Annotated in this window: 53 protein-coding genes (2 of these 53 cut by a window edge); 33 read left to right on the top strand and 20 right to left on the bottom strand. The window is 63.3% G+C overall.

Translation table 11 applies throughout. The features are described 5' to 3' along the window. The 4 genes from AC3WOG_RS02785 to aroG all read left to right on the top strand — a co-directional run. A protein-coding gene (locus AC3WOG_RS02785; protein ID WP_492576557.1) for a YhdP family protein crosses the window boundary here: on the top strand, positions 1-398 show its 3' end. Its footprint begins 3,784 nt before the window's first position; only the last 398 of its 4,182 coding nucleotides appear in the window; its start codon lies beyond the left edge, outside the window; its stop codon occupies positions 396-398. A 127-nt stretch (positions 399-525) separates the two neighbouring features. Next, positions 526-1,359 (top strand): carbon-nitrogen hydrolase family protein, encoded by an 834-nt coding sequence (locus AC3WOG_RS02780; protein WP_492576556.1) that lies wholly within the window; start codon positions 526-528, stop codon positions 1,357-1,359. Positions 1,360-1,454: 95 nt separating this feature from the next. Continuing rightward, positions 1,455-2,921, top strand: a complete 1,467-nt coding sequence (gene tldD / locus AC3WOG_RS02775) for a metalloprotease TldD (protein ID WP_492576555.1) — start codon at positions 1,455-1,457, stop codon at positions 2,919-2,921. A gap of 393 nt (positions 2,922-3,314) precedes the next feature. Beyond that, positions 3,315-4,388, top strand: a complete 1,074-nt coding sequence (aroG, locus tag AC3WOG_RS02770; RefSeq protein ID WP_341313185.1) for a 3-deoxy-7-phosphoheptulonate synthase AroG — start codon at positions 3,315-3,317, stop codon at positions 4,386-4,388. Positions 4,389-4,558: 170 nt separating this feature from the next. Here the strand turns inward: aroG and hmpA are convergent, their stop codons facing one another. Both hmpA and AC3WOG_RS02760 read right to left on the bottom strand, forming a co-directional pair. Next, positions 4,559-5,764, bottom strand: coding sequence for an NO-inducible flavohemoprotein (gene hmpA / locus AC3WOG_RS02765; RefSeq protein ID WP_492576554.1), 1,206 nt, complete (start codon positions 5,762-5,764; stop codon positions 4,559-4,561). A gap of 98 nt (positions 5,765-5,862) precedes the next feature. Beyond that, positions 5,863-6,417, bottom strand: coding sequence for a cob(I)yrinic acid a,c-diamide adenosyltransferase (locus AC3WOG_RS02760; protein ID WP_492576553.1), 555 nt, complete (start codon positions 6,415-6,417; stop codon positions 5,863-5,865). A gap of 210 nt (positions 6,418-6,627) precedes the next feature. On the opposite strand from AC3WOG_RS02760, the gene AC3WOG_RS02755 reads away from it, so the two are divergent. From AC3WOG_RS02755 to proC, 6 genes are all read left to right on the top strand, one after another. Further along, positions 6,628-8,043: an FAD-linked oxidase C-terminal domain-containing protein gene (locus AC3WOG_RS02755; RefSeq protein WP_492576552.1), complete on the top strand. Its 1,416-nt coding sequence runs from the start codon at positions 6,628-6,630 to the stop codon at positions 8,041-8,043. An 86-nt stretch (positions 8,044-8,129) separates the two neighbouring features. After that, positions 8,130-9,623 carry an FAD-linked oxidase C-terminal domain-containing protein gene (locus AC3WOG_RS02750; protein ID WP_492576551.1) on the top strand — a complete coding sequence of 498 codons (1,494 nt, stop codon included), beginning with the start codon at positions 8,130-8,132 and terminating at the stop codon, positions 9,621-9,623. A gap of 148 nt (positions 9,624-9,771) precedes the next feature. Continuing rightward, the gene (glcE, locus tag AC3WOG_RS02745) at positions 9,772-10,860 is read left to right on the top strand and encodes a glycolate oxidase subunit GlcE (protein ID WP_492576550.1); all 1,089 of its coding nucleotides are present in this window, start codon (positions 9,772-9,774) and stop codon (positions 10,858-10,860) included. 8 nt (positions 10,861-10,868) lie between these two features. Then, positions 10,869-12,095 carry a glycolate oxidase subunit GlcF gene (glcF, locus tag AC3WOG_RS02740; RefSeq protein WP_492576549.1) on the top strand — a complete coding sequence of 409 codons (1,227 nt, stop codon included), beginning with the start codon at positions 10,869-10,871 and terminating at the stop codon, positions 12,093-12,095. A gap of 131 nt (positions 12,096-12,226) precedes the next feature. Beyond that, the gene (locus AC3WOG_RS02735) at positions 12,227-12,925 is read left to right on the top strand and encodes a YggS family pyridoxal phosphate-dependent enzyme (protein ID WP_492576548.1); all 699 of its coding nucleotides are present in this window, start codon (positions 12,227-12,229) and stop codon (positions 12,923-12,925) included. A 61-nt stretch (positions 12,926-12,986) separates the two neighbouring features. Next, complete coding sequence (gene proC / locus AC3WOG_RS02730; protein ID WP_492576547.1) at positions 12,987-13,802, top strand: pyrroline-5-carboxylate reductase; 816 nt, start codon at positions 12,987-12,989, stop codon at positions 13,800-13,802. A gap of 88 nt (positions 13,803-13,890) precedes the next feature. On the opposite strand, the gene ubiA is transcribed toward proC, so the two are convergent. From ubiA to AC3WOG_RS02700, 6 genes are all read right to left on the bottom strand, one after another. Beyond that, entirely contained in the window at positions 13,891-14,754 is an 864-nt protein-coding gene (gene ubiA / locus AC3WOG_RS02725) for a 4-hydroxybenzoate octaprenyltransferase (protein WP_492576546.1), read from the bottom strand. 197 nt (positions 14,755-14,951) lie between these two features. Continuing rightward, positions 14,952-15,440, bottom strand: a complete 489-nt coding sequence (locus AC3WOG_RS02720) for a Dps family protein (protein WP_097391341.1) — start codon at positions 15,438-15,440, stop codon at positions 14,952-14,954. A gap of 166 nt (positions 15,441-15,606) precedes the next feature. Next, complete coding sequence (locus tag AC3WOG_RS02715) at positions 15,607-15,771, bottom strand: hypothetical protein (RefSeq protein WP_492576545.1); 165 nt, start codon at positions 15,769-15,771, stop codon at positions 15,607-15,609. Between the two features lie 75 nt (positions 15,772-15,846). Then, positions 15,847-17,301, bottom strand: coding sequence for a catalase (locus tag AC3WOG_RS02710; RefSeq protein WP_492576544.1), 1,455 nt, complete (start codon positions 17,299-17,301; stop codon positions 15,847-15,849). Between the two features lie 71 nt (positions 17,302-17,372). After that, positions 17,373-17,513: a hypothetical protein gene (locus AC3WOG_RS02705; RefSeq protein ID WP_492576543.1), complete on the bottom strand. Its 141-nt coding sequence runs from the start codon at positions 17,511-17,513 to the stop codon at positions 17,373-17,375. Positions 17,514-17,684: 171 nt separating this feature from the next. Beyond that, entirely contained in the window at positions 17,685-18,644 is a 960-nt protein-coding gene (locus AC3WOG_RS02700; RefSeq protein WP_492576542.1) for a LysR substrate-binding domain-containing protein, read from the bottom strand. A gap of 1,001 nt (positions 18,645-19,645) precedes the next feature. Between AC3WOG_RS02700 and AC3WOG_RS02695 the strand changes: the two genes are divergently transcribed. Further along, entirely contained in the window at positions 19,646-20,776 is a 1,131-nt protein-coding gene (locus AC3WOG_RS02695; RefSeq protein ID WP_492576541.1) for an IS110 family RNA-guided transposase, read from the top strand. A 444-nt stretch (positions 20,777-21,220) separates the two neighbouring features. Here the strand turns inward: AC3WOG_RS02695 and recG are convergent, their stop codons facing one another. Further along, complete coding sequence (gene recG, locus AC3WOG_RS02690) at positions 21,221-23,458, bottom strand: ATP-dependent DNA helicase RecG (RefSeq protein ID WP_492576540.1); 2,238 nt, start codon at positions 23,456-23,458, stop codon at positions 21,221-21,223. A gap of 149 nt (positions 23,459-23,607) precedes the next feature. On the opposite strand from recG, the gene queA reads away from it, so the two are divergent. The 5 genes from queA (at position 23,608) to secF (ending at position 29,821) form a co-directional block, all read left to right on the top strand. Continuing rightward, the gene (queA, locus tag AC3WOG_RS02685; protein ID WP_492576539.1) at positions 23,608-24,657 is read left to right on the top strand and encodes a tRNA preQ1(34) S-adenosylmethionine ribosyltransferase-isomerase QueA; all 1,050 of its coding nucleotides are present in this window, start codon (positions 23,608-23,610) and stop codon (positions 24,655-24,657) included. 287 nt (positions 24,658-24,944) lie between these two features. Continuing rightward, entirely contained in the window at positions 24,945-26,162 is a 1,218-nt protein-coding gene (gene tgt, locus AC3WOG_RS02680; protein ID WP_492576538.1) for a tRNA guanosine(34) transglycosylase Tgt, read from the top strand. Positions 26,163-26,368: 206 nt separating this feature from the next. Then, complete coding sequence (gene yajC / locus AC3WOG_RS02675; protein WP_094780780.1) at positions 26,369-26,698, top strand: preprotein translocase subunit YajC; 330 nt, start codon at positions 26,369-26,371, stop codon at positions 26,696-26,698. Positions 26,699-26,815: 117 nt separating this feature from the next. Then, positions 26,816-28,852: a protein translocase subunit SecD gene (secD, locus tag AC3WOG_RS02670; RefSeq protein ID WP_492576537.1), complete on the top strand. Its 2,037-nt coding sequence runs from the start codon at positions 26,816-26,818 to the stop codon at positions 28,850-28,852. An 18-nt stretch (positions 28,853-28,870) separates the two neighbouring features. Further along, positions 28,871-29,821 (top strand): protein translocase subunit SecF, encoded by a 951-nt coding sequence (secF, locus tag AC3WOG_RS02665; RefSeq protein ID WP_492576536.1) that lies wholly within the window; start codon positions 28,871-28,873, stop codon positions 29,819-29,821. Positions 29,822-29,933: 112 nt separating this feature from the next. Here the strand turns inward: secF and AC3WOG_RS02660 are convergent, their stop codons facing one another. Then, entirely contained in the window at positions 29,934-31,211 is a 1,278-nt protein-coding gene (locus AC3WOG_RS02660; protein ID WP_492576535.1) for an MFS transporter, read from the bottom strand. On the opposite strand from AC3WOG_RS02660, the gene AC3WOG_RS02655 reads away from it, so the two are divergent. Then, positions 31,210-31,515, top strand: coding sequence for a hypothetical protein (locus tag AC3WOG_RS02655; RefSeq protein ID WP_492576534.1), 306 nt, complete (start codon positions 31,210-31,212; stop codon positions 31,513-31,515). The two genes, AC3WOG_RS02660 and AC3WOG_RS02655, sit on opposite strands and share 2 nt — an antisense overlap. A 5-nt stretch (positions 31,516-31,520) precedes the next feature. On the opposite strand, the gene AC3WOG_RS02650 is transcribed toward AC3WOG_RS02655, so the two are convergent. From AC3WOG_RS02650 to AC3WOG_RS02640, 3 genes are all read right to left on the bottom strand, one after another. Beyond that, positions 31,521-32,090, bottom strand: coding sequence for a YceI family protein (locus AC3WOG_RS02650; RefSeq protein ID WP_492579693.1), 570 nt, complete (start codon positions 32,088-32,090; stop codon positions 31,521-31,523). 68 nt (positions 32,091-32,158) lie between these two features. Beyond that, complete coding sequence (locus AC3WOG_RS02645; RefSeq protein WP_492576533.1) at positions 32,159-32,722, bottom strand: YceI family protein; 564 nt, start codon at positions 32,720-32,722, stop codon at positions 32,159-32,161. Positions 32,723-32,730: 8 nt separating this feature from the next. After that, complete coding sequence (locus AC3WOG_RS02640) at positions 32,731-33,291, bottom strand: cytochrome b (protein WP_410833777.1); 561 nt, start codon at positions 33,289-33,291, stop codon at positions 32,731-32,733. 424 nt (positions 33,292-33,715) lie between these two features. On the opposite strand from AC3WOG_RS02640, the gene AC3WOG_RS02635 reads away from it, so the two are divergent. From AC3WOG_RS02635 to AC3WOG_RS02600, 8 genes are all read left to right on the top strand, one after another. Further along, entirely contained in the window at positions 33,716-34,447 is a 732-nt protein-coding gene (locus AC3WOG_RS02635) for a paraquat-inducible protein A (protein ID WP_492576532.1), read from the top strand. A 7-nt stretch (positions 34,448-34,454) separates the two neighbouring features. After that, the gene (locus AC3WOG_RS02630; RefSeq protein WP_492576531.1) at positions 34,455-35,105 is read left to right on the top strand and encodes a paraquat-inducible protein A; all 651 of its coding nucleotides are present in this window, start codon (positions 34,455-34,457) and stop codon (positions 35,103-35,105) included. Continuing rightward, entirely contained in the window at positions 35,098-36,756 is a 1,659-nt protein-coding gene (locus AC3WOG_RS02625) for a PqiB family protein (protein ID WP_492576530.1), read from the top strand. The genes AC3WOG_RS02630 and AC3WOG_RS02625 overlap by 8 nt, the downstream gene beginning before the upstream one ends. Further along, positions 36,753-37,493 carry a PqiC family protein gene (locus tag AC3WOG_RS02620; protein ID WP_492576529.1) on the top strand — a complete coding sequence of 247 codons (741 nt, stop codon included), beginning with the start codon at positions 36,753-36,755 and terminating at the stop codon, positions 37,491-37,493. The genes AC3WOG_RS02625 and AC3WOG_RS02620 overlap by 4 nt, the downstream gene beginning before the upstream one ends. A gap of 1,059 nt (positions 37,494-38,552) precedes the next feature. After that, positions 38,553-40,697 (top strand): site-specific recombinase, encoded by a 2,145-nt coding sequence (locus AC3WOG_RS02615; protein ID WP_492576528.1) that lies wholly within the window; start codon positions 38,553-38,555, stop codon positions 40,695-40,697. 30 nt (positions 40,698-40,727) lie between these two features. Then, positions 40,728-42,020 carry a THUMP domain-containing class I SAM-dependent RNA methyltransferase gene (locus AC3WOG_RS02610; protein WP_492576527.1) on the top strand — a complete coding sequence of 431 codons (1,293 nt, stop codon included), beginning with the start codon at positions 40,728-40,730 and terminating at the stop codon, positions 42,018-42,020. A gap of 197 nt (positions 42,021-42,217) precedes the next feature. Next, complete coding sequence (locus AC3WOG_RS02605) at positions 42,218-42,601, top strand: VOC family protein (protein ID WP_492576526.1); 384 nt, start codon at positions 42,218-42,220, stop codon at positions 42,599-42,601. A gap of 60 nt (positions 42,602-42,661) precedes the next feature. Next, the gene (locus AC3WOG_RS02600) at positions 42,662-43,402 is read left to right on the top strand and encodes a helix-turn-helix transcriptional regulator (RefSeq protein ID WP_492576525.1); all 741 of its coding nucleotides are present in this window, start codon (positions 42,662-42,664) and stop codon (positions 43,400-43,402) included. Between the two features lie 45 nt (positions 43,403-43,447). Here the strand turns inward: AC3WOG_RS02600 and AC3WOG_RS02595 are convergent, their stop codons facing one another. From AC3WOG_RS02595 to AC3WOG_RS02585, 3 genes are read right to left on the bottom strand one after another with little or no spacing between them, the layout of a single operon-like run. After that, the gene (locus AC3WOG_RS02595; RefSeq protein ID WP_492576524.1) at positions 43,448-44,902 is read right to left on the bottom strand and encodes an NAD(P)(+) transhydrogenase (Re/Si-specific) subunit beta; all 1,455 of its coding nucleotides are present in this window, start codon (positions 44,900-44,902) and stop codon (positions 43,448-43,450) included. Next, the gene (locus AC3WOG_RS02590; protein ID WP_492576523.1) at positions 44,899-45,222 is read right to left on the bottom strand and encodes an NAD(P) transhydrogenase subunit alpha part 2; all 324 of its coding nucleotides are present in this window, start codon (positions 45,220-45,222) and stop codon (positions 44,899-44,901) included. Before AC3WOG_RS02590 ends, AC3WOG_RS02595 begins: the two co-directional genes overlap by 4 nt. Before the next feature lie 12 nt (positions 45,223-45,234). After that, positions 45,235-46,377 (bottom strand): Re/Si-specific NAD(P)(+) transhydrogenase subunit alpha, encoded by a 1,143-nt coding sequence (locus AC3WOG_RS02585; protein WP_492576522.1) that lies wholly within the window; start codon positions 46,375-46,377, stop codon positions 45,235-45,237. A 283-nt stretch (positions 46,378-46,660) separates the two neighbouring features. Here AC3WOG_RS02585 and AC3WOG_RS02580 point away from each other — a divergent pair, with 283 nt between their 5' ends. Together AC3WOG_RS02580 and mnmA are read left to right on the top strand one after the other, a co-directional pair. Next, a complete protein-coding gene (locus tag AC3WOG_RS02580; protein WP_492576521.1) occupies positions 46,661-47,188 on the top strand; it encodes an NUDIX hydrolase in 528 nt (175 codons plus the stop codon). Positions 47,189-47,195: 7 nt separating this feature from the next. After that, positions 47,196-48,353 carry a tRNA 2-thiouridine(34) synthase MnmA gene (gene mnmA / locus AC3WOG_RS02575; RefSeq protein WP_492576520.1) on the top strand — a complete coding sequence of 386 codons (1,158 nt, stop codon included), beginning with the start codon at positions 47,196-47,198 and terminating at the stop codon, positions 48,351-48,353. A 9-nt stretch (positions 48,354-48,362) separates the two neighbouring features. Here mnmA and AC3WOG_RS02570 read toward each other — a convergent pair whose 3' ends face one another. Next, positions 48,363-48,530, bottom strand: coding sequence for a hypothetical protein (locus AC3WOG_RS02570; RefSeq protein ID WP_492576519.1), 168 nt, complete (start codon positions 48,528-48,530; stop codon positions 48,363-48,365). Positions 48,531-48,545: 15 nt separating this feature from the next. On the opposite strand from AC3WOG_RS02570, the gene AC3WOG_RS02565 reads away from it, so the two are divergent. The 6 genes from AC3WOG_RS02565 (at position 48,546) to AC3WOG_RS02540 (ending at position 55,817) form a co-directional block, all read left to right on the top strand. Then, on the top strand, positions 48,546-50,156 hold the full coding sequence (locus AC3WOG_RS02565; protein WP_492576518.1) for an FMN-binding glutamate synthase family protein: 1,611 nt from the start codon (positions 48,546-48,548) through the stop codon (positions 50,154-50,156). A 221-nt stretch (positions 50,157-50,377) separates the two neighbouring features. Then, positions 50,378-51,385 carry a glycine--tRNA ligase subunit alpha gene (gene glyQ / locus AC3WOG_RS02560; RefSeq protein WP_492579692.1) on the top strand — a complete coding sequence of 336 codons (1,008 nt, stop codon included), beginning with the start codon at positions 50,378-50,380 and terminating at the stop codon, positions 51,383-51,385. Between the two features lie 15 nt (positions 51,386-51,400). Beyond that, on the top strand, positions 51,401-53,506 hold the full coding sequence (gene glyS / locus AC3WOG_RS02555; RefSeq protein ID WP_492576517.1) for a glycine--tRNA ligase subunit beta: 2,106 nt from the start codon (positions 51,401-51,403) through the stop codon (positions 53,504-53,506). 10 nt (positions 53,507-53,516) lie between these two features. Then, the gene (gene gmhB / locus AC3WOG_RS02550) at positions 53,517-54,071 is read left to right on the top strand and encodes a D-glycero-beta-D-manno-heptose 1,7-bisphosphate 7-phosphatase (RefSeq protein WP_492576516.1); all 555 of its coding nucleotides are present in this window, start codon (positions 53,517-53,519) and stop codon (positions 54,069-54,071) included. Positions 54,072-54,111: 40 nt separating this feature from the next. Further along, positions 54,112-54,870, top strand: coding sequence for a lysophospholipid acyltransferase family protein (locus tag AC3WOG_RS02545; protein ID WP_492576515.1), 759 nt, complete (start codon positions 54,112-54,114; stop codon positions 54,868-54,870). 44 nt (positions 54,871-54,914) lie between these two features. Then, on the top strand, positions 54,915-55,817 hold the full coding sequence (locus AC3WOG_RS02540) for a M48 family metallopeptidase (RefSeq protein WP_492576514.1): 903 nt from the start codon (positions 54,915-54,917) through the stop codon (positions 55,815-55,817). 31 nt (positions 55,818-55,848) lie between these two features. On the opposite strand, the gene AC3WOG_RS02535 is transcribed toward AC3WOG_RS02540, so the two are convergent. The 3 genes from AC3WOG_RS02535 to AC3WOG_RS02525 all read right to left on the bottom strand — a co-directional run. After that, entirely contained in the window at positions 55,849-56,244 is a 396-nt protein-coding gene (locus tag AC3WOG_RS02535) for a hypothetical protein (RefSeq protein ID WP_492576513.1), read from the bottom strand. Between the two features lie 28 nt (positions 56,245-56,272). Next, positions 56,273-56,659, bottom strand: coding sequence for a lactoylglutathione lyase (gene gloA, locus AC3WOG_RS02530; protein WP_492576512.1), 387 nt, complete (start codon positions 56,657-56,659; stop codon positions 56,273-56,275). Between the two features lie 102 nt (positions 56,660-56,761). Then, positions 56,762-56,787: the end of a long-chain-fatty-acid--CoA ligase gene (locus tag AC3WOG_RS02525; RefSeq protein ID WP_492576511.1), read on the bottom strand. Its footprint extends 1,624 nt past the window's final position; 26 of the gene's 1,650 nt are visible here — the last part of the coding sequence; its start codon lies beyond the right edge, outside the window — the gene reads right to left on this strand; the stop codon is at positions 56,762-56,764.

Genomic DNA, 56,787 nt, shown 5'->3' with positions numbered 1-56,787 from the left:
TCCGCGACGTGATCGGCGAAGGGCTGCCGTTCGAACACGTCACCGGCACTGGCGAGATCCATAACGGCATCGGCCGCACCGAGAACTTCGAGATGATCACGGCGCCGGCGCGCGCTCAAATGAAGGGCTCGGTCGATCTGGCCCAGGAAACCCAGGACCTGCACGTCAAGATCGTGCCGACCGTCAGCGCGGGCGCCGCCGTGATCGCCGCGACCGTGATCAATCCGCTGCTCGGCCTGGGCGCGCTGGTGGCCGACCTGGCGTTCAGCAAGTCGGTCTCCACAGCGTTCGCGCGCGAGTATGCGATCACCGGTTCGTGGTCGAAACCGCACATCGAGCGGGTGAAGAGCGATCGCGGTAAGATGGACGCTCCGGCTTCGACCGTGGAAGCGCACTGAGCCCTGTTCGAGCAGATTTGACGAATACAGCGGGGTGCCGCGCCAACGGCCCCAGCCAGCCTTGATCGACGTATGCGGCGCAGACGGTTAGCGCCGCTGCCTTTGCCGGGAGTTGTTCGAAACGCTCATGAGCGAACCACACGTCCAATCGATTTCGTCCTACCGTATCGCCGCGCTGCAAATGGTGAGCACGCCCGATCGCGAACGCAACCTGGCCGAAGCGGCGCGCCTGATCGCCGAAGCCGCCGCCGGCGGCACGCAACTCGTCCTGCTGCCTGAATACTTCTGCTTCATGGGCTTCAAGGACACGGACAAACTCGCCGTGCGCGAGGCCTACCAGGACGGTCCGATCCAGCGCTTTCTCGCCGATGCCGCGCGCCGTCACAAGGTCTGGGTGATCGGCGGCACCTTGCCGTTGATGGCGCCGGAAGCCTCGCGCGTGCTGAACACCACCCTGGTGTTCGACCCGCAAGGCAGCGAGGCGGCGCGCTACGACAAGATCCATCTGTTCAACTTCGAAAAGGGCGACGAATCGTTCGACGAGGCACGCACGATCTGCCCCGGCGGCGAGGTCCGCACCTTCGAGGCGCCGTTCGGCCGCGTCGGCCTGTCGGTCTGCTACGATCTGCGCTTTCCGGAGCTGTACCGGCGCATGGGCGACTGCGCGCTGATCGTGGTGCCGTCGGCGTTCACTTACACCACCGGCCGCGCGCATTGGGAAATGTTGCTGCGCGCCCGGGCGGTCGAAAACCAGTGTTACGTACTGGCCGCCGCGCAAGGCGGCAAACATGAAAACGGCCGCCGGACCTGGGGCCACAGCATGCTGATCGACCCGTGGGGCGAGATCGTCGCGGTGCGCGACGAAGGCGCCGGCGTGGTGGCCGGCAATCTCGAGCGTGCGCGCATCGACGAAGTGCGGCAGAGTCTGCCCGCCTGGCGTCATCGCGTGCTCAGTTGCTGAATTGTGTTGACCTGACATTGAAACTGCGGCGCTTCCGACTCATTTAGTGACGTGGCGCTAACCGAATCCTTCGTATCGAGCAGAACATACTTCGCATGAACATCATCGAACCCGGTATCCGTAATCTCGCCACCGCCAAGGACATCCTCCTGACGCCATACGGTCTCGACGAATCCCTGCTCACCCGCACGCTCGCCGAAATCTTCACGCACAAGATCGACTACGCGGACCTGTATTTTCAGGCCACGCGCAGCGAAGCGTGGAGTCTCGAAGAAGGCATCGTGAAGTCGGGCAGCTTCAGCATCGACCAGGGCGTCGGCGTGCGCGCCGTGTCGGGCGACCGTACGGCTTTCGCGTATTCGGACGACCTGTCGCCCGAAGCGATCCGTCAGGCGGCCATCGCCACGCGCGCGATCGCCAAGGCAGGCGGCGGCAAGCAGAAGGTGAAGGTGGCGTCGTCGCTGACCGGCATCTCCGGGCGCGATCTGTACCTGCCGTCCGATCCGCTGCATTCGCTCGACGCAACCGCCAAGGTCAAGCTGCTCGAGCGCGTCGAACAGATGGCGCGCGGCCGCGATCCGCGCATCCAGCAGGTGATGGCAGGCCTCGCCGGCGAATACGACGTGGTGCTGGTGGCGCGCAGCGACGGCGGCTTCGCGGCCGATATCCGTCCGCTGGTGCGCGTGTCGGTCACGGTGATCGCCGAACAGAACGGCCGCCGCGAAATCGGTAGCGGCGGCGGCGGTGGCCGCTTCGACTACGGCTATTTCACCGACGAAGTGTTGTCGCGCTACGTCGACGACGCGGTACATGCGGCGCTGGTCAACCTCGACGCCCGTCCGGCGCCGGCCGGCGCGATGACCGTCGTGCTCGGACCGGGCTGGCCCGGCGTGCTGCTGCACGAAGCGATCGGCCATGGCCTCGAAGGCGACTTCAACCGCAAGGGCTCGTCGGCGTTCGCGGGTCGTATCGGCGAGCAGGTTGCCGCGAAGGGCGTGACCGTGGTCGACGACGGCACGCTGCCGAACCGCCGCGGCTCGCTCAATATCGACGACGAAGGCAATCCGACCCAGTGCACGACGCTGATCGAAGACGGCATCCTGAAGGGCTACATCCAGGACACGCTGAACGCGCGTCTGATGAAGATGCCGGTCACCGGCAATGCGCGCCGCGAATCGTACGCCGCGCTGCCGATGCCGCGCATGACCAACACGTACATGCTCAACGGCGATAAAGACCCGCAAGAAATCATCGCGTCCGTGAAGAACGGTTTGTACGCGGTGAACTTCGGCGGCGGCCAGGTCGACATCACGAACGGCAAGTTCGTGTTCTCGGCCTCCGAGGCGTACATGATCGAAAACGGCAAGGTCACCTACCCGGTCAAGGGCGCGACGCTGATCGGCAGCGGCCCGGAATCGCTCAAGTACGTCAGCATGATCGGCAACGACATGAAGCTCGATTCGGGCGTCGGCGTATGCGGCAAGGAAGGCCAAAGCGTGCCGGTGGGCGTCGGCCAGCCCACCCTGCGGATCGACCGCATGACGGTTGGCGGTACGGCCTGATTTTGATGCAGACGCATACTTCGAGCATGTTATGCACGAAGTATGCGGATTTTCCGCATTTTTGCGCCCATCGGCTTGCCAGCCGAGCTTGCACGGGTTATAAAGTCACTCACCCTTTTTGACCAGCGACCTATTTCGCCATGTCCGCCAAGTTTTACTTTTACTTTTTTTGGCATCTCAGACCGCTGGCGGATCGAGAGGGGTGTTAGTGCACGCAAGACACCAAAAATTCCCGAAAAACCGCCAGCTAGCCTGGCGGTTTTTTTTCGCCTCACGGCTTTGAAACTTTTGTCTTTGAAACTTTTTTGATTGTCGTCCGCTCTGGCATCGCTGCCTCATCGCCGCCTTTCTTGCCTGCGCGAACACGCTACGAACCGATTCAGGAGAACAACCATGCCCCCGCACAACACCGACGATGTCCGCATCCGCGAATTGAAAGAACTCACGCCGCCCGCTCACCTGATCCGCGAATTCGCCTGCGACGAAACGGTGTCCGACGTGATCTACAACTCGCGCAACGCGATGCATCGCATCCTGCACGGCATGGAAGACCGGCTGATCGTCGTCATCGGACCGTGTTCGATTCATGACACGAAGGCGGCGATGGAATACGCCGGGCGTCTCGTCGAACAGCGCAAGCGCTTCGCCGGCGAACTCGAAGTCGTGATGCGTGTGTACTTCGAAAAACCGCGCACGACGGTGGGCTGGAAGGGTCTCATCAACGACCCGCATATGGACAATAGCTTCAAGATCAATGACGGCCTGCGCACCGCGCGCGAGCTGCTGCTGCGCATCAACGAACTCGGGCTGCCGGCCGGCACCGAATACCTCGACATGATCAGCCCGCAGTACATCGCCGATCTGATCTCGTGGGGCGCGATCGGTGCGCGCACCACCGAGTCGCAGGTGCATCGTGAACTGGCTTCGGGACTGTCGTGCCCGGTCGGCTTCAAGAACGGCACGGACGGCAACGTCAAGATCGCCGTCGACGCAATCAAGGCCGCGTCGCAACCGCACCATTTCCTGTCGGTCACCAAGGGCGGTCACTCGGCGATCGTCTCGACCGCCGGCAATGAGGACTGCCACATCATCCTGCGCGGCGGCAAGACGCCGAACTACGACGCGGACAGCGTCAATGCCGCGTGCGCTGACATCGGCAAGGCCGGTCTTGCTGCGCGTCTGATGATCGACGCGAGCCACGCGAACAGCTCGAAGAAGCACGAGAATCAGATTCCGGTGTGCGCGGATATCGGCCGTCAGATTGCTTCGGGCGACGAACGGATTGTCGGCGTGATGGTGGAGTCGCATCTGGTTGCGGGCCGCCAGGATCTGCAGGAAGGCTGCGCGCTGACGTACGGCCAGAGCATCACGGATGCCTGCATCGGCTGGGACGAAAGCGTTGGCGTGCTGGAAGGTCTCGCCGAAGCGGTCAAGCAACGGCGCGTGGCGCGCGGCAGCGGCAACTAAAAGCCCCGTGCAACGGCTGTAGTGGGGTTCATCGAAAAACCCGGCTCATCGAGCCGGGTTTTTTGTTAGCCGAACGGACTCATGGTGCTTCACGCGCCGGCTCAAAGAGCAGTTGATGATCGACCTGTCTTACACGTGTTTTCCGCACGCGTTTGCCGTGCGCTCTCGCTTTATTGCACTGCGCCTGAACCGAACACTTCAGTGTGAATCCGCGCCGCGTCCACACCGAGCGCCGCCAACGCGTCGCACTGTGCACGCATGAACGGCACCGGCCCGCAGATGTAGTAATCCGCATCGGGCACGATCACCTTGTCGGCGATTTTCGCCACATCGAGGCGACCTTCGAAGTCGTAGTCGATACCGGCACGGTCGCTCGCTTCAATGGCTTCGTAGAACACCGCGCGCGTGACGTTAGGATGCGCTGCGACCTCGTCGTTCAACCACTGCCGGAACGCGTGCACACGGCCGTTGCGGCATGCATGCACAAAGGTCACGCGCCGTTCGCTCTGATCGGCGAGCAACGTGGACAACATCGAGGTCATCGGCGTCACACCCACGCCGCCGCTGATCAGCACCACCGGCGTGGTTTTCGTACGGTCGAGCGTGAAGTCGCCCATCGGCGCGCTGACATGCACCACCGCGCCCACTTCGACACCGTCGTGCAGCAGGTTGGACACGTGGCCCGGCGCCGTGTCTTCGCGGCCTGCTTCACGCTTCACCGAGATACGCAGCCATTTGCCGTTCGGCGCATCCGACAAACTGTATTGCCGCGGCTGATCGACGCCAAGCTCATCGACAAAGCGTTTCACGCTCAGATATTGACCGGGCTCGAAGCCGCAAGCCGGCGAACCGTCGGCGGGAGTCAGATAGAACGACGTGATTTCATCGCTCTCCACCTCCTTGCGCGCGACCTTGAACGGCCGGAAGCCGCTCCACGCGGCGCCTTGATAGAGCTTCGCCTCCGCGCCGACGAAAATGTCGGCGAGTTGCCCGTACGCGACTTCCCACGCGCCGAGCGTCTCCTGATCGACCGCGTCGCCCAGTACGTCGACAATCGCGCCCAGCAGGTGACGCCCCACGATCGGATACTGCTCCGGCCGGATATTCAGGCTGGCGTGCTTATGGGCGATTCGCGCGACAGTCGGGCCCAGCGCGCCGAGGTTGTCGATATTGGCGGCATACGCGTACACCGCCTTCGCCAGCGTTTCCGGCTGGCTGCCGCTCTTCTGGTGGGTCTGGTTGAACACGTTCTTCAACTCGGGATGGTGCGCGAACATGCGCTTGTAGAAGTGCCTGGTGATGGTCGTGCCATGTTCGGCAAGAACGGGAACTGTGGCTTTAACGCGGGCAATCTGGTCGGCAGTGAGGGCGGTCATGGGTGCTTCTCCTTAAAGATGCATTTACAATACATTTTTAAGGAGAAGTTTTGACCCGGACAGATTGTCACAGTGCCAAAGCGGGATGAAGAGTGGTTCTAGCCGGCGCCGCGCTCGTGCTGCCACAGCACGTCGCTGCCGCCGTCCGCGCGATTGAGCACGCGCGCCAGCACGAACAACAGGTCGGACAGCCGGTTCACGTACTGGCGCGGCGCGGGATTGATCGTCTCCACCACGCCCAGTGCGACGATCGCGCGCTCAGCGCGGCGGCACACGGTACGGCACACGTGCGCGAGCGCAGCCGCGCGCGAGCCGCCCGGCAGGATGAATTCCTTCAACGGCGGCAAGGTTGCGTTGTAGTCGGCGAGCCAGTTGTCGAGTTGGCCGAGATGCTTGTCGGTAATTATCGTGTGGCCGGGAATGCAGAGTTCGCCGCCGAGGTCGAACAGGTCGTGCTGAATCGCGACCAGCGCAGCGCGCACCTTGTCGGGCAGCGTTTCGCACAGCAACACGCCGAGATTCGAATTGAGTTCGTCGACATCGCCGATTGCGGCGATGCGCGCATTGTCTTTACGCACGCGGCGGCCATCGCCGAGACCGGTGGTGCCGTCGTCGCCCGTACGGGTGGCGATCTTGCTCAAGCGGTTGCCCATGATGTCTCCCATCCCATTCAGTGACGATCCGTTCGTGCAGGCCAACCGCCTGGCCACCGCGTTAGCCACCGCGTTTATCCATATTGCGCGCATTGCAAAGTCGCCGCCATTATAGGACCGCCAGCCGGCCTCGACGCCGGCCCACGGGCGATCGGCGTAAAATGAATCACCCGTTGTGGAACAGCTCTGCCCCAATATCAGGAGACATGCGTGAATCATCCCGTGCCGCCGGCGCCACTGCGCCGGCCGTTTCCCGCCGAGTTGCTGAGCGCGCTCAAAGCCGTCTTTGCCGAACGTGTGTCGACTGCCGAAGCAGTGCGCGCCCATCATGGCCGCGATGAATCGCCGTTCGATCCGCAACTGCCCGACGCCGTCGTGTTCGCGCGCAATACCGAAGACGTCCAAACCATCGTCAAGCTGTGCGGCCAGTACCACGTGCCGATCATCCCCTACGGCAACGGCTCGTCGCTCGAAGGGCATCTGCTGGCGGTGCAAGGCGGCGTGTCGATCGATCTGTCGGAAATGAACCGCGTACTGTCGATCAATGCGGAAGACCTCACGGTCACCGTCGAGCCAGGCATCTCGCGCAAGCAACTGAACGAAGCGCTGCGCGACACCGGCCTGTTTTTCCCGATCGACCCGGGCGCGGACGCGAGCATCGGCGGCATGTCGGCCACGCGCGCGTCGGGCACCAACGCCGTGCGCTACGGCACGATGCGCGAGAACGTGCTCGGGCTGACGGTAGTTCTGGCCGACGGCCGCGTGATCAAAACCGGCACACGGGCGCGCAAGTCGTCGGCGGGTTATGACCTCACGCGCCTGTTCGTCGGTTCGGAAGGCACGCTCGGCGTGATCACGGAAATCACCGTGCGCCTCTATCCGCAGCCGGAAGCGGTCTCGGCGGCGGTATGCGCGTTTCCGTCGATGGGCGATGCGGTGCGCGCGGTCATCGAAACGATTCAGATCGGCGTGCCGATCGCGCGTGTCGAGTTCGTCGACTCGCTCGCGATCCGCTCGATCAATCGTCATTCGAATCTGACGTTACGCGAGGCGCCGACGCTCTTCTTCGAATTCCACGGCACCGAAGCCGGTGTGAAAGAACAGGCCGAACTGGTGCAGGAGATCGTCGCGCAGAATGCCGGCGAAGGTTTCGAATGGGCGACCCGGCCGGAAGACCGCAGCCGCCTGTGGAACGCGCGCCACAACGCCTATTTCGCGATGCTGCAACTGAAGCCCGGCTGCCGCGCTGTCACCACCGACGTCTGCGTGCCGATCTCGCGCCTCGCGGAATGCGTGGTGGAAACGGAACAGGACCTGAAGGCATCGCCACTGCCCTGCCCGATCGTCGGCCACGTCGGCGACGGCAACTTTCACGTCGCGATCCTGATCGACCCGCACAAGCCCGAAGAACTCGCCGAAGCCGAACGTCTGAACGAGCGCATCGTCCAACGCGCGCTGCGCATGGACGGCACCTGCACCGGCGAGCACGGTGTCGGCTTGCACAAGATGAACTTCCTGCTCGAAGAACACGGTGAAGTCGCCGTCGACACGATGCGCTCGATCAAGCACGCGCTCGATCCGCGCAATCTGATGAACCCGGGCAAGATTTTTTCGTGGGCAGCTTGAGGCGTCATTGACGCGCGGTTACAGCGCCGCGGCCGCTGTTGAGCTCGAGCGGCACGAAGGGTGAAAAGTACGAGGAGACGAGTCACATGAACGCACCCGCTGAACTGACGGCTGAAGTTCTCGCCCAGCGCCAGCGCGAAGTCGTGCAGGCGCTGATGGCCGTGCTGCCGACCCACTGTCTGCTGTATCGCGAAGAAGACACCGTGGCCTACGAGTGCGACGGCCTCGCCGCCTATCGGCGGCTGCCGCTCGCCGTCGCGTTGCCGGAGACGGAATCGCAAGTGCAGCGCATTGTGCAGATCTGCCACCGGCTCGACGTGCCGATCGTGCCACGCGGCGCGGGCACCGGCTTGTCGGGCGGCGCGATGCCGATTCGTCACGGCGTGGTGGTGTCGCTTGCGCGCTTCAGGAAGATCGTCGAAGTCGATTCGTACGCGCGTACCGCGACGGTGCAGCCGGGCGTGCGCAATCTGTCGATTTCCGAGGCCGCCGCGCCGTACGGCTTGTACTACGCACCCGATCCGTCGTCGCAGATCGCCTGCACGATCGGCGGCAACGTGTCGGAGAATTCAGGCGGCGTACACTGCCTCAAATACGGCCTCACCGTGCACAACGTGTTGCGCGTGCGCGCCGTGACGATGGAAGGCGATATCGTCGAATTCGGCTCGCTTGCGCCCGACGCGCCGGGGCTCGATCTGCTCGCGGTATTGATCGGCAGCGAAGGCATGTTCGCGATCGTCACCGAAGTCACCGTCAAGCTGATTCCGAAGCCGCAAACCGCGCAGGTCATCATGGCCAGTTTCGACGACGTCGTTAAAGGCGGCGATGCGGTCGCCAGCATTATCGCGGCGGGCATCATCCCGGCCGGTCTGGAGATGATGGACAAACCGGCCACGCGCGCCGTCGAAGAATTCGTCAACGCGGGCTACGACCTCGACGCGGCGGCGATCCTGCTATGCGAATCGGACGGCACGCCCGAAGAAGTCGCCGACGAAATCGTGCGCATGACCGCTGTGCTGCGCGAACACGGCGCAACCCGCATCCAGATTTCGCGCTCGGAAAACGAAAGGCTGCGCTTCTGGTCGGGGCGCAAAAACGCCTTTCCGGCCGCCGGCCGCATTTCACCCGACTACTACTGCATGGACGGCACGGTGCCGCGCCGCAGCATCGGCCCATTGCTCGCGCGCATCGAAGTCATGGAAAAGAAATACGGCCTGCGCTGCATCAACGTGTTCCATGCCGGCGACGGCAACATGCACCCGCTGATTCTGTTCAACGGCAACGACATGGACGAATGGCACCGGGCCGAAGCGTTCGGTGCCGACATTCTCGAGACGTGCGTCGAACTGGGCGGCACGGTGACGGGCGAGCACGGCGTCGGCATCGAGAAGATCAACTCGATGTGCGTGCAGTTCTCACCCGAAGAGCGCGACGCGTTTCACGCGGTTAAGCGCGCTTTCGATTCTCCCGGTTTGCTGAATCCGGACAAGGGCATCCCGACGCGCGCGCGTTGCGCCGAGTACGGCAAGATGCACGTACGCGGCGGCTTGCTGCCGCATCCGGAACTGCCGCGGTTTTAAGCATTTTCGACCCGCCGACGCACTGCGCATACCCTGCGTCGGCGGCCCTTCCCTAGTCCCACCCTGATTACCCGATGCGGGTCCGCTCCGGGTTGCCAGCGAGCCCCCGCCCGGTACAATCAAGCGAAACACGACGAAGCGGGACACCATGGAAGAGGACGACATCGTCGCCGTTTGGTCCGAACGCGTGCGTTCGGCCAGCGCCGAAGGGCGCACGTTGCGCATCCGTGGCGGCGGCACCAAAGACTGGTACGGTCAGACGCTGGAAGGTGACATCCTCGACACGCGCGCTTATCGCGGCATCATCGCCTACGACCCGGCCGAGCTCGTCATTACCGCGCGCGCGGGCACGCCCCTGCTGGAGATCGAGGCCGCGCTCGCCGAACACCATCAGATGCTCGCCTTCGAGCCGCCGCACTTCGGTCCGCAGGCCACCTTCGGCGGCTGCATCGCGGCGGGCATTGCCGGTCCGCGCCGGCCGGCCGCAGGTGCCGCGCGCGACTTCGTGCTCGGCGCGGTGATCATGAACGGCCAAGGGCAGACACTGCATTTCGGCGGCCAGGTGGTGAAGAACGTCGCCGGTTATGACGTGTCCCGTTTGATGGCAGGCTCGCTCGGCACCTTGGGGTTGATCCTCGAACTGTCCATCAAAGTGCTGCCGCTGCCGCAGGCCGAAGCCACCCTCAAATTCGACATGAACGGCACCGACGCGGTCCGCAAGCTCAACGAATGGGGCGGCCGGCCATTGCCGATCACGGCGAGCGCATGGCGTCACGGCACGCTAGCCGTGCGGCTGGCGGGCGCGGAAGCGGCGGTCAAAGCGGCCCGCACGGCGCTCGGCGGAGAGGTGGTCGATGCGGTCGAAGCAGAACGCTTCTGGGCCGGCTTGCGCGAACAGACCGACCCGTTCTTTGCGGCGATCGCGCCAAAGGCCGCGCTGTGGCGCCTCGCGCTGCCGTCGATCACCGAACCGCTGCAACTGCCCGGCGCGCAACTGATGGAATGGGGCGGCGGCCAACGCTGGTGGATCACCGACACCGACGCGCAAACCGTGCGCATCAGCGCGAAACAGGCCGGCGGCCACGCCACTATCTTCCGCACCGGTCTTGGCTACGACCGCAGCGCCGGCGTATTCACGCCGCTGCCCGCGCCTCTGATGAAGATCCATCGCGGCCTGAAAACCGCCTTCGACCCCGCCCGCATCTTCAATCGCGGCCGGCTCTACCCTGACTTCTGAGCGACGCGATGCAAACCAACCTCGCGGACTTCATTCGCAACACGCCCGACGGCGACGAAGCCGACGCCATCCTGCACAAGTGCGTGCATTGCGGCTTCTGCACGGCCACTTGCCCGACCTATCAACTGCTCGGCGACGAACTCGATGGTCCGCGCGGGCGCATCTATCTGATCAAGCAGATGGTCGAAGGCGCGGAGGTCACACGCAGCACCCAGCTCCACCTCGACCGCTGCCTGACCTGCCGCAGTTGCGAGACCACCTGCCCATCCGGCGTGCAATATGGCCGGCTGGTCGAGATCGGCCGCAAGATCACCGAAGAGAAAGTCACGCGCCCGCTCGGTCAGCGGCTGGTGCGCCGGCTGCTCGCGAGCTTCGTGCCGAACAGCGCACTGTTCACGCCGACCATGCGCCTCGGCCAGCACGTCCGCCCGCTGCTGCCGAAGAAGCTGCGCGACAAGGTGCCCGCGCGGCAGCGTGCGCTCGAATGGCCGAGCGCGAAACATCCGCGCAAGATGCTGATGCTCGCCGGCTGCGTGCAACCGTCGATGATGCCCAACGTCAACATTGCGACCGCGCGGGTGCTCGACGCGCTCGGTGTCGAAACGCTAGTGGCGCCCGAAGCCGGCTGCTGCGGCGCGATCCGTCTGCATCTGGGCTACAACGACGAAGCACTCGACGACCTGCGCGCCAACATCGACGCATGGTGGCCGTACATCGAAGAGGGCGTGGAAGCGATTGTGATGAACGCGTCCGGGTGCGGCGCGACGGTCAAGGAATACGCGCACCTGCTGCGCAACGATCCGGCGTATGCGCAGAAGGCTCGCCGCGTCGTCGAATTGACGCGCGACATCTCGGAGATCCTGGCGGAATTCGAAGAAGCGCTGATCGCCGTTACGCGCCGCCGCTCCATTCATACGGTCGCGTTCCATCCGCCGTGCACATTGCAGCATGGTCAGCAGTTGCGCGGCAACGTCGAACATCTGCTGGCGGCGCTCGGCATCGAAGTGCGGCTGCCCGCCGACAGCCATCTGTGCTGCGGCTCGGCAGGCACCTATTCACTGACGCAGCCGAAGCTCTCGTACGCGCTGCGCGACCAGAAGCTCGAACGGCTGCACGCGCAGGAGCCACAGGTGATCGTGTCGGCGAACGTCGGCTGCATTGCGCATCTGCAAAGCGGCACGTCCACGCCGGTCGCGCATTGGATCGAACTGGTGGAGCATATGCTGTCGGCTTGAGGCGAGTGTGGGCAGCGGCATATCACATGCCGCTGCCTTCTCTCTCTTGAGATGCTCCCAGCAACGGCGCGATGCGACGACGTCCGTATAATCCGGTACATCGTCTTTCGCCGGACTTCCGGTTCCGTTCCATGCCCGATCTGACTCACAACCTCGAAGCGGTGCAGCAGCGCATCGCCCTCGCCGCGCATGCCGCCGGACGCGACGCGCGTTCGATTGCCCTGCTCGCGGTCTCGAAGACATTTCCCGCCGAAGACGTGCGCGCCGCCTACGCGGCCGGCCAACGCGCGTTCGGCGAGAACTACGTGCAGGAAGCCATCACCAAGATCGGGGCGCTGGCCGATCTGCGCGCGTCGATCGAATGGCATTTCATCGGACCATTGCAATCAAACAAGACGCGGCCGGTCGCCGAGCATTTCGACTGGGTGCATTCGGTCGATCGGCTGAAGATCGCGCAGCGTCTGGCCGAGCAGCGCCCGGACAACCCGCCGCCGCTGAACGTGTGCCTGCAGGTGAATATCAGCGGCGAGGCATCGAAAAGCGGCGTAAGCATCCCCGAGGCCGCGGAAGTCGCGCGGGAAATCGCCGCATTGCCGAAGTTGCGTTTGCGCGGCCTGATGGCGATTCCGGAACCGGCCGGCAGTATCGACGAGCAACGCACACCGCATCGGCTGTTGCGCGAACTGTTCGAGCGCTTGCGTGACGACGGGCTCGAACTCGATACGCTTTCGATGGGCATGTCGAGCGACCTCGAAGCCGCCGTGCTGGAAGGCGCGACCATCGTGCGCGTCGGCACCGCGATCTTCGGCGCGCGAGATTACGCTAACTGACCGTTGCGGGACGCTTCGGGCTCCCTAACGGAACATCTTTCGGAACATCTTTCGGAACATCATGAAAATTGCTTTTATCGGCGGTGGCAACATGGCTGCCGCGTTGATCGGCGGCCTCATCAAGCGCGGTGTCGCGCCCGCTGACCTCTACGCGATCGATCCCAACGAAGACGCGCGCAAGCGCAATGGAGAGCAATTCGGCATCCGTACGGCTGCCGCCGCGGACGCCGCGCTCGCGTCGTACGACGCCGTCGTGCTGGCGGTGAAGCCGCAGATTCTGAAGAGCGTCGCGCAAGGGCTCGCGCCGCATCTGAACGCAGCGCAACTGGCGATCAGCATCGTCGCGGGCATTCGCATGGATGACATGTCGCGCTGGCTGAACGGCCACACCCGGATCGTGCGTGTGATGCCGAATACGCCGGCGCTGATCGGCATGGGTGTCGCGGGCCTCGCGGCGACCGCCAGCGTCGATGAAGCGGGCCGCGCGCTCGCGTCGCAGGTGCTCGGCGCAGTCGGCGAAACGGTCTGGTTCGACGACGAAGCGAAGATCGACGCCGTCACCGCGATCTCGGGCAGCGGCCCCGCCTACGTGTTCTATTTCATCGAAGCGTTGCAGGAAGCCGCGCGCCAACTCGGCATGGACGAAGCGCAAGGCCGCGCGCTGGCGGTCGCGACCTTCACCGGCGCGGCTCAACTGGCGGCGAACTCCGACGAGCCGCCCAGCCTGTTGCGCGAGCGTGTGACGTCTAGGGGCGGCACCACCGCCGCAGCGCTGACGTCGTTCGACGCCAGCGGAATCAAGGATGCGATCGTGCGCGGCGTGCTCGCCGCCGACGCGCGCGCCAAGGAAATGGGCGACGAGTTCGGCAAGCAGTAAGCAATCGGGAAGTGGGCCGGACGAGAACGCCGCGCGGTGGGTTGATCCGTCGCGGCGTCGGCGGCCCGAATAAAGAAGCGCGGAAAAATCAGAACGAAGCCGCCGCGTAATGCGCGGCAATGCCGGCAAACAACGCGCCGCCGAGCCAGTTGTTATGGCGGAACGCCGCGAAGCACGGCATCCGTTCGCGGTTGCGGATCAGCGTGTAGTGATAGATCGCGCAGCCCGCCGCCGCAGCCCATCCCAGCCAGTACAGCACGCCAAAACCCAGCATCACGCCGATGCCGACGTAAATCCCCAACGTCACGGCATAACAGAGCATGATCGCGGCCACGTCGAAGCGGCCGAAAGTCAGCGCCGAGGTGCGGATGCCGATCTTGATGTCGTCGTCACGATCGACCATGGCGTATTCGGTGTCGTACGCAACCGACCAGAACACGTTGGCCAGCAGCATCACCCACGCGAGCATCGGCACATGATCCTGAATCGCCGCAAACGCCATCGGAATGCCGAAGCCGAACGCGATACCGAGGTAAGCCTGCGGAATCGCGAAGAAGCGCTTGGTGAACGGATACGAGCCGGCGACGAACAGCGCCGCCACTGACAACTCTTTTGTCAGCGTGTTGAGCGGCAGAATCAGCAGAAACGCCAGCAGCGACAAGCCGGCCGCCAGCGCCACCGCTTCCCACGCCTTGATCTTGCCCGACGTGATCGGACGGTTTTCGGTGCGCTTTACATAACGATCGAAATCGCGATCCGCGTAATCGTTGATCGCGCAGCCCGCCGAGCGCATCAGCACCGTGCCCACCGTGAAGATCACCAGCAGCGGCCACGAAGGATGGCCGTCGGATGCGATCCACAGCGCGTTGAGCGTGGGCCACAGCAGCAGCAGGCTGCCGATCGGCTTGTCCATGCGCACGAGGCGCAGATACAGAGGAAGTCGGGCGAACATGGCGGATTCGGGGAAGTGCAGAGGTGCCGCTATTTTACGGGATGCGGGCGACGGGCAACGTCCGGGCGGCCATGCCAGGCTCGCCGCCCGATCCCGCGCTGCAAAAAACAAAAGCCTCCCGCGAAAGGAGGCTTTTGTTTCGGTTCAACGCGAACGCCGATGCGCCGCGCTGAATCCAGGCGAAACGCCGAGGACGCTTAAGCCAGCATCGAGCGCAGCATCCACGCGGTCTTTTCATGCGTTTGCATGCGCTGCGTGAGCAGGTCGGCCGTCGGCTCGTCGTTAGCGGCTTCCGTCGACGGGAAGATTGCGCGGGCGGTACGCACCACGGCTTCCTGACCTTCCACCAGTTGGCGGATCATATCTTCCGCAGCCGGCACGCCGTCCGCTTCCGGAATCGACGACAGCTTGGCGAATTCCTTGTAGCTGCCCGGCGCATGCACGCCTAGCGCGCGGATACGTTCAGCGATCGAATCGACCGCGAGCGACAACTCGTTGTACTGCGTTTCGAACATCAGGTGCAGCGTGTTGAACATCGGACCCGTCACGTTCCAGTGAAAGTTATGGGTCTTCAGGTACAGCGTGTAGGTGTCGGCGAGCAGGCGCGACAGACCTTCTGCGATCTTCTTGCGATCCTTGTCGCTGATCCCGATGTTGACGTGCTGGACGGCTTCTTTCTTGGCCATGACGACTCCTTCAAAGAGTGATACGAACCGGTCGGCTGATTTCGGCTGATTGACGATTTGCAGATGAGCAAGCCGGAAACATTAAAACGCTCGACAGTTTATCGTAGAAACGAGCGCCACTTGTGTGACGCACGGTCACTGGCGAAGCGTGCACGCTGCATGTCTATCAGCCGCCGAGCGCGTGTTGCAGCGCTTGCGCGACGATCACCGCCAGTCCGCTCGTGACGATCGCGAAACCCACTGCGCGGCGCAGCATCAATGCTTGCTGCTGTTGCCGTGCGCGACGTGCGGCCACTGAGCCGCCAATGGTGGACATCATCATCTGGATCATGATCGTGCTCCCTCGATTCGTATCAAAACCGGCAGGGCGCCGATGCGCCCTGCCTTGCTGCATCACTTCAACTGCTTACTTCTTGTTGCCTTCAGCAAGCGCGGCGATCGCCGCGACCACGCCTTCCGCATACGCCGGATCGGCGCGGCGGAAATGCTCGATCTGACGCGCGACGATGTCCTCCGGCACGCCGTTGATATGCCGTGCGATGTTGCCGAACAGCCGTTTGCGTTGCGCCGTATCGAACAACTGGAACAGCAAGCCCGGCTGGCTGTAGTAATCCTCATCCGCGCGATGGTCGTAACGGTCGACCGCACCCGCCGCGAGCGGCGGCTCCGACGCGTTGCTGTCCTGTACGAAGTCGCCGAAACGATTCGGCTCGTAATTCACGTTGCCGCCGAGGTTGCCGTCCGTGCGCATCGCGCCGTCGCGATGGAATGAATGCGGATTCGGCACGCGCGACGTGTTCACCGGAATCTGATGGTGATTGATGCCGAGACGGTAGCGCTGCGTGTCGCCGTATGAGAACAAACGCCCCTGCAACAGACGGTCCGGCGAGAAGCCGATACCAGGAACCACGTTCGCCGGCGTGAACGCTGCCTGTTCGACGTCCGCGAAATAGTTCGCCGCGTTGCGATTCAACTCGATGGTGCCGACGTCGATCAACGGATAGTCCTTCTGCGACCACACTTTCGTGATGTCGAACGGGTTGTAGCGATAGCTCGCCGCGTCCGCTTCGGGCATCACCTGAATCGCGAAACGCCATTTCGGGAAGTGACCGTCATCGATGTTCGTGACCAGATCACGCTGCGCGCTTTCGCGATCCTGCGCGACGACCTGCGCCGCTTCCGCGTCGGTGTAGTTCTCGATGCCTTGCATCGACTTGAAGTGGAACTTCACCCAGAAGCGCTCGTTGTTCGCGTTGATGAACGAGTACGTGTGCGAACCGAAGCCGTGCATCTGCCGGTAGTTCTTCGGAATGCCGCGATCGCTCATCAGAATCGTCACCTGATGCAGCGACTCCGGATGACGCGACCAGAAATCCCACGCCGCGACATTGCTGCGCATGTTGGTATACGGATCGCGCTTTTGCGTGTGAATGAAGTCCGGAAACTTGAGCGGATCGCGGATGAAGAACACCGGCGTGTTGTTGCCGACCACGTCCCAGTTGCCTTCTTCCGTGTAGAACTTGATCGAGAAACCGCGCACGTCGCGCTCTGCATCGGCGGCGCCGCGTTCGCCCGCCACGGTCGAAAAACGCATGAAGAGCGGCGTTTCCTTGCCGACTTCCGCAAACACTTTGGCCTTCGTATAGCGCGAGATGTCGTGCGTGACTTTCAGCGTGCCGAATGCGCCCGAGCCTTTTGCGTGAACACGGCGTTCGGGAATCACTTCGCGGTCGAAATGGGCGAGCTTTTCGAGCAGCCAGACGTCTTGCAGGACGACCGGACCGCGCACGCCTGCGGTCATCGAGTTCTGGTTGTCGGCGACCGGTGCGCCGGCTGCATTGGTGAGCTTACGTTCGGACATGCGGAACTCCTGGGTTGCTTTTATCGGAAAGGAAAATACGGGGAGAGGCGCAGCGCGCTAGCGCTAATGACTTAGGCGGACAAAGCCCGATCGACCAGCAAGGACATGGCGACCGTGCGCATGCCGAGCATCGACGCGGCGAACGAGCCGGTGACGGGGCGAGCAGATTGAGCGGCGATGGCTTGGACTTGCTGTGGGTTCGATTGCGTCATGATTTCCTCCGGGTCTTGTGCGGATCGGGCGATCCATGGAGGAAACTATAACAACGCTATCGAATTAGCGTGTTTGATTAATCTTATCTATTCGATAGGCACAACCGCTATCGCCGTTTCATGCGCGCTGCGGCCCACCGCGGAGGACGGCGAGCCGGCGTGGGCACCAAATTAGTTGACGGCGACGGGCAGATCGAGTTTTTTCACGCCAGGCAGATCGCAGGCGTTGATGGCGTCGCAGATCGCCTCGATGGCGGGCATGCGCGTGAAGCTTTTGCGCCAGGCGAGCACGACCCGGCGATCCGGCACGGGCTCGTCGAAGGCGACGTAGCTGAGCAGGCCCGAATCGATGCCGCCTGCGTGCGGTTTGACTTCATGCACCGACATGCGCGGCAGCACGGTGATACCGACGCCGCTCGCGACCATATGACGGATCGTTTCCAGCGACGAACCTTCGAAGGTTTTCTGGATGCCGTCCGCGTTCTGCGAGAAGCGCATCAGTTCGGGGCAGACGCCTAGCACATGATCGCGGAAGCAGTGTCCGCTACCGAGCAGAAGCATGGTTTCCTGCTTCAGGTCGTCCGCATCGATTTTCGGGCGGTTTTCCCACGCATGGCCGGACGGCAGCGCGACGACGAACGGTTCGTCGTAGAGCGGGCGCAGCATCAGGCCCGTTTCCGGGAACGGCAGCGCCATGATGGCGACGTCGATTTCGCCTTGTTTGAGCAGTTCGATCAGCTTGAGCGTGTAGTTTTCCTGCAGCATCAGCGGCATTTGCGGGACACGCTTGATCATCTGTTTGACGAGTGTGGGCAGCAGGTACGGCCCGATCGTATAGATGACACCGAGGCGCAGCGGCCCGACTAGCGGGTCTTTGCCTTGTTTGGCGATCTCTTTAATGGCGAGCGTTTGTTCGAGAACGCGTTGCGCTTGCGTGACGATTTGCTCGCCGATCGGCGTGACGCTGACTTCGCTGGTGCCGCGCTCGAAGATTTGCACGTTGAGTTCGTCTTCGAGCTTTTTGATTGCCACCGACAGCGTCGGCTGGCTGACGAAACACGCTTCGGCGGCCCGGCCGAAGTGCCGTTCGCGCGCTACCGCGACGATGTATTTCAATTCAGTGAGCGTCATTGGGGACCAATCAAGGCGATAATTCGATAGGTTCTAGTTATACACCTATAGGGTCGGTTCGCCAACTTTTTGGTTTTTTTGCCTACGCGGCTGGTTGGTTTTTTTTGCCTTCGCGGCGCTTTTGTCTGGGCGCCTGCGGCGTTGGCCTTTCCTTGTTTTGTTTTCCCTTGGCGGCGGCATTTGGTTGTACTGGTTGTACGCCTGCGGCGGTGGCTTTTTCTTTTCTTATTGGTTTATTAGCGTCGCCCCTGTGCGGGGCAGCACCTACTTTTCTTTGCCTGCCGCAAAGAAAAGTAGGCAAAAGAAAGCGGCTCAAACCGCTAATTTTTAAGCGGGTCCCCTGGCTTGGAGGAGGTAGTGGAGCATCTGGAATCAGTGCTCTCGCACACTCCGCACTGGTGACAAGGCCGTCATTCTTCCGGCGGCGCTGCGCGCGCCGTGGCGGTACTTCTCAAAACCGATAGGGCGTACGCGCCTCCGGCATCATCCTTCCCGCCTCGCACTGCGTGCTCGCCGGAAGGGTCTGCCAGGCAAACCAGTGGCTTCGCTTTGGTTCGGTGGGGGCCATCGGCTGCGCCTCGGCGAGGCGCTGAATGGTGGAAGTGCGGGCCACTTCGCCAGACGAAACGCAGGCGCGAGTTAAGCGAGCGAGGCAAAGGAACGCAGCCACGAGTTACGCTAGCGCAGCAAGGGCAAGCCGTTACGCTTGAACGACAGCTGGCGCCGGAAACACCCGACGGTTTTGAGAGGTACCGCTACGGCGCGCGCAGCGCCGCCGGAAGAATGACGGCCTTGTCACCAGGGTGGAGTGTGCGAGAACACTGATTCCAGATGCTCCACTACCTCCTCCAAGCCAGGGGACCCGCTTAAGCGTTAGACAGTATGACTCCCGTGAGGCAAGGGCTGGCCTGCCGTGAGGAATCAAACGCGGGTTAGCATTGCTACCAGAGCCGCACGGTGCGGACGGGCCGCACCCGGCGAATTCCGGCACGGAGGCCAGCATGGAACACGATAGCACGCTGTACGTCGGTTGCGACGTTCACAAGGATTCGATCACGGTTGCCTATGCACTCGATGCGGGTGAGGTTGAACTGCTCGGCAAGACCGGTACGAGGCAGGCCGATATCGATCGCCTGTGCAAGCGCCTGCAGTCAAAGGCGCGCCGCATCCGCGTCGTCTACGAGGCGGGCCCGTGCGGCTATGGGCTTTACCGGCAACTCATCCAGAAAGGGTTCGACTGCATGGTGTGCGCACCTTCACTGATTCCCAGAAAGCCCGGTGAACGTGTGAAGACCGATCGACGTGATGCCGTGAAGCTCGTGCGCTCACTGCGCGCTGGCGACCTGTCAGCCGTGTACGTGCCCACCGTGGAGGATGAAGCGTTCCGCGATCTCTCACGTGCGTGGGTCAGTGCCAAAGACGATCTGAAGCGTGCGCGGCAACGGCTGAAAGCCTTTCTGCTCTCGCATGGGGTGCGCTATACAGGCCGCGCCGACTGGGGAGCGGCGCACCGGCGCTGGCTGGGCGCGTATGCATTCGACAGTGCATGGCAGCAGCTGGCGTTCGAGGAACATCGGCGCGCGATCGAGGACCGCCTCGCGCAATGCGAGCGCCTCGAAGCCGCGCTGCGCGAGGCCGTCGTCAACTGGCGCTTCTATCCGGCCGTGCTGGCCCTGCAGACCATGCGCGGCGTGCAGTTCACCACGGCCGTGGGCATGCTCGCGGAGCTGGGTGAGCTGTCGCGTTTTGCACACCCGCGCCAGTTGATGGCCTGGCTGGGCGTGACGCCCTCGGAACACTCGTCAGGCGAGAAGCGCCGTCAGGGCAGTATCACGAAGAACGGCAACAGCTACGCGAGAAAGCTGCTCGTCGAAGCTGCCTGGAGCTACCGGCATACGGCCCGTGTCAGTCCCGACATCCAGCGCCGCCACGAAGGCATCCCCAAGCCGATCGTTGATCGCGCCTGGGACGCACAGGTGCGCCTGTGCCGACGCTATCGCAAGCTGGTCGCGCGCGGCAAGCAGAAGAACATCGCGGTGATCGCGGTTGCCCGCGAACTGGCTGGCTTCATCTGGGACATCAGTCAGCTGGCGATGTCGCTGGCCGTGCCGCACGAGGTGCGCCTGGCATGATGCAACATCCAGCCCCGTTGCCCCAACCTGACACTGGAGGAGTTTCCTGAAGGCGGCGTAGCCCGGCACACGAGTAACCCGCGACACCGCTACGCAACGGATTGCATCCGACTTGCGGCTTTAGATTGCGGCAGGCTCATTGGGCGGACCTCTGTAATGCGGTACCCAACCCGCGGATATCAGCGTGATCCACCGTCGAGATGTACTGCTACGTCGCCCTCAGGAAATTCAGGTAAATATGAATTTGAGAAACCGAAAAACCGATCCCGATTGACACCGGGAGTCATATCAGCGGTGTGAAGCCGCTTTCTTTGCTTACTTTCTTTGCGGCGGCAAAGAAAGTAAGTGCCTGCCCCGCACAGGGGCGACGCTAATAAACCACTAACAAATCAAGGAAAGGCAACGCCGTAGGCCCACAACCAAAGCGCCGAGCAGGCAAAAACATCAAGCTTTTAAATATTGCTCCCGAGCCCCAAGCCACCGGGCCAGGTGCTGCACCACCACCTCCGGGTACATCTCCAGCAAGGCCGCGGCAGCCCCTCTAGCGGGCTCAATCAGCCACTGATCATTCTGAAGATCAGCAAATCTCAGCATCGCCGCGCCCGACTGCCGGGCGCCCAGAAACTCTCCGGGGCCCCGGATCTCCAAATCGCGCCTGGCGATCTCGAACCCGTCAGTCGTCTCCCGCATCGTCTGCAACCGCGCCCGCGCGGTCATCGACAATGGTCCCGTATAAAGCAGAACACAAACCGAAGCCGCGCTGCCGCGCCCCACCCGTCCCCGCAACTGATGCAATTGCGCCAACCCAAACCGCTCGGCGTGCTCGATCACCATCAACGACGCATTCGGCACATCGACACCGACTTCGATCACCGTCGTCGCCACCAGCAATTGCACCTCGTTGCGCGTGAACGCATCCATCACCGCAGCCTTCTCGGCAGGCGCAAGCCGGCCATGCACCAGCCCGACATTCAACTCTGGCAACGCGGCCACCAGCGTCTCGTACGTCTCCACCGCCGTCTGCAACTGCAAGGTCTCGCTTTCCTCAATCAACGGACACACCCAGTACACCTGCCGGCCCGTCAACGCCGCCTCGCGCACGCGGCCAATCACCTCTTCGCGCCGCGCGTCGGATACCAGCCTGGTCAGAATCGGCGTGCGCCCGGGCGGCAATTCGTCGATGGTCGACACGTCGAGGTCGGCGTAATAGGTCATCGCGAGCGTGCGCGGAATCGGCGTCGCGGACATCATCAGCTGATGCGGCTGGAAATCCTGCGCGCCGTCGGCGGCGTTCTGCGCCTTCGCGCGCAAGGCGAGCCGCTGCGCCACGCCAAAGCGATGCTGTTCGTCGACGATCACGAGCCCCAGCCGTGCAAACTCGACCGCGTCCTGAATGATCGCGTGCGTGCCGATCACGAGCTGAGCCGTGCCGAGCGCCGCGGCTTCGATCGCGGCGCGCTTTTCTTTGGTCTTCAAACTGCCGGCCAGCCACGCGACGCTCACGCCCTGCGGCTCCAGCCACCCGCGCAGCTTGCGCGCGTGCTGTTCAGCCAGAATTTCAGTCGGCGCCATCAGCGCGGCCTGGAAGCCGGCGTCGATCGCTTGCGCAGCGGCCAGCGCGGCAACGATCGTCTTGCCGCTGCCGACGTCCCCCTGCAACAGCCGCTGCATCGGATGAGGCTGCGTCAGATCGAGCGCGATCTCGCCGCCGACGCGCTCCTGCGCCGCCGTCAGCGAAAACGGCAACGCCTTCAACAAGCGCGCGACCAGCGCCGACGCATCGCCTTCCTTCCGGCGCGGCATGGCCGGCGCCGCACGCGTACGGCGCTCCTCATGCGCGCGCTTCAACGACATCTGCTGCGCCAGCAATTCCTCGAACTTGATGCGCACCCACGCGGGATGCGTGCCGTCGATCAATGCGGTTTCGTCGGACTGCACGCCCGGATGATGCAGCGTGCGCACCGCGTCCATCAGTTCCGGCACGCCGAGCGGCTGCAAATACTCACGGGCGATCGGCTCAGGCAGCAGTTCCGGCAACGACGTGCGCGACAAAGCGTTGTCGATCGATTTGCGCAGATACGCTTGCGTCACGCCCGCGGTGCTCGGATACACCGGCGTCAGCGCCTGCGGCAGCGGCGTGTCTTCGTCGACGACGCGCACCGCCGGATGCACCATCTCCATGCCGAAGAAACCGCCGCGCACGTCGCCGCGTACACGCAGCCGCGCGCCGATCGCCATCTGCTTGACCTGCGAGCCGTAGAAATTCAGAAAGCGCAGCACGAGTTCGTCGCCGGCGTCATCGCGCAGTTTCACCAGCAACTGGCGACGCGGACGATAGGCAATCTCGTTGTCGAACACCACGCCTTCCGTTTGCGCAATGCCGCCCGGCAGCAGGTGGCCGATCGGCGTCAGCGAGGTCTCGTCTTCGTAGCGCATCGGCAGATGCAGGACCAGGTCGATGTCGCGCGTGAGGCCGAGTTTGGCGAGCTTGTCGACGGTTTTGGCCGCCGGTTTGGCAACGGATTTGGCCGCTGCGGGCGCAGCTTTTTTCCTGTCCGGCGCCGCAGTCGCGCTGACGTCGGACCCGTTCGCCGCCGTAGCCTCGCCTCGCGCGACGCGGCGCTTCGGCTCGGCGCTCACTTCATCGGCGGCAGGGGGGAATCGGCGATCGGACAAAGGCATGGGTTGCTTCGCAAGTACAATATCGGCTGTCAAAGGTGTCGCCGCCATACAGCGCGCGGGCTCGCGGGCCGCTGAGGCGTCCCGCAATCATAGCCGCTCGCCGCCCGGCTTCGGCTCAATTCAGTCTCAATTCGCTTCCAGTCGTCCGCATGTTTACGCTTTCCGATTTCGATTTCGATCTGCCACCCGAGTTGATCGCGCAAGTTGCGCTGCCCGAGCGCAGCGCCAGCCGTCTGCTCGAAGTGGACCAGGCGGTGAGCCCGGCCCGCCTGATCGACCGCCGCTTCGCCGAGCTGCCCGAGTGCATCGCGCCAGGCGACCTGCTCGTCTTTAACGATACCAAAGTCCTGAAGGCGCGCTTCCTCGGCCAGAAGGCCAGTGGCGGCAAGATCGAAGTGCTGGTAGAGCGTCTCACCGGCGAACGCACCGTGCTCGCGCAGATCCGCGCGAGCAAGAGCCCGCAGCCGGGCACCACGATCCGTCTTGCAGACGCGTTCGACGTGACGGTCGGCGAGCGCGTCGAGCCGTTCTACACACTGCGTTTCCCGGACGACTGTCTGACGCTGATCGAGCAATACGGCCGCTTGCCACTGCCGCCGTACATCGAGCACGATCCCGACGCGACCGACGAAACCCGCTATCAGACCGTGTTCGCGCAGAATCCCGGCGCGGTCGCCGCCCCCACCGCCGGCCTGCACTTCGACGACGTGCTGCTCGCCCGGTTAGACGCGAGAGGCGTCGAGCGCGCGACGCTGACGCTGCACGTCGGCGCGGGCACCTTCCAGCCGGTGCGGGTGGAGAACCTCGCCGAGCACAAGATGCATAGCGAGTGGTATCACTTGCCGCAAGGCCTCGTCGATAAAATCGCGGCGACCCGCGCGCGCGGCAACCGCGTGATCGCGGTCGGCACGACGTCGATGCGCGCGCTCGAAGCCGCCGCGCGCGACGCCGAAGCCGCTGGCCGGCCGCTCGGCGCGGCCAGCACCGAAACCGACATCTTCATCACGCCGGGCTATAAGTTCCGCGTGGTGGACCGGCTGGTAACCAATTTCCATTTGCCGAAGTCGACGCTGCTGATGCTGGTGTCGGCATTCGCGGGCGTCGAGACGATTCGCGAGGCGTACCGGCATGCGATCGAACAGCGTTACCGCTTCTTCAGCTACGGCGACGCGATGCTGCTCACGCGCCGCGACGCCTGAGGCGTTCCGTGTCGCACGGCGATATGCCTGCGATAGCGTTGCGCGCCGGTAGCGCACACGGTAGTCTGCCGCTCTTTGCCGCGTTGATGTAACGGCAGCCGTTGCCGCCCTCTTGCACCTGCGTGCAGCGGCAGTTCCGTGCTGCATCTTGAGTTTTCTTTACCCAGCCGCCGTGACTTACCCGGCGGCGTTCATTATTTGCGCCGGACTTGTCGATCCGGAGTTGGCGCTTCAGCGCATACTCCGGTCCCATGCAAAGCTGTCTTCCGGTGGCACAGGAGTCCCCCATGACCGACGGTCATACCCACGATACAAGCGGTACCTGCAATACCTGCGCGAGCCAAGGCGAGAGCACCACCGAGCGCCCTGAAAACGGCCTCAAATTCGAACTGCTCGGCACCGACGGCCAGGCGCGGCGAGGCCGCGTCACGCTGAATCACGGCGTGGTCGAAACGCCGATCTTCATGCCGGTCGGCACATACGGCACGGTGAAGGCGGTCCAGCCGCGCGAGCTGGATGAAATGCACGCGCGGATCATCCTCGGCAACACCTTCCACCTGTGGCTGCGCCCGGGGCTGGAGACGATCGAGGCGCACGGCGGCCTGCACGGCTTCATGGGCTGGAAGAAGCCAATCTTGACGGACTCGGGCGGTTTTCAGGTATTTTCGCTCGGCGATCTGCGCAAAATCACCGAAGATGGCGTCACGTTCGCGTCGCCGATCAATGGCGACAAGCTCTTTCTATCGCCCGAAGTGTCGATGCAGATCCAGAAGGTGCTGAACTCGGACATCGTCATGCAGTTCGACGAATGCACGCCGTACGCGACCAATAACGTGCCGACTTCGCACCAGGAAGCCGCCGACTCGATGCGCATGTCGACGCGCTGGGCCAAGCGCTCCATCGACGAATTTAGTCGCCTCGGCAACCCGAACGCGCTGTTCGGCATCGTCCAGGGCGGCATGTTCGAAGACCTGCGCGACGAGTCGCTCGCGGGCCTCGCCGAGATGGATTTCCACGGCCTCGCGATCGGCGGGCTGTCGGTCGGTGAGCCGAAAGAAGACATGATGCGCGTGCTGAACCACATCGGCCCGAAGTTGCCGGCCGACAAACCCCATTACCTGATGGGCGTCGGCACGCCGGAAGACCTGGTGGCGGGCGTGGCCGCAGGCGTCGACATGTTCGACTGCGTGATGCCGACCCGCAATGCGCGCAACGGCTGGCTGTTCACGCGTTTTGGCGACATCAAGATCCGCAACGCCACGCACAAGAATTCGCTGCGCCCGCTCGACGAGCAATGCGGCTGCTACACCTGCCGAAATTTCACCCGCGGCTATCTACACCATCTGCATCGTGTAGGCGAAATTCTCGGCGCGCAGTTGAACACGATCCACAACCTGCACTACTACCTCGAACTGATGCAGGAAATGCGCGACGCGATCGACGCGAAACTGTTCGAGCCCTTCCGCAAGCGCTTTCACGAGAACCGCGCGCGCGGCATCGACTAGGCGCCATGCAGGCGGTCAGCGACGGATTCAACCGAAGAATCCGTCGGCATCACACGGAAAACCTTACAATTAACTTTCGCGCACAGCAAAAAAGACTTTAACAGCTTGATCGGAAAGCCGATTCGCCGCGCCGAGCCCTGGTTAGCCGGTGGTAGAATAACCGGCTGATTTTTTTGATCGTTTTGATTTATAACGGAGAGACCAACGTGTCGTTCATTTCCAATGCCTTCGCCCAAGGCACAGCAACTGGTGGCATTGAATCGAACCTGATGAGCTTCCTGCCGCTGATCCTGATGTTCGGCGTGCTGTACTTCATCATGATTCGTCCGCAAATGAAGCGCCAGAAGGAACATCGCAATATGCTCGCCGCGATGGCCAAGGGCGACGAAGTGGTGACGAACGGCGGTATCGTCGGTAAGGTGACCAAGGTGGGCGAAGCTTACGTCGGCATCGAAATCTCGGAAGGCACGGAAATCACCGTGCAAAAAGCGTCGGTGACGACGATTCTCCCGAAAGGCACGATCAAGTCGCTGTAAGGCCGGCTCTCTCGCGTCCGGCGCGGCCTCGCCGGCGGTTCACGCAGAACACCGCACACCGCCCGCGCTCATCGCCGGACGCATCGCTTTCAAGCCAACCTTCCCGTTGGACCACTCATGAATCGTTACCCCCTCTGGAAATACGCCGTGATGCTGGTGGCTCTGGTCATCGGCCTCGTGTACACGCTGCCCAATCTGTTCGGCGAAGCGCCGGCGGTGCAGGTGTCGAGCGGCAAGGCAACGGTCAAGCTTGACTCGACCACGCTGTCCGCAGTCGAAGCGGCGCTCGCTGCCAGTCAGATCAAGCCTGAAGACATCACGTTCGACAACGCGTCGGCCAACGCGAACATTCGCGTGCGTCTCCTGGACACCGACACGCAGTTGCGCGTGAAGGACCTGTTGCAGAAGTCGCTGAACAGCGATCCGACCGATCCGCAGTTCGTCGTCGCGCTGAACCTGCAAAGCGCGTCGCCGCACTGGCTGACCGCCCTGCACGCGCTGCCGATGTACCTCGGTCTCGATTTGCGCGGCGGCGTGCACTTCCTGCTGCAGGTCGACATGGCCGGCGCGCTCAACAAAAAGCTCGACTCCGACGCCTCGGACGCGCGCACGCTGCTGCGCGACAACAACATCCGCGACGGCGGCGTGAACCGCGTCAACCAGACGGTGGTGATCAACTTCGCCGATCAGGCCACGGCGGACGCCGCGCTCAAACAATTGAGCCGCAGCATCGGCGAACTCCAGTGGGCGTCGCAAACGGGGACGGACGGCGGTGTGCAACTCGTCGGCACGTTCACGCCGGCGGTGCAGAAAACCGTGCAGGACGCCGCGCTCAAGCAGAACATCACCACGCTGCATAACCGCGTGAACGAACTCGGCGTGGCCGAGCCGGTGATCCAGCAGCAAGGTTCGGACCGCATCGTCGTCGAACTGCCGGGCGTGCAGGACACGGCGAAGGCGAAGGACATCATCGGCCGCACGGCAACGCTCGAAGCGCGTCTCGCCGACCCGGTCAACACGCATCCGAACCCGTCCGATCCGGTGCCGCCGGGCGACGAATTGTTCACGCAAGGCAACCAGACGCCGGTGCTGCTGCGCAAGCAGATCATCTTCACCGGCGACCGGATTATCGACGCGTCGGCGGGCTTCGACGAGCATCAGCGTCCGTCGGTCAACATCCGTCTGGACTCGGCCGGTGGCCGCGCGGTGCGCAGCGTGTCGCGCGACAACATCGGCAAGCCGATGGCAATGGTGCTGTTCGAAAAGGGCAAGGGCGAAGTGTTGACGGTGGCGACCATCCAGTCTGAACTGGGCGATCGCTTCCAGATCACCGGCCAGGCCACCCCGCAAGGCGCCGCCGACCTCGCGCTGCTGCTGCGCGCCGGTTCGCTCGCAGCGCCGATGGACATCATCGAAGAACGCACGATCGGCCCGAGCCTCGGCGCGGACAACATCAACAAGGGCTTCCACTCGGTGGTGTGGGGCTTTGCGGCGATCGCCGTGTTCATGATCGCGTACTACATGCTGTTCGGCGTGATCTCGATGATCGGCCTCTCGGTGAACCTGCTGCTGCTGATCGCCGTGCTGTCGATGCTGCAAGCCACGCTCACCTTGCCGGGTATTGCCGCAATCGCACTCGCGCTCGGTATGGCGATCGACGCGAACGTGCTGATCAACGAACGGGTACGTGAAGAACTGCGCCACGGCGCGCCGCCGCAACTGGCGATCCAGAACGGCTACGCGCACGCATGGGCGACCATTCTCGACTCGAACGTCACCACGCTGATCGCCGGTCTCGCGCTGCTCACGTTCGGCTCCGGCCCGGTGCGCGGCTTCGCGATAGTCCACTGTATCGGCATTCTGACGTCGATGTTCTCTGCCGTGTTCTTCTCGCGCGGCGTGGTCAACTTCTGGTACGGCGGCAAGAAGAAGCTCAAGTCGCTGGCCATCGGCCAGGTGTGGAGGCCGCAAGGCGTCGATGGCGCGGCGGCCTATCTCGGCAGCGACGACGCGGCCACCGATACCGCGCAAGCTATCGCCGCGGCCACCGTCAAACCGAAGGCACCGGCGGCGGCACAAGCGCGTGCCGGCAAGCCGACGGTGCGCCGTCGCAATACGCCTAACACGCCGCAGAAACCGGGTTCATCCCGCTGAGTCCCGGAGAACAAGACCATGGAATTTTTCCGCTTTCGCAAAGACATTCCGTTCATGCAGCGTGCGTTGATCTTCAACGCAATCTCGCTCCTGACGTTCATCGCCGCTGTGTTTTTCCTGCTGCATCGCGGGCTGCATCTGTCGGTGGAATTCACCGGCGGCACGGTCATCGAAGTGCGGTATCCGGGCGCCGCACCGCTCGAACCGGTGCGCGGCACGCTCAACAAGCTCGGCTATGCCGACGCGCAAGTGCAGAACTTCGGCACCTCGCGCGACGTGCTGATCCGTCTGCCGCTCAAGCAAGGCTTCACCTCGGCGCAGCAGAGCGACCAGGTGATGGGCGCGCTCAAGGCAGAAGATCCGCAGGTGCAGTTGCAACGCGTCGAGTTCGTCGGCCCGCAGGTCGGCAAGGAACTCGCTACCGACGGCCTGCTGGCGCTCGCCTGCGTGGTGGTCGGCATCGTGATCTACCTGTCGTTCCGCTTCGAATGGAAGTACGCGGTGGCCGGCGTGATCGCGAACTTGCACGACGTGATCATCATTCTCGGCTTCTTCGCGTTCTTCCAATGGGAGTTCTCGCTGTCGGTGCTGGCTGCGGTGCTCGCGGTGCTCGGCTACTCGGTGAACGAATCGGTGGTTATCTTCGACCGGATTCGCGAGACCTTCCGCCGCGAACGCAAGATGACCGTGATCGAAGTGATCAACCACGCGATCACCAGCACGATGTCGCGCACCATCATCACCCACGGCTGTACGCAGATGATGGTGCTGTCGATGTTCCTGTTCGGCGGCCCGACGCTGCACTACTTCGCTCTGGCGCTGACGGTCGGTATTCTGTTCGGTATTTACTCGTCGGTGTTCGTCGCGGCGGCGCTGGCCATGTGGTTGGGCGTGAAGCGCGAAGATCTGCTGAAGGACAAGAAGGACCGCACCGATCCGAACGATCCGAACGCAGGCGCGCAAGTTTGATCTTGCTGTCGACCTCGCAATGAAAAAGGCCGGTTCTCTCGAACCGGCCTTTTACGTTTACCGCTGCCATCGCCCTACGATGACTCGTCGTGCAAAGACCTTTTGAACGGTCTTATCTGAACCCAAGCTTGCGCCGCGCCGCCATCAACGCCACCAGACTCACTGCCGCGGCGAAAATCATGTAGTAGCTCGGCGCGGCCTTCGAACCCGTGAAGCTGATCAGCCAAGCAATGATGAACGGCCCGAAGCCGCCGAAGATCGTCACCGCGATGTTATAGGCGAGCGACATGCCGGTCGTGCGTGTCTGCACCGGGAACATCTCGGAGAGCAAACCCGGCAACGCGGCGAAATAACCCGTCATCAGAAAGCCGAAGACGATCTGCAGCGCGATCAGCGTGCCGAAAGTCGGATGCGCGACCAGATAGACGAAAGCCGGATTGATCAGCACGAGAAGCAGTAGCGCCGAGCTCAGCATGATCGTGGTGCGTCCATGCCGGTCCGACAGGTGGCCGACGAGCGGCGAGAACACCATCTGGATCACGCCGGTCAACGCAATCGCCGCGAACGCGACCGACGGCGCGAGTCCCAACTGCTTCACGCCATAGGTCGGCATGAACAGCACCAGATACGTCGACACCGTCCCGAGCACCACCACGCCGATTGCAATCACGAGGCGCAGCTTCTGGCTCGTGAAGGTATCGCGCAACGGCGTCGTGGTCGTTTCCGCCGCGAGGAACTCCGGTGTCTCGTCGAGCCTGGTGCGGATGTACCAGGCCACCGGCCCGATCAGGAGACCGAAGAAGAACGGCACGCGCCAGCCCCACGAGGCCATCTGCTCCGGCGACAGCTTGCCGGTCAGCAGTACGCCGAAGCCCGCGGCCAGCAGCGTCGTGAGCCCCTGGCTCGCCACCTGCCAGCTCGCGAAAAAGCCGCGCCGTCCCGGCACGTGTTCCGCAAGAAACGCCGTCGCGCTGCCGAACTCGCCGCCCGCCGAAAAGCCTTGCATCAGACGCGCCATCACCAGAATCACGGGCGCGGCAATGCCGATGCTTTGATAGGTCGGCAGAATCGCGATGATCAACGTGCCCGCCATCATCAGCAGGATCGACAACGTGAGCGCCGCCTTGCGGCCGGCTCGGTCCGCATAGGCGCCGATTACGACCGCGCCGAGCGGGCGCATGAAGAACGACACGCCGAAGGTGCCGAGCGTGAGCAGCAGCGAGACCGTGTCGTTGCCGGCCGGGAAAAACAGCTTCGCGATGACGACCGCGAAAAAACCGTACACCACCAGATCGAACCATTCGAGCGCGTTGCCGATCGACGCGGCGACCACCGCGCGCCACGAATTTTGCCGGCTCCCCGCCACGCTTGCTGCTGTCGTTGCATTCATGCAGATCTCCGATGCGCGCGAAATATTATTGATGCAGGCCCTCAGGCCCGATCCTGCCGCACTGGATGCACGCACAACCAAGGCGGTGTCAGCGCTCTATGTACCTGAAAAATTAAAACGACGCGAGCGGCAAATGCCCGGCGGCCGCCGCGCAAGGCTTGCCGCGTTGCAAGCAGGCCAACAAAAAACCGCTTCGTCGCAAAAGCGAACGAAGCGGTTTTTTGTTGCGGCGCAACGGCCGCGCCACGTCATCGCGAACACGCGCGAACACGCGCGAACACGCGAGCCTGCAAAGGCTCGCTAAAGCGCTCACTGCTGCTTGATGCCTTCAGCCTGAATATGCAGCTTGGTGTCCATGCTGAAGCCATACTTGCTGCCGAAATCCATGCCGTAATCCGCGCGGCTGAAATGCCCGCTCGCTTCCACGCCGCACACTTCGCGCTTGAGCACCGGGTGCTGCATGCACTTGAACGACTCGACCTTCAGATTCAGCGGCCTGGTTACGCCGTGTATCGTGAAGTTGCCGACCACCTCGACCGGCTTGTCGCCGTCGAACTTGATTTCAGAGCCCTTGTAGGTCGCCGAAGGAAACTTGGCGACGTCGAAGAACTCGGGCGTCTTCAGATGCTCGTCGAGCTTGGGATTGCCGGTTTCGATCGAAGCCGGGTCGACGCTCACGTCCACTGTGCCGGTTTTTGCCGCACGGTCGAGCGTCACTGTGCCCGAACTTTTGACGAACTTGCCGCGCCACACCGAGAGGCCGCCCAAGTGATCCGCTTCGAAGCTCGGAAAGGTGTGGGTCGGATCGAGCTGATAGGTATCGGCGGCGAACGCGCCGAGCGTGAAAGAAGAAGCCAGTGCGCCTACGGCGATCAACAGGGATGTTTTCAATTCATGCTCCTTTGTTCTGAAAGAAAAGCTGCTGCGCCCGAACAGCGCAGCCAACGTCACTTGTGTGCTGCAACGATATGAAACTTGATCACCACTTCATCGGCGACCACCGATGTGTCTTTCCATTCACCGGTACCGATATCGAACTGCGAACGCTTGATCGGCAGTGCGCCGTCGAAGGTCTGCGTCGCGCCCTGCTGGGTGACCGTGACCGGCACCACCACCGTCTGCGATTTGCCCTTGATGGTGAGCTTGCCGGTCACCTTGAACTGATTGCCGCCGGCCGGCGCAATCGCGCTCGACACGAAGGTCGCGTTCGGATATGTCTTCGCGTCGAACCAGTCCTTGCCGCGCACCTGTTCGTTGTAGCTTTCGTCGCCGAGATCGTAGCTGGCGACATCGATGCCGAGCTGCGCGCTGTCCTCGGCCGGTTTGGCCGGATCGAACTTCACTTGCGCGGTGAATTTACCGAACTTGCCTTCCACCGGCACGTTCATCTGTTTGGAGGTTGCCGTCACCGTGCTCTTCGCGACGTCGACCTGTGCGAGCGCGCTGCCGGCTGCGGTGAGCGATGCCGCCGCGAACGCGGCGAGCATGCAGCGATAAAACGAGACTTTCATGGTTATCCTTATTTGATGAAAGGGAGCATGCGCGACAACAGGCCGTCGCGGTCCAGCCATTGATGCTTGAGCGCCGCCGCCACATGCAATGCGACCAGCACGAGAAGCGTGTAGTTCAGCACGATATGCACGTTCTTCAGCAGTTCCTTGAGATGCGGGTCCGGAGCGATCAGGCGCGGCAGCGGGATCAGCCCGAGGTACACCACCGGCACGTTGGCCGCGGAACTATACAGATAGCCCGACACGGGAATCGCGATCATCAGCACGTACAGCAGCAGATGCGTGAGATGCGCGGCGCCGCGCTGCCAGGCCGGCATGCGGCGCGGCATCGGCGGCGCCCCATACATGGCGCGCCACAGAATGCGCAGCACGGCGAGCGCGAACACCGTCACGCCGATCCATTTGTGCCAGGAAAAATAGCGCAGCTTGGTCGGCGTGAAGCCGGGGATGTCCGTCATCACCCAACCGAGCGCGAAACCGCACACGATCAGCAACGCGATCAGCCAGTGAAAGGCGATGGCGGTTCGCGTGTACGACTCCCGGCCACCGAAAGAAGGATTGTGTGCCATGACAGGTCAACGCTAGAGAGAGGTTAACGGCGCAGCCGGCCTTGCTATTCCCCGCTGCCGATGCGGCCCACATCGGGGCAGCTCGAAGCGGAGTGCGGGCTGCGGCACACGCCAAGGCCGCCATGCTACCCCAAGCGGAAAAAGCTGGCTGCCGCTGCATGGAAAGCGCCCATCCCGTCAATTCTGCATGCAGCAGGCCGGCATTGAACAATTGGGGCCGGACGCTGTCAGAGGCATGTTCTTTATGTAAGATTAATTCAAATACCGGCCCGGCATGGCTCACAGCCGCGTTGAGCGCCGCGGGCGGCGCAGCGGCCAAGCACGTTTGGTACTATTGCTCCACGTTTTGCTCCACGTTTTCGCCAGACCCGCCTTGAAAATCGGCATTGCACGCCTCCCCTCACGTCGTTAGCCCTTGTGCCGTATGGAACATGACAACCTGATCGCGTGCCACGAGTGCGATACGCTGTTCCGCAAGCCACCGCTTGTCGGGCGTATGGTCGCGCGCTGTCCGCGCTGCGGCGCGACGCTCTATCGCGGCATCTCCCGCAAGCTCGACAGCATCACCGCGATGACCCTCGCCGCGCTATTCACCTTCCTGATCGCCCAGGGATTCCCGATCGTCGAACTGGAAACCAACGGCATCACCTCGCAGACCTCGCTGTTCGGCGCGCTCGTCGCGTTATGGAACGAGGACATGCAGATCGTGGCAATCATGGTGTTCTGTTCGACCATCCTGTTTCCGCTGATCGAACTGCTCGCGCTCCTCTATGTGTTGATCCCGCTGCGCGCCGGCTATGTGCCGCCCGCCTTCAACCGCGTACTGCGCGCCATTCAATTCGTCCGGCCGTGGGGGATGATCGAAGTGTTCATGCTCGGCGTGCTGATCACGATCGTGAAGATGGTGAGTCTTGCACGAGTGATTCCCGAAGCGGCGCTGTTCGCCTTCGGCGCGCTGACGCTGATGTTCGCGGTGGTCGTCTCTTTCGACCCGAGCATTCTGTGGGACCTCGCCGACGAAATGGGCGAGCGCGACCGGCGCCCGCTGCCGCGCACCGAGGCCGATAGCGCGGCGGCCGCCGTCGATATCGTGACAGAGCCGCCTGCGCCTTCCACGAGCCAACCCGGCGTGCCACCGGCGCCGCGTCAGGGATGAGCGCACGATGAAATATGTCACCGCGATGCGCGCGGGCCTGGTGTCCTGCCATGCGTGCGGACGCGTCGAGCCGCACATCCGCTCCATCACCCCGCAACATTGCAGCCGTTGCGGCGCGGTGCTGCACCGGCGCAATCCCGATAGCCTGATGCGCACCTGGGCGCTATTGATCGCGGCGGCCTTGCTGTATATTCCGGCGAATCTGTTGCCGGTGATGCACACCTCATCGCTGCTCGGCTCCGAAGACGACACCATCATGAGCGGCGTCGTCTATTTCTGGACCTCCGGCGACTGGCCGCTGGCCGTGATCGTGTTCGTCGCCAGCATCATGGTGCCGATGCTCAAGCTCAGCGTGCTGGTGCTGCTCACCGTCACTGCGCAGCGCCGCTCGCGCTGGCGGCCCGAGCAGCGCACCACGCTGTACCGGATGGTCGAACGGATCGGGCGCTGGTCGATGCTCGACGTCTTCGTCGTCACACTGACAGTCGCGCTGGTGCGCTTCAAGTCGCTTGCTGTCATCACGGCCGGGCCGGGCGCCCTTGCCTTCGGCTCGGTGGTGATTCTGACCATGATTGCATCCATGCAATTCGATCCACGGCTCATCTGGGACAACGTGGAAGGCCGTACCCAAAAACCTCAGGACCTCGACCATGACTAGCCCGCAAGAACCGACGCCCGCCTCCGATGCGCCGCGCAACGATTCGAACGGACCCAGACTACCGCCCCAACTGCCGGACCCCGACATCGAGCCGCGCCGCCGCTGGCTGCCCTCGCTGGTCTGGGTAATTCCGCTGATAGCCGCGCTGATCGGCATCGCGCTCGTGATCAAGTCGGTGACCGACAGAGGCCCGACCATCACGATCAGTTTCGTCAGCGCCGAAGGACTCGAGCCCGGCAAGACCAAAGTCAAGTACAAGGACGTCGACGTCGGCTCCGTGAAGACCATCACGCTGTCGAAGGATCTGTCGCACGTGCTGGTCCAGGTGCTGCTCACCAAGGAAGCCGAGGACTTCGCGGTCAAGGATTCGCGCTTCTGGGTGGTGCGGCCGCGGGTCGGCGCGAGCGGCGTATCGGGGCTCAGCACGCTGCTGTCGGGCGCGTACATCGGCGCGGACGCCGGTCATTCGCCGGACAGCGCGTCACGCTTCGTCGGTCTCGAAACGCCGCCGCCCATCACCGGCGACCAGAAGGGTCATCAATTCGTCCTGCACGGCGACTCGCTCGGCTCGATCGACATCGGCTCGCCGATTTTCTACCGGCGCGTGCAGGTCGGCCAGGTGGTCGGCTTCTCGCTCGACAAGGACGGCACCGGCGTGACGATGCAGGTGTTCGTGGCCGCGCCGTACGACCAGTACGTCGGCACCAACACACGCTGGTGGCATGCGAGCGGCGTCGATTTGCGGCTCGATTCGAGCGGCTTCAAGCTGAACACCCAGTCGCTCGCGACCGTGATCGTCGGCGGCCTGTCGTTCCAGTCGCCGCCGGGCCAGGGCGTGGGCGCGCAGGCGCCGAACAACACGACCTTCCGCCTCGGCTCCGACGAAGCGGACGCAATGCGCGAACCGGACGGCGTGCCGTTGCGTGTGGTGATGAACTTCAACCAGTCGCTGCGCGGGCTGTCGGTCGGCGCGCCGGTCGACTTCCGCGGCATTGTGCTCGGCCAGGTGACCAACATCGGTATCGACTACGATCCGAAGACGCGTACCTTCACGATGCCGGTGACGATGAACCTGTTCCCCGACCGCCTCGGCAGGCGCTTCCGCGAATCGGCGCCGGCACCGGGCACGCTGGCTGGGCAGAGCTTGCTGCAACAGCTCGTCAAGCATGGTCTGCGTGGCCAGTTGCGTACCGGCAACCTGATCACGAGCCAGTTGTACGTCGCGCTCGACATCTTCCCGAAGGCGCCGCCGGCCACGGTCGACGTGACGGGCGATCCGCTTGAGTTGCCGACGATTCCGAACACGCTCGACGAACTGCAACTGCAAGTCGCCGACATTGCGAAGAAGCTCGACAAGGTGCCGTTCGACCAGATCGGTACGAACCTGAACAGCGCGCTGAAGAACGCCGACCAGCTCTTCACGCGACTCGACAAGGAAGTCGTACCGCAGGCGCGCGACACCTTGGCGGCTGCGAAGCAGACCTTCGGGTCGGCCGAGGCGACGTTGCAGCAGGATTCGCCGTTACAGTCGGATGTTCATCAGGCGTTGCAGGAGCTGACGCGCACGTTGCAGTCGCTGAATGCGCTGTCGGACTATCTGGAGCGTCATCCGGAATCGCTGTTGCGCGGTAAAACAGGAGATAAACCATGATGTTTGCCCGGCTCCCCCGCCCGCCGCGCGGGCTCGTGCGCGGCGCTGCTTATGTTGGCGCTCTGGCCGGACTGGTGGCGATGGCGGCGTGTTCGTCGCCCACTAGCCGCTTCTATACACTGGGCGCTGATGGTATTCCGGCTGGTGCGGCGGCGTCGGCGGCTCCGGTCAGCGTCAGGACTTCGGCTGCGCCGGCCTGGCTGATCGAGGTCGCGCCGATCGATGTACCGCCTCAAGTGGCCAAGAATCAGCTCGTCGTGCAGACGGGACCCACGCAGGTCCAGGTACTGGAGCAGGAACGCTGGGCTTCGTTGCCTGGTGATGAGATTCGTCGGGCTTTGTCGACTAGTCTCACGCAACAGCTCGGCACGATCGACGTGTATGGCACGGCTTATCCGGATGCGGTGCCGGTGTATCGGGTCAGCATGAATGTGCAACGTTTCGAGTCATGGCCGGGGTCGCATGCGTTGATCGACGCGGTTTGGAGCGTACGGGCTGTACGCAGTACTGCTGTGATGACTTGTCGAAGTGTTGTTAGTGAGCCGGTTGGCGGAGGCTATGACGCTCTGGTCATTGGGCATCGGCAGGCGCTGCAGCAGATTTCTTTGCAAGTTGCTGCTGGGGTGAAGGCGATGGCTGCTGCTATGCCAGTTGCTAAGGCCAGTTCCACTGGCAAGAGCGATGGTGTTGTGGTGGCGGTGCCTGCTTGTCCTTCTGCTGTTGGTACTGGTAGTTAAGGTTTTTTTGCCTTTGGCGGCGGCATTTGTCTGTGGGCCTGCGGTGTTGGCCTTTCCTTGAATTCTCAGTGGTCTATTAGCGTCGCCCCTGTGCGGGGCCGGCACTTACTTTCTTTGCCGCCGCAAAGAAAGTAAGCAAAGAAAGCGGCTTCACACCGCCAATTCTTAAGCGGGTCCCCTGGCTTGGAGGAGGCAGTGGAGCATCTGGAATCAGTGTTCTCGCACATTCAACGCCGATGACAAGGCAGTCATTCTTCCGGCGGCGCTGCGCGCGCCGTGGCGGTACTTCATCAAACCGCTTGGCGGTTTGGGCGCCTGCACCTGGTTCGGCGCGGTGGCCTGCCCTCGCATCCCCAATGCCTTTCCGAGGCGCCAGCGTCTCACTCGGCGTGGTGGCTCGCACTCGCATATTTGAGTGCCTCGTCGAGACGAAGCCGACTGCCCCACCGCGCGCAAACTAAGCCACTGTTTTCTCTTGCAGACCGTTCCGGCGAGCACGTAGTGCGAGCCGGGAAGAATGATTGCCTTGTCACCAAGTCCGCATGTGCGAGAACACGGATTCCATGAGCAGGCGCCAAAACTTCCTGGCGGTTCGATGAAGTACCGCCACGGCGCGCGCAGCGCCGCCGGAAGTATGATGGCCTTGTCACTGGCGCGGAGTGTGCGAAAGCACGGATTCCAGATGTTCCACTACCTCCTCCAGGCCAGGGGACCCGCTTAAGTGCTGGCGGTGTAAAGCCGCTTTCTTTTGCCTACTTTTCTTTGCGGCAGGCAAAGAAAAGTAGGTGCTCCCCCGCACAGGGGGAACGCTAATAAACCAATAAGAAAAGAAAAAGCCACCGCCGCAGGCGTACAACCAGAAGCGCCGAGCAGGCAAACGGCACAGGGGAAACGCTAATAAACCACTAACAAAACAAGAAAAGGCCAACACCGCAGGCACACAGAAGAATGCCGCCGCAAAAGGCAAAAAAGAAAAAAATGCAAAACCTCAAACAGAAGAAAAACAACATGCCATATCCTTCCCGCTAACGACCACCCAGCGCCGCAGGCAAAAAAGAAATGTTCACCACTATCCAAAGATTCATCAAAAAATGGCGCGCCTCCCGCGACAGCGGCCACCAGCTAGACGCGCTGCTAGCGATCGCTGACAAGACAGCGCCATACCCCGACCGCAGTGAGTGGCTGATCGAGCTCGCGCATTGGATCCGCCGCGGGGGCGCCGTGCAACCGGCCGCATCCAGCACCGCATCGGACACCCCATCCGATTCGCGCTCAATCCCCGCGCACACAAGAATCCGTTATCTGCTCAACGTTCTGGACCGCAATCCAGCCTGGAAGGCAAACGTCGCCGGCATCCTCCGCGCGCTGCTACGCGAAAGCGACAGCCTCTCACTCCTCTGCGATGCAGGCATGCCAGTCCACTCGGGCTTCTTCGGCGCCATGTTCGAACGACTCGAAGCCTCGCTGATTCCACCCGCGCCGAACCGGCGCGATCTCACCGCGATCGTCACGCTGATGTTCAGCGCCGAGCACGACGCCGAGTGGATCGACGCCATACCGACCGATCTGCTCACCCGCATCCACGCCCTCTTCGACTACGCGCAAGACGAAGACGAGCACGAGCAGCGCGAAACCACACCGTTCTCGCTCGACCTGCTGGCCGCCCTGCACAACCTCACCTGCCAGATCAGTTCGACCGGTCTGTCGCAAACCGTGCGTAGCCGTCTCGGTGAAGTCGATGTCCGCGATGCCGGCGATGTGCGCGTCGCGATGGAAAAGCAGCCGTTCTACCGGCTCACGCGCGCGATGCTCGCGGTCGAAGCCGCGCATCAGGCGGTCGTCGAAGGCGGCCCGCAAGACAAGCTGCTGCACGAAGTCAACTTTCTGCGGCTGCTGCTCGACGAATGCCGCAGCGCCACCAACAACGTCTTCGCGCATCTCTATCGCAACGGCGTCAGCGTCGATATCGTGTTTCAGGTCGAGCGGATGCGCATGCGCATCGTGCGCGCCGAGCATCTGCTCAACGCATGGATGGCGCAGGACGATCCGCACGCCGGCGCGCGTCTGACCGCCGAGCTGGTGAACGCCAATCATGCGAGCCAAAGCGTCGCCCACCTGGTGCGCAGCAATTTCTCGCTGCTCGCACGCAAGGTCGTCGAATACAGCGCCGACACCGGCGAACACTACATCGCGCGCGATCGCGCCGAGTACCTGAAGATGCTGCGCATGGCAGCCGGCGGCGGACTCGTGACCGTCGTCACGGTATGCATGAAATTCGCGATCACCGGCGTGCATCTGCAAGCCATGCTCGAGGGCCTGCTGGCCGGCATCAACTACGCAGCCAGCTTCATGCTGATGCACTTCCTGCACTTCTCGCTCGCCACCAAACAGCCGGCGATGACCGCGCCCACCCTCGCGCGCGAACTCGACGGGACCGGCACGCCGGCCGGCGTCGACAGCTTCGTGAGTTCGGTGACCGCGCTGATCCGCACGCAAGCGGCAGCGGTGCTCGGCAACGTGCTGCTGGTGTTCCCGGTGTGCCTCGGCGTGCAATTGCTGTGGCACACGCTCTTCAATGGCAACCTCATTTCGCCGGAGAAAGCCCACGCGACGCTGCACTCCTTCTCGCTGCTCGGGCCGACGCCGTTCTACGCGGCGCTGACCGGCGTGCTGCTGTGGTCGTCGAGCCTGCTCGCGGGTTGGGCGGACAACTGGTTCGTCCTGCATCGCGTCGCCGATGCGCTCGCCTACAACCGGCGGCTGCGCATGACGCTCGGTGCGGCCGGCGCCGCCCGCCTCGCGCAGTTCTGCCGCTCGAACGTGGCGGGTGCGGCGGGCAATATCACCCTCGGCCTGATGCTCGGACTCGTGCCGGCCATCCTCACCGCCTTCGCGTTCACTTTCGAAGTGCGCCACGTCACGCTCAGCGCCGGCTCGATCGGCGTCGCGCTCGGCGTGCTCGGTAAAGGCGCGTTGGAGTTGCCGGAACTGTGGTGGGCGGTCGCGGGGGTCGGCAGCATGGCGATACTGAACGTGGCCGTGAGCTTCGCGCTCGCCTTCTACATGGCGGTGAAATCGCGCGATTTGCGGCGCACCACGGTGCGCTCGCTGCGCGGCGCGATCTGGCAGCGTGTATTCCAGCGTCCGCTCGAACTGGTGTGGCCGGTGCGCACCCGGGCGCCTCAGCCCGACCGCGTACAATAGCGCCTTATCTAACGCCTTCCGGCAACCTCAATGTCCTTCGACTTCTTCCTTCCCTGTCCGCGCGGCCTCGAAGCCTCGCTTGCCGCTGAACTCGCCGAAATTGCCACGAACCATCTGAACGGCGCGCCGTTCACGAGCGGCGCACAAGTACCGGGCGGCGTGCATTTCCGCGGGGGCTGGGCCGCCGGCATGGCCGCCAACCTGCATTCGCGCCTTGCGAGCCGCGTGCTGCTGAAAATCGCCCACCGGCCGTACCGCAGCGAGCAGGATATCTACGCACTCGCGCTCGAACAGCGTTGGGAACAGTGGTTCTCGGCAAACGAAACGCTGCGCGTGGACGTTACCGCGATCAAATCGCCGCTGCGCAGCCTCGAATTCGCGACGCTGCGCGTCAAGGACGCGATCTGCGACCGTCTGCGTGAAGTCAGCGGCGCGCGGCCGAGCATCGACACCGGCATGCCCGACGTGCGCGTGTTCGCCTTCCTCACCGCCACCGATTGCACGCTCTACCTCGACACTTCCGGCGATCCGCTCTTCAAGCGCGGCTGGCGCCTGGACAAGGGTGCGGCGCCGCTGCGCGAGAACCTCGCGGCGGGCATCCTGCGTCTAACCGGCTGGACCGCCGGCACGCCGCTGTACGACCCGATGTGCGGCAGCGGCACATTCCTCGCGGAAGCCGCGCAAGTCGCGCTGAATATCGCGCCCGGTGCCGAACGCCGCTTCGGCTTTGAAAAGTTCAAGCAATTCGAAGCCAGGACCTGGCAAACGCTGAAGGCCGCCGCGCTCGACGCCAAACACGCCGCCCGCAACTCGCGCGCCGATCTGCAGATCTTCGGCAGCGATATTTCCGGCGACATGCTGGACAAGGCGCGCGCCAACTTCCAGCGCGCCGGTCTGCCTTCCATTCCGCTCAAACAGGTCGACGCGCGCGGCATGACGGCGCCCTCGTCCGAGCCGGGCATTCTCGTCGCGAATCCGCCGTACGGCGAACGGATCGAAGTGCGCGGCCGCAATGCGCGCGGCGAAATCCGCGAAGGCCGGGGCAATCGTGAAAGCCGCGAAGACGACGGTTTCCGCCGCGCTCAGGAAGAAACACCGGACAGCGAGTTTTTCCAGGCGTTCGGCGACGCGCTGAAGCAGCGCTTCACCGGCTGGCACGCGTTTATTCTCACGTCGGATCGCAAGCTGCCTGGCCAGTTGCGTCTGCGCGAGTCGACCAAAACGCCGCTCTTCAATGGCGCACTCGAATGCCGGCTGTTCCGCTTCGATCTGATCGCCGGCAGCGTCCGGCAACGGCCGCAGAACGATACACCGGCGGCTTAAGCCCGTAGCGCACCAGCCTTGCTGAAAAAGCCGCGAACCTCTGAGGTTCGCGGCTTTTTTTCATCTGCACCCGCTCGCATCTATTCGCACTTCCGTCACGCCCTACTGACAGCACGCTGTCAGTAGCCCCCCTGCACACTCCTTCTCACGCCATCCGGCGCTTTGCACGGCTTACCCGCCATCCACAGGAGAGTGACATGTCCGCATCATCCAAAGTTGTTGCATGGTTCGAGATTCCGTCGGTCGATTTCGATCGCGCTGTTCGCTTTTACGAAACCGCGCTCGACGTCAAACTGAATCGCCAGGAAGTCGGCGGCCAGCCGATCGCGATCTTCGGCTACGAGGAACCGGCCACCGGCGGCGCGATCGTCCACAGCCCGTCGATGACGCCGACCGACGACGGCGTGCTCGTCTATCTGAACGCGCAACCGACCGTCGACGCCACACTCGCCCGCGTCGAACAGGCCGGCGGCAAGACCGATGGACCGGTGATCAAGCTGCCGCAGGACATCGGCTACATCGCATTCTTCACCGATACGGAAGGTAACCGCCTCGGCCTGCATTCGCGAACCAACGGTTAAACGGCCTGGCGGCAACGGCGGTTGATCGTCAACCGATCTGAATACCGACCGGAGCGCGGCATGCGGCGCTATCATCGCGGGACTGTTCCTGTTCTTTTCTACAAGACGCCCACGATGACGCGCCGCGCCGACCGCCTGTTCCAGATCGCTGAACTGCTGCGCGGACGGCGTCTGACCACCGCGCAACAACTCGCCGACTGGCTCAACATCTCGTTGCGCACGGTCTATCGCGACGTGCGCGATCTGCAACTCTCCGGTGTGCCGATCGAAGGCGAAGCCGGCATCGGCTACCGGTTAAGCCGCGCGGCAAGCTTGCCGCCGCTCACCTTCACCGCCGACGAACTGGCCGCACTCGCAGCAGGCGCGCGAATGCTCGAATCGTGGGGCGGCGCCGGCTTTGCGAGCGGTGCGCGCGGCGCGTTGGCGAAGATCGCGTCGGCGATGCCCGCCGACAAACGCGCGAAGCTCGAGCGCCTGGCCATCTTCGCGCCGTCGTTTCACATCAAAGCGGATTTTTCCGCGAAGGTAGACGCGCTGCATCGCGCGATCGACGGCCGTCAAGTGGTGAGCTTTGCGTACACCGATGTGAACGGCGCGGCCACCGAGCGGCGCGTATGGCCGCTGGCGCTCGCCTATTGGGGCGCACGCTGGACACTCGGCGCGTGGTGTGAATTACGTAGCGACTTCCGCAATTTCGGGCTGGAGAAGATCCAGAATCTGCAGGTGCTCGAACACTATCCGGACCAGGAAGGCAGACGGCTGGCGGATCTTTTGCGACATGTCGGCGCGAAGCCGCAGTAAGGGTCGCGGCCTGCCGCCTGGCAGGCCACGGACCGCCGAGGCGCGTTACTCCACTGACTTCACCATATCCTCGATCACCTTCTTCGCATCGCCGAACACCATCATCGTCTTGTCCATGTAGAACAGGTCGTTGTCGAGGCCGGCGTAACCCGCTGCCATCGAGCGTTTATTGACGATCACGGTACGCGCCTTATAAGCCTCGATGATCGGCATGCCCGCGATCGGCGACTTCGGATCGTTCTTCGCCGCCGGATTCACCACGTCGTTCGCGCCGAGCACCAGCACCACATCGACCTGACCGAACTCGCCGTTGATGTCGTCCATCTCGTAGACCATGTCGTACGGCACTTCGGCTTCGGCGAGCAGCACGTTCATGTGCCCCGGCATCCGCCCGGCCACCGGGTGAATCGCGTATTTGACCTCGATGCCCTTCTCGACCAGCTTGTCGGTAAGCTCCTTCAACGCATGCTGCGCACGTGCGACCGCCAGGCCATACCCCGGCACGATCACCACCGTTTCCGCATTGCCGAGCATGAACGACGCATCGTCAGCCGAACCGGCTTTCACCGGACGCTGTTCCGCCGCACCACCCGCGGCCGCCGCGCCCGGCTCGTTGCCGAAGCCGCCGAGAAGCACGTTGAAGAACGACCGGTTCATCGCGCGGCACATGATGTACGACAGGATCGCACCGGACGAACCCACCAGCGAACCCGCGATGATCAGCATCGGATTGTTCAGCGAGAAACCGATGCCCGCCGCCGCCCAGCCCGAATACGAATTGAGCATCGACACGACCACCGGCATGTCCGCGCCGCCGATCGGGATGATGATCAGCACGCCGAGTGCGAACGCGATCGCCGTCATGAGGATGAACGGCAGCCACGACTGCGTGAGGAAGAAGATCACGCCGAAGCCGAGCATCGCGATCGCGAGCATCAGGTTGATCAGATGCTGCCCCGCATAGACGACCGGCGCGCCCTGGAAGAGCCGGAACTTGTACTTGCCCGACAGCTTGCCGAACGCGATCACCGAACCGGAGAACGTAATCGCGCCGACGAACGTGCCGATGAACAGCTCGACGCGGTTACCGTATGGCAGGAAACCCGGCACCGGATTCTCGGGATCGACGAGGCCAAACGCCGACGGCTCCGACACCACCGCATACGCGATGCACACCGCCGCGAGACCGATCAGCGAGTGCATCGCCGCGACCAGTTCCGGCATCTTGGTCATCTCGACGCGCGCCGCGACAAACGCGCCGATCGCGCCGCCGATCACCAGCGCGACCAGCAGCAGACCGAGCCCCAAGCCGAGATTCGAGCCGAGCGCGGCGGCCTGTTTGGTGATCAGCACGAGGGTCGTCAGGATCGCGATTGCCATCCCGACCATGCCGAAGGTATTGCCGGTGCGCGCCGTCTTCGGATTCGACAGCCCCTTGAGCGCCTGAATGAAGCAGACCGACGCAACCAGATAAAGCAGCGTGACGACGTTCAGACTCATTGCGCGTTCTCCCGGGCGGCTAGCTTCTTCGGCTCTTTCTTGCGGAACATCTCCAGCATTCGCCTCGTGACGAGAAAGCCGCCGAATACGTTCACCGCCGCCAGCGCGACGGCAAGCGTGCCGAAGAACTTGCCCGGCGTGCCGAGCGTCAGGCCCGTCGCCAGCATCGCGCCGACGATCACGATCGCCGAGATCGCATTGGTCACGGCCATCAGCGGCGTATGCAGCGCCGGCGTGACGTTCCAGACGACGTGGTAGCCGACGTAAATCGCCAGCACGAAGATGATCAGGTTGATCACGGTGTGGTTGATGACTTCCATCGCCGCTCTCCTTTAAGCTTTGCGCGTGACTTCGCCGTCGCGGGCCAGCAGCGTGGCCGCGACGATGTCGTCCGCGAGATCGATATTCAGGGCGCCTTCCTTGGTGATGATCAGCTTGAGGAAGTCGAGCAGGTTGCGTGCGTACAGCGACGACGCGTCGGCCGGCACCATGGAGGCCAGATTCGTATAGCCGACGATCGTCACGCCGTGTTTGATGACGACCTGGTCCGCTTCGGTCAGCGGGCAGTTGCCGCCGCGCCGGCCTTCATACTCGGCGCCGCGTCCTGCCGCGAGGTCCACCAGCACCGAGCCGGGCTTCATCGCCTGGACGGTTTCGACGGAAATCAGCGTCGGCGCGGCTCGGCCCGGGATCAATGCGGTGGAAATCACCACGTCCGCCTGCTTCGCGCGTTCGTGCACCAGCGCCGACTGGCGTTGCAGCCAGGACGGCGGCATCGGCCGCGCATAGCCGCCGACGCCCTGCGCAGCTTCGCGCTCCTCGTCAGTTTCGTAGGGGACATCGAGGAATTTGGCGCCAAGCGATTCGATCTGCTCTTTCACCGCCGGACGCACGTCAGACGCTTCGATCACCGCGCCCAGGCGCCTGGCGGTCGCAATCGCCTGCAAACCGGCCACGCCCGCGCCGAGAATCAGCATGCGCGCCGCTTTGACGGTGCCGGCCGCCGTCATCAGCATCGGCATGAAGCGCGGGTAGAGCGTCGCCGCCACCAACACCGCCTTGTACCCGGCGATGTTCGCCTGCGACGACAGCACGTCGAGGCTTTGCGCGCGGGTGGTGCGCGGCGCGGCTTCGAGCGCGAATGCGGCGACGCCGGCCGCGGCGAGCTTCAACGCGTTTTCGGCGTTGAACGGATCGAGCATGCCGACCAGCGTCGCGCCGCGCTTCAAAAGCGGCAACTCGGCATCGGTTGGGGACTGGACTTTGAGAACGAGCTCCGCGCCGAACGCGGTGGCCGCATCGACGATTTCCGCGCCGGCGGCTGTAAAGGCATCGTCAGGAAAGCTCGCGCCGGTGCCGGCGCCGCTCTGGATCGTGACCCGATGGCCCTGGGTCACGTACTTCCTGACCGTTTCGGGCGTCGCGGCGACGCGGGTTTCATGCGCGCGCGTCTCGGCTGGCACTCCGATGTGCATCGTTGTTCCTCCTCGACTTCCTGTTTTACGACAGATCCGCCGACGAGGCACGCCGGCTTGCAATTGCAACGGCTAACGCGTCACTTTAACCGAAACAGGGGGGGGCGCCGAAATCGGGGACAATCCGGGGGTCCCGGCCCTGCGGGACGCCTTGGCGGCCGCCGTCCCGGCCCGAGGCGCGCCCGCAGCCGGTCGCCCACAGCCCGTCGCCCGCAGCCGGTCGCCCGCAGCCGGTCGCCTGCTTCCCGGCAGCCCTGGCCCATAGGCGGTAAAATGCGCTCCCATGAAATCGGAAACCTGGGCGCCGCACGTTACCGTCGCGGCCATCGTCGAGCGTGACGGACGTTTTCTCGTGGTCGAGGAACATACCGTCGACGGCCTGCGCCTGAACCAGCCCGCCGGCCATCTGGAGGCGGGCGAAACGCTTCTGGAAGCGGTCATCCGCGAAACGCTCGAAGAAACCGCCCATCCGTTCACACCCGAGGCGCTGGTCGGCATGTATATGACCCATTTCGAGCGGCCCGGCAGTGAAGGCGTAACGTATCTGCGCTTCACCTATTGCGGCAAGAGTGGCGAAGAGGACGCGAAGCGCGCACTCGACCCCGACATCGTCCGCACGCTGTGGATGAGCGCCGACGAATTGCGTATATGTCCCGAACGGCACCGCACGCCGCTCGTCATGCAATGTGTCGACGATTACCTCGCGGGCCGGCGTTTCCCGCTCGACTTCGTGCACACGCATTCGGTCGGGCCTAATCAGTCCACAAACGCGGTCGATGACCGATCAATGAAGTCAGGCAGCACGCAGTGAGCACCTTATGAGCAAGCAGAAAGTCGTAGTAGGCATGTCGGGCGGCGTCGATTCGTCGGTCACCGCGTGGCTGCTGAAGGAACAAGGCTACGACGTGGTCGGCCTGTTCATGAAAAACTGGGAAGACGACGACGACAGCGAGTACTGCTCGACACGGCAGGACTGGATCGACGTCGTCTCGGTGGCGGACCTGATCGGCATCGACGTCGAAGCGGTCAACTTCGCCGCCGAATACAAGGACCGCGTGTTCGCCGAATTCCTGCGCGAGTATTCGGCCGGCCGCACGCCGAATCCGGACGTGCTGTGCAACGCTGAAATCAAGTTCAAGGCCTTCCTCGACCACGCGATGTCGCTCGGCGCGCAAACCATCGCGACCGGCCACTACGCACGCGTGCGCGAGAACAACGGCCGCTTCGAACTGCTGAAGGCCTTCGATCACACGAAGGATCAGTCGTACTTCCTGCATCGGCTGAATCAGGCTCAGTTGTCGAAGACGCTGTTTCCGTTGGGCGAGATTCCGAAAACCAAAGTACGCGAAATCGCCGAACAGATCGGGCTGCCGAATGCGAAGAAGAAAGATTCCACTGGCATCTGTTTTATCGGCGAACGGCCGTTCCGCGATTTTCTGAATCGCTATCTGCCGACCCAACCCGGGCCGATGAAAACCACCGACGGCAAAGTAATCGGCGAACACATAGGTCTCGCGTTCTACACGTTCGGTCAACGCAAGGGCATCGGCCTCGGCGGCAGCAAGGACGGCAGCGGCGAACCGTGGTTCGTCGCCGGTAAGGACATTGCGTCGAACACGCTGTATGTCGCGCAAGGCCACGATCATCCGTGGCTGCTGAGCCATACGCTCTGCGCGGGCAATACGAGCTGGGTCGCGGGCGAACCGCCGGCGGAAGGCTTCGCGTGCGGCGCGAAAACCCGCTACCGGCAAGCAGACGCGCCCTGCACATTCAGCGCGGCTGCAAACGCGGCGGGCGCCACCGAGGGCCTGTTCGAGCTGAATTTCGACGCGGCCCAATGGGCTGTCACACCGGGGCAATCGGCGGTGCTCTACGATGGCGACGTCTGTCTGGGCGGAGGCATCATCGAACACGCGGTGACCGGGCAGCCGGCGGCGCGTCAAGCGCAAAAGGCGGCGTTGCTCACCGCCCGCTAGGCAAAAGTCTTATCGTGCGGCGGCACTCACCGCCGCTGCACGCGGCTCATCCGCTCGTTTCACGCTCGTTTCATCTTCAAGCCGCAGCTTCACCATAAAAAGCAGTTGTTCGTTTCCCTTCGCGGCGAATTCCGTCTGCGCCGACAGCGTTGGCGATCCCTCCGTGACGACCTTCACTGCACTGGAGTCCCCATGTTTTCTCGACGTTATCTGGCGATGTGGTGCGCAGTCCTGCTGCTCGCCGTCTGCGCGGCGCTCGCCGCGACGCATCACATTTCGTGGTTCTGGACCATCGTGCCGGTGGCGCTCGTCGCGCTCGGCATCTTCGATCTGACGCAGGAGCGCCACGCGATTCTGCGCAACTATCCGCTGTGGGGCCACTTCCGTTTCCTGTTCGAATTCATCCGGCCGGAAATCCGCCAGTATTTCGTCGAAGGCGATACCGACGAGAAACCGTTTTCGCGCGCGCAACGCAGCATCGTCTATCAGCGCGCGAAAAACGACGTCGACAGCCGCCCCTACGGCACTGAACTCGACGTCAAAGCTGTCGCGCATGAATGGATCAGCCACTCGCTCGCGCCGACGAAGCTCGACAATCACGACTTCCGCATCGTGGTCGGCCCGGATCGCGCGCAGCCTTACTCGATATCGATCTTCAACGTCTCGGCGATGAGCTTCGGCTCGCTGTCGGCGAACGCGATCATGGCGCTGAACCTCGGCGCGAAGAAAGGCAACTTCGCGCACGACACAGGCGAAGGTTCGATGTCGAAATATCACCGCGAGCACGGCGGCGACATCATCTGGGAAATCGCGTCGGGCTACTTCGGCTGCCGTAACGACGACGGCACCTTCAGCGCGGAGAAGTTCGCGAAGCAGGCCGCCGAACCGCAAGTGAAGATGATCGAGGTGAAGCTGTCGCAAGGCGCGAAACCCGGTCACGGCGGCGTACTGCCGGCCGCCAAGATCACACCGGAGATTGCGGAAACGCGCGGCGTGCCGATGGGCCGCGACTGCATCTCGCCGGCCACGCACGCCGAGTTCTCGACGCCGCGCGGCCTGCTCGAATTCGTCGACCGCTTGCGCACGCTGTCCGGCGGCAAGCCGACCGGGTTCAAGCTGTGCATCGGACATCCGTGGGAATTCTTCGGCATTGCAAAGGCGATGCTGGAGACGGGCATTTTGCCGGACTTTATCGTGGTCGACGGCGCTGAAGGCGGTACGGGCGCCGCGCCGCTGGAATTCACCGATCACGTCGGCGTGCCGTTGCAGGAAGGGCTGCTGCTGGTGCACAACACGCTGGTGGGTATCGGCTTGCGCCAGCGCATCCGCATCGGCGCGAGCGGCAAGATGATCACCGCGTTCGATATCACGAAGACGCTGGCGATCGGCGCCGACTGGGTCAACGCGGCGCGCGGCTTCATGTTCGCGGTCGGCTGCATCCAGGCGCAGACCTGCCACACCGGCCGCTGCCCGACCGGCGTCGCGACGCAGGATCCGGTGCGCCAGCGCGCTTTGGTCGTGCCGGACAAGGCCGACCGTGTCTTCAACTTCCATCACAACACGCTGCACGCGTTGAAGGAAATCATTCAGGCCGCGGGGCTCAAGCACCCGGCGGAACTGCGCGCGCATCACATCGTGCGGCGCGTGTCGTCGCATGAGGTGCAGTTGATGTCGGAGCTGTTGAAGTATCTTGAGCCGAACGATCTGCTCAATGGCAACTATCGTTATTCGCTGTACGAGAAGTGGTGGCCGGTGGCGCAAAGCGATTCGTTTGCGCCGAAGATGGAACTGGCCGCGACGTAGTTCGGCTGTGGTGGCGATCGCCGCAAAGTCTCGGGCGTTGACGACGAAGGACCGCGTTGCGCGGCCCTTCGTCGTTTGAGGATCACCGTGGAGCCCGTCCGCCCCCGCAAAACGGACGCCCCCCTCCCTTTCCGTTAAAATCTACGGTTTAGCACTTTGCTCCACGGCCAGCTCGCGCGCTTCGGCGCTTGCGGCGCGGCCCTATGCCCGAAAGGCACTTCATGCTCACGTTTCAGCAAATTATCCTGACACTGCAATCCTATTGGGATAAGCAGGGTTGCGCGCTGCTCCAGTCGATCGACATGGAAGTCGGCGCGGGCACGTCCCACGTCCACACGTTCCTGCGCGCGATCGGCCCGGAACCGTGGCGAGCCGCCTATGTGCAGCCGTCGCGCCGCCCCAAGGACGGTCGCTACGGCGAGAACCCGAACCGTCTGCAGCATTACTACCAGTACCAGGTGGTACTGAAGCCGGCGCCGGAGAACATCCTCGACCTGTACCTCGGCTCGCTCGAAGCGCTCGGCTTCGATCTGAAGCAGAACGACGTGCGTTTCGTCGAAGACGACTGGGAAAACCCGACGCTCGGCGCGTGGGGCCTCGGCTGGGAAGTGTGGCTGAACGGCATGGAAGTCACCCAGTTCACCTACTTCCAGCAAGTCGGCGGCCTGGACTGCAAGCCGGTGCTCGGCGAAATTACCTATGGTCTCGAACGTCTCGCGATGTACTTGCAGAAGGTCGAGAACGTCTACGACCTGGTCTGGACCGAGTGGGAAGAGCAAGGCCCGAACGGCCCGGAAATCCGTCGCCTGACTTACGGCGACGTGTATCACCAGAACGAGGTCGAACAGTCGACCTACAACTTCGAGTACGCGAACGTCGAGTTGCTGTTCTCGATCTTCAACAGCTACGAAGCGGAAGCAAAGCGGATGATCGAAGCACAGATCGCGCTGCCCGCTTATGAACTGGTGCTGAAGGCCGGCCATACTTTCAACCTGCTCGACGCGCGCGGCGCGATTTCCGTCACGGAACGCGCGGCCTATATCGGCCGCATCCGTGCGCTGTCGAAGCTGGTTGCACAGGCTTACTACGACTCGCGCGAAAAGCTCGGCTTCCCGATGCTCGGCAATCCGGTGCACGGCGTGCCCGGCCTCACGACCGACGCACAAGATGCCGCAATGCCCGCGTGGGCGCCGCCGCTGAAAGTCGAACGCAAGATCGATCAGGACTGACGAGAACACCTAGAAATGACTCATCCCCATCAAGCTACCCTGCTCGTCGAGCTGCTGACCGAAGAACTGCCGCCGAAAGCGCTCGCGCGTCTCGGCGACGCATTCGCCGAAGGCATTGCACAGCGCCTCGCGGCGCGCGATCTGATCGAAGGCGAACTGTCGTTCGAACGTTATGCAACGCCGCGCCGGCTCGCGGTCACGATCAGGAACGTGCGCACGGTCGCGCCGGAAAAACACGTGCGCGAAAAAGTGCTGCCGGTTTCGGTCGCGCTGGACAAAGACGGTCAGCCTACCGCGCCGCTCGCCAAGAAACTCGCCGCGCTCGGCTTCCCCGATTTTTCGGTGAACGAGCTGGAACGCGCGTCGGACGGCAAGGCCGAAGCCTTCTTCCTGCGCTACGCCGCGCCCGGCGCAACACTCGCCGAAGGCCTGCAAACCGCGCTCGACGAAGCGCTCGCCGTGTCGAAGCTGCCGATTCCGAAGGTGATGACGTATCAGCGTCCGGACGGCACCAACATCCAGTTCGTGCGCCCCGCGCAGCGTCTGACGGTGCTGCATGGCGACCAGATCGTACCGGTCAGCACACTGGGTATCGACGCCGACGACACCACGCTCGGCCACCGCTTCCTGTCAGAAGGCTTCGTGCAGATCCAGCACGCGGATGCGTACGCCGAGACGCTGCTGCACAGAGGCCGCGTGGTCGCGAATTTCGCCGACCGCAAGGAAACGATCCGAACGCATCTGCTCGCGCAGGCCGACGGCGACCAGGTGGTGATGCCGGAATCGCTGCTGGATGAAGTGACGTCGCTGGTCGAATGGCCGGTGGTCTACGCCTGCCGTTTCGAGGACGAATTCCTGCAAGTGCCGCAGGAATGCCTGATCCTGACGATGCAGACGAACCAGAAGTATTTCGCGCTGACGGATGCGAACGGCAAGCTGCGCTCGCGCTTCCTGATCGTGTCGAATATCGAAACGGCGACACCGGGCGATATCGTCGAAGGTAATGAGCGCGTGGTGCGTCCGCGTCTGGCCGACGCCAAGTTCTTCTTCGAGCAGGACAAGAAGAAGCCGCTGGCCGATCGCGTGCCGCTGCTCGCGAACGTCGTGTATCACAACAAGCTTGGGTCGGCGTTGCAACGCGTCGAGCGCGTCGAAGCGCTGGCCGGTGCAATCGCCACGCTGATCGGCGCCGATGTCGCGCTCGCGAAGCGTGCCGCGCGTCTGGCGAAGGCGGATCTGATCACCGACATGGTCGGCGAATTCCCCGAGTTGCAAGGCACGATGGGCACGTACTACGCGCGCCACGACGGCGAGCCGGAAGAAGTCGCGCTCGCGTGCACGGAACACTATCAACCGCGTTTCTCCGGCGACGCATTGCCGGCCACCGCAACCGGCACCGTCGTCGCGCTGGCGGACAAGCTCGAAACGCTGGTCGGCATCTGGGGCATCGGCCTGCAACCTACCGGCGAGAAAGACCCGTTCGCGCTGCGCCGCCACGCGCTCGGCGTGCTGCGGATTCTGGTCGAGAAACAGTTGCCGGTCGATCTCGTCGAACTGCTGCGCACCGCTTACGCGCAATTCGCCGCGGTGCCGAACGTCGCCGATTCGACGCAAGCGATCTACGAGTTCTGCATGGACCGTCTGCGCGGCTTGCTGCGTGAACGCGGCTACGCGCCGGGTGAAATCGACGCCGTGCTGGCGCTGAACCCCACGCGCCTCGACGACATCGTCGCGCGACTCGATGCGGTGCGCGAATTCGCGACGCTGGCTGAAGCGGCATCGCTCGCTGCGGCCAACAAGCGCATTTCGAACATCCTTAAGAAGTCGGACGGCGCCGCGACCGGTGGTGTGCAGGTCACGCTGCTGACCGAAACAGCGGAAAAAGACTTGCATGCGCGGCTCGAACAGGTCGCGCCGCGTGTGCAATCGCAACTCGCCGTGCGCGATTACACTGGCGCCTTGACCGCACTGGCCGCATTGCGCGAACCGGTCGACACGTTCTTCAACGACGTGATGGTCAACGCCGAAGATCCGGCGTTGCGCGCCAACCGTCTGGCCTTGCTCGGCACGCTGCATCAGCAGATGAATTGCGTCGCCGACATTTCCCGACTCGCCGCTTGAGCCCCGCGCCATGCCGACCAGAAAAGTGGTGATCCTCGACCGCGACGGCGTGATCAACGTCGATTCCGACGCGTTCATCAAGTCGCCGGACGAGTGGGTCGCGTTGCCCGGCTCGCTCGAAGCGATTGCCCGTCTGAACCAGGCCGGTTATCGCGTCGCGATCGCGACTAACCAGTCGGGCATCGGCCGGGGTCTTTTCGACATGAACGCGCTCAATGCGATGCATCTGAAAATGCACCGCATGGCGGCGGCGGTCGGCGGGCGCATCGACGCGGTGTTCTTCTGCCCGCACACGGCGGAAGACCATTGCGAGTGCCGCAAGCCGAAGCCCGGCATGCTGAAGATGATCGCCGAGCGCTTCGAAGTCTTGCCGGAATATACGCCGGTGGTCGGCGATGCGATGCGCGACCTGCAAGCAGGCGCCGTGCTCGGACATCCGACCCATCTGGTGCTGACCGGCAAGGGCCGTAAAACGCTCGAGGCCGGCGGCTTGCCCGAGGGCACGCGCGTGCACAACGACCTGCGCGCGTTCGCACTCAACTTCCTCTCCGACGATCACGAGTGATGCGCGGCGAGCGCGTCCCCAACCCTCACTGACCACGCCGATGCGCTTCATTCGTTCTTTGCTGCTGCTGATCTACTTCGTCCTGTTCACGGTGCCGTACGCAATCGCGTGCTTCATCGCGTTTCCGTTCATGCACGCCGACAACCGCTACTGGATGGCTGCCGGCTGGTGCCGCGCAACGCTCCACACGGTGCGCTGGCTGAACGGCATCCGCTACAGGATCGAAGGCTACGAGAATCTGCCCGACGGTCCGGCCGTGCTGCTGTCGAAGCATCAATCGGCGTGGGAAACGCTGGCGTTTCCGGCGCTGATGCCGCGGCCGCTGTGCTACGTGTTCAAGCGCGAACTGCTATATGTGCCTTTTTTCGGCTGGGCGCTTGGCATGCTGAAGATGGTTCACATCGATCGCAAGGAAGGCAAGTACGCGTTCGAGTCGGTCATCAGGCAAGGCAAGGCGCGCATGGCCGAAGGCGCATGGGTCATCATGTTTCCGGAAGGCACGCGCACGCCGACCGGCAAGCAAGGCAAATACAAAACCGGCGGCGCGCGTTTCGCGATTGCCAGCGGCGCGCCGGTCGTGCCGATCGCTCACAACGCGGGACGTGTGTGGCCGCGCAACTCGTTTCTCAAATATGCGGGTATAGTCACAGTGTCGATCGGCAGGCCGATCGAGACGACGGGGCTCACGCCCGATGAAGTGAACACGCGCGTCGAAAAGTGGATCGAAGCTGAAATGCGTCGCATCGATCCTACCGCGTACCGCGCGGCGGAAAGCACCTCCGCCGCCGCACCAATCTGACGCGCCCGCGCCCTCGATGGCGCATTTGCGCGAAGCCGAATCCGATGCAGAAGCCTCCTACGCCGCAGCCCGCTGCGGCGCTCGATAGCCGGCAACTCGATCTCCCGCTCTTCGCCGAGCCGGGTTCGACGTCGTCGTCCCCTTCACCGTCTACACCTTCGTCCGGCTCTTCGCCGGGCTCGCAGAGCGGGCAACAGCCGGCCGCGCCGCTCGCGCCGGACGGCAGCAAGCTGCGCAGCCTGACGATCGGTTCGCAGACACTGCACTACCAGCTCAAGCGCTCGGCACGCCGTTCGATCGGTTTTGCGATCGACAGCAGCGGCCTGATGATTACCGCACCACGCTGGGTCACGCTCGCCGATATCGAAACCGCGATCACCGAAAAGCAGCGCTGGATTTTTGCGAAGCTGATCGAGTGGCAAACGCGTGTCGAGCAACGCGCGTTGCCCAAGGTCGACTGGAAAGATGGTGCGGAAGTGCCGTATCTCGGCCAACCGGTACGCGTGAAGCTCGGCTCGCCGCAAGGCACGCTGGCGTTCAACGCGGATGAGGCGGCGCTCGCACTGCCGCTGCCGTTGCAGGCCGATCCGCAGCAGATCAAGGACCGCGTGCAAGGCTGGCTGCAAGGCGAAGCGAAGCGTCTGTTCGGCGAGCGTCTCGCGATTTACGCGGAGAAGCTGGGTGTCGACTATCGCGCGTATGCGCTTTCGTCGGCGGCAACGCGCTGGGGCAGTTGTTCGAGCGACGGCAAGATCCGCCTGAACTGGCGGCTGATTCACTTCCCGCTGTCGATCATCGATTACGTCGTCGCGCACGAACTCGCGCATCTGCGCGAGATGAATCACAGCCCGCGCTTCTGGCAAACGGTCGAATCGATTTTTCCGGAATTCCGCGAAGCACGGCAGACGTTGAAGTCGCACCCGCCGGAGTTGCTGCCGACGCTTTGAAGCGCCGGCCTTCTGAAGCCCGCGCGCGGTTTCACGCCGTGCAGAAAGTTTCCTGCAGATGGCGCCACGTCACCTTGCCGTGCGCGTCGGTGTCCATCACCGCCGTCGAGCGCCGCACGTTTGCGTTGCCCGCGTTGTCGCGCTGATATTCACGATACTTCACCACCGCGCCCGACGGATACTCCGCCACGATCTCCATATCGCGGATCTTGATCTGCGAGCCGGGACGCGCGCCGCGGAGCTTCGCGAAAATCTCGCGCACGCCGGCGTGGTCCAGTGCGACGCCCGACGTCATGACCAGCGTAAACTGCGGCGCGAAGCGCGCCATGATCCGCTCCAGCGCACCGGCATCCGCCGAGCCGTCGAACAACGCCTGAATTTCGACGTGGATGGTGTCCAGTTCTTCGAAGTAGGGATTGTTGTTCATTGCCTGAATCCTCGTCGCGGCGCGTGCGTTATTTTTTCTTCTGGATGAACTCGATCTTGTAGCCGTCCGGATCGGTGACAAAGGCAATCACGGTGGTGCCGTGCTTCATCGGGCCGGCTTCGCGCACAACCGTGCCGCCCTGCGCCTTGATTTTGTCGCACGTGGCGTACGCGTCTTCGACTTCGACGGCAAGGTGCCCGAAGCCGGTGCCGAGGTCGTATGACGGCGTATCCCAGTTGTGCGTCAGTTCAATAACGGTGCCATCGCGCTCGTCTTCGTAGCCGACGAAAGCAAGCGTGAACTTGCCGTCCGGATAGTCGTCGCGGCGCAGTAATTTCATCCCGAGCAGTTCGGTGTAGAACGCGATCGAGCGGTCCAGGTCGCCGACCCGGAGCATGGTGTGAAGCAGGCGCATCGTGTACTCCCTGTTGCGTGATGTCGAGAACGTAAATGTACCCGGAATCACGCTGCGCTGCAGAGCGCGGAACGCGTCGTACGGCGCGCGTCCGCCCCCTTTTCAACCGGCGTTTTTCACTTCGTCGC

This window comes from Paraburkholderia sp. FW306-02-B, assembly GCF_058782725.1.
Note: the sequence above shows the minus strand (reverse complement) of the source record. Positions and strands in the feature narration are given on the sequence as shown.

What these genes read in the sequence shown, in the direction of transcription:
- AC3WOG_RS02780 (WP_492576556.1), top strand. Translation starts at nt 526, where the DNA reads ATGAGCGAACCACACGTCCAATCGATTTCGTCCTACCGTATCGCCGCG.
- tldD (WP_492576555.1), top strand. Translation starts at nt 1,455, where the DNA reads ATGAACATCATCGAACCCGGTATCCGTAATCTCGCCACCGCCAAGGAC.
- aroG (WP_341313185.1), top strand. Translation starts at nt 3,315, where the DNA reads ATGCCCCCGCACAACACCGACGATGTCCGCATCCGCGAATTGAAAGAA.
- hmpA (WP_492576554.1), bottom strand. Translation starts at nt 5,764, where the DNA reads ATGACCGCCCTCACTGCCGACCAGATTGCCCGCGTTAAAGCCACAGTT.
- AC3WOG_RS02760 (WP_492576553.1), bottom strand. Translation starts at nt 6,417, where the DNA reads ATGGGCAACCGCTTGAGCAAGATCGCCACCCGTACGGGCGACGACGGC.
- AC3WOG_RS02750 (WP_492576551.1), top strand. Translation starts at nt 8,130, where the DNA reads ATGAACGCACCCGCTGAACTGACGGCTGAAGTTCTCGCCCAGCGCCAG.
- glcE (WP_492576550.1), top strand. Translation starts at nt 9,772, where the DNA reads ATGGAAGAGGACGACATCGTCGCCGTTTGGTCCGAACGCGTGCGTTCG.
- glcF (WP_492576549.1), top strand. Translation starts at nt 10,869, where the DNA reads ATGCAAACCAACCTCGCGGACTTCATTCGCAACACGCCCGACGGCGAC.
- AC3WOG_RS02735 (WP_492576548.1), top strand. Translation starts at nt 12,227, where the DNA reads ATGCCCGATCTGACTCACAACCTCGAAGCGGTGCAGCAGCGCATCGCC.
- proC (WP_492576547.1), top strand. Translation starts at nt 12,987, where the DNA reads ATGAAAATTGCTTTTATCGGCGGTGGCAACATGGCTGCCGCGTTGATC.
- ubiA (WP_492576546.1), bottom strand. Translation starts at nt 14,754, where the DNA reads ATGTTCGCCCGACTTCCTCTGTATCTGCGCCTCGTGCGCATGGACAAG.
- AC3WOG_RS02720 (WP_097391341.1), bottom strand. Translation starts at nt 15,440, where the DNA reads ATGGCCAAGAAAGAAGCCGTCCAGCACGTCAACATCGGGATCAGCGAC.
- AC3WOG_RS02715 (WP_492576545.1), bottom strand. Translation starts at nt 15,771, where the DNA reads ATGATCCAGATGATGATGTCCACCATTGGCGGCTCAGTGGCCGCACGT.
- AC3WOG_RS02710 (WP_492576544.1), bottom strand. Translation starts at nt 17,301, where the DNA reads ATGTCCGAACGTAAGCTCACCAATGCAGCCGGCGCACCGGTCGCCGAC.
- AC3WOG_RS02705 (WP_492576543.1), bottom strand. Translation starts at nt 17,513, where the DNA reads ATGACGCAATCGAACCCACAGCAAGTCCAAGCCATCGCCGCTCAATCT.
- AC3WOG_RS02700 (WP_492576542.1), bottom strand. Translation starts at nt 18,644, where the DNA reads ATGACGCTCACTGAATTGAAATACATCGTCGCGGTAGCGCGCGAACGG.
- AC3WOG_RS02695 (WP_492576541.1), top strand. Translation starts at nt 19,646, where the DNA reads ATGGAACACGATAGCACGCTGTACGTCGGTTGCGACGTTCACAAGGAT.
- recG (WP_492576540.1), bottom strand. Translation starts at nt 23,458, where the DNA reads ATGCCTTTGTCCGATCGCCGATTCCCCCCTGCCGCCGATGAAGTGAGC.
- queA (WP_492576539.1), top strand. Translation starts at nt 23,608, where the DNA reads ATGTTTACGCTTTCCGATTTCGATTTCGATCTGCCACCCGAGTTGATC.
- tgt (WP_492576538.1), top strand. Translation starts at nt 24,945, where the DNA reads ATGACCGACGGTCATACCCACGATACAAGCGGTACCTGCAATACCTGC.
- secD (WP_492576537.1), top strand. Translation starts at nt 26,816, where the DNA reads ATGAATCGTTACCCCCTCTGGAAATACGCCGTGATGCTGGTGGCTCTG.
- secF (WP_492576536.1), top strand. Translation starts at nt 28,871, where the DNA reads ATGGAATTTTTCCGCTTTCGCAAAGACATTCCGTTCATGCAGCGTGCG.
- AC3WOG_RS02655 (WP_492576534.1), top strand. Translation starts at nt 31,210, where the DNA reads ATGCAGATCTCCGATGCGCGCGAAATATTATTGATGCAGGCCCTCAGG.
- AC3WOG_RS02660 (WP_492576535.1), bottom strand. Translation starts at nt 31,211, where the DNA reads ATGAATGCAACGACAGCAGCAAGCGTGGCGGGGAGCCGGCAAAATTCG.
- AC3WOG_RS02645 (WP_492576533.1), bottom strand. Translation starts at nt 32,722, where the DNA reads ATGAAAGTCTCGTTTTATCGCTGCATGCTCGCCGCGTTCGCGGCGGCA.
- AC3WOG_RS02640 (WP_410833777.1), bottom strand. Translation starts at nt 33,291, where the DNA reads ATGGCACACAATCCTTCTTTCGGTGGCCGGGAGTCGTACACGCGAACC.
- AC3WOG_RS02635 (WP_492576532.1), top strand. Translation starts at nt 33,716, where the DNA reads ATGGAACATGACAACCTGATCGCGTGCCACGAGTGCGATACGCTGTTC.
- AC3WOG_RS02630 (WP_492576531.1), top strand. Translation starts at nt 34,455, where the DNA reads ATGAAATATGTCACCGCGATGCGCGCGGGCCTGGTGTCCTGCCATGCG.
- AC3WOG_RS02625 (WP_492576530.1), top strand. Translation starts at nt 35,098, where the DNA reads ATGACTAGCCCGCAAGAACCGACGCCCGCCTCCGATGCGCCGCGCAAC.
- AC3WOG_RS02620 (WP_492576529.1), top strand. Translation starts at nt 36,753, where the DNA reads ATGATGTTTGCCCGGCTCCCCCGCCCGCCGCGCGGGCTCGTGCGCGGC.
- AC3WOG_RS02615 (WP_492576528.1), top strand. Translation starts at nt 38,553, where the DNA reads ATGTTCACCACTATCCAAAGATTCATCAAAAAATGGCGCGCCTCCCGC.
- AC3WOG_RS02610 (WP_492576527.1), top strand. Translation starts at nt 40,728, where the DNA reads ATGTCCTTCGACTTCTTCCTTCCCTGTCCGCGCGGCCTCGAAGCCTCG.
- AC3WOG_RS02605 (WP_492576526.1), top strand. Translation starts at nt 42,218, where the DNA reads ATGTCCGCATCATCCAAAGTTGTTGCATGGTTCGAGATTCCGTCGGTC.
- AC3WOG_RS02600 (WP_492576525.1), top strand. Translation starts at nt 42,662, where the DNA reads ATGCGGCGCTATCATCGCGGGACTGTTCCTGTTCTTTTCTACAAGACG.
- AC3WOG_RS02595 (WP_492576524.1), bottom strand. Translation starts at nt 44,902, where the DNA reads ATGAGTCTGAACGTCGTCACGCTGCTTTATCTGGTTGCGTCGGTCTGC.
- AC3WOG_RS02590 (WP_492576523.1), bottom strand. Translation starts at nt 45,222, where the DNA reads ATGGAAGTCATCAACCACACCGTGATCAACCTGATCATCTTCGTGCTG.
- AC3WOG_RS02585 (WP_492576522.1), bottom strand. Translation starts at nt 46,377, where the DNA reads ATGCACATCGGAGTGCCAGCCGAGACGCGCGCGCATGAAACCCGCGTC.
- AC3WOG_RS02580 (WP_492576521.1), top strand. Translation starts at nt 46,661, where the DNA reads ATGAAATCGGAAACCTGGGCGCCGCACGTTACCGTCGCGGCCATCGTC.
- mnmA (WP_492576520.1), top strand. Translation starts at nt 47,196, where the DNA reads ATGAGCAAGCAGAAAGTCGTAGTAGGCATGTCGGGCGGCGTCGATTCG.
- AC3WOG_RS02565 (WP_492576518.1), top strand. Translation starts at nt 48,546, where the DNA reads ATGTTTTCTCGACGTTATCTGGCGATGTGGTGCGCAGTCCTGCTGCTC.
- glyQ (WP_492579692.1), top strand. Translation starts at nt 50,378, where the DNA reads ATGCTCACGTTTCAGCAAATTATCCTGACACTGCAATCCTATTGGGAT.
- glyS (WP_492576517.1), top strand. Translation starts at nt 51,401, where the DNA reads ATGACTCATCCCCATCAAGCTACCCTGCTCGTCGAGCTGCTGACCGAA.
- gmhB (WP_492576516.1), top strand. Translation starts at nt 53,517, where the DNA reads ATGCCGACCAGAAAAGTGGTGATCCTCGACCGCGACGGCGTGATCAAC.
- AC3WOG_RS02545 (WP_492576515.1), top strand. Translation starts at nt 54,112, where the DNA reads ATGCGCTTCATTCGTTCTTTGCTGCTGCTGATCTACTTCGTCCTGTTC.
- AC3WOG_RS02540 (WP_492576514.1), top strand. Translation starts at nt 54,915, where the DNA reads ATGCAGAAGCCTCCTACGCCGCAGCCCGCTGCGGCGCTCGATAGCCGG.
- AC3WOG_RS02535 (WP_492576513.1), bottom strand. Translation starts at nt 56,244, where the DNA reads ATGAACAACAATCCCTACTTCGAAGAACTGGACACCATCCACGTCGAA.
- gloA (WP_492576512.1), bottom strand. Translation starts at nt 56,659, where the DNA reads ATGCGCCTGCTTCACACCATGCTCCGGGTCGGCGACCTGGACCGCTCG.